Origin of the sequence: Streptomyces sp. NPDC059909 (assembly GCF_042730885.1) — a bacterium.
In the GTDB taxonomy this organism is placed as follows: Bacteria; Actinomycetota; Actinomycetes; order Streptomycetales; family Streptomycetaceae; genus Streptomyces.
In genome coordinates this window covers 115,344-164,008 of the sequence record NZ_JBHWKX010000007.1, presented here as the reverse complement: position 1 = coordinate 164,008, position 48,665 = coordinate 115,344, and the positions used below count along the sequence as shown (strand labels likewise).

Annotated in this window: 49 protein-coding genes and 1 pseudogene (1 of these 50 only partly in view); 17 read left to right on the top strand and 33 right to left on the bottom strand. The window is 72.0% G+C overall.

Annotated elements, in window-relative coordinates; translation table 11 throughout:
* The 10 genes from ACFV9O_RS08350 to ACFV9O_RS08305 all read right to left on the bottom strand — a co-directional run.
* On the bottom strand, window positions 1-284 hold a 284-nt coding region (locus ACFV9O_RS08350), incomplete at its 3' end, for an ATP-binding cassette domain-containing protein (RefSeq protein WP_385413986.1).
* Window positions 285-330: 46 nt separating this feature from the next.
* Window positions 331-1,461, bottom strand: coding sequence for an aliphatic sulfonate ABC transporter substrate-binding protein (locus ACFV9O_RS08345; RefSeq protein ID WP_385413984.1), 1,131 nt, complete (start codon window positions 1,459-1,461; stop codon window positions 331-333).
* 228 nt (window positions 1,462-1,689) lie between these two features.
* Window positions 1,690-3,039: a sulfate adenylyltransferase subunit 1 gene (locus ACFV9O_RS08340; RefSeq protein WP_385413981.1), complete on the bottom strand. Its 1,350-nt coding sequence runs from the start codon at window positions 3,037-3,039 to the stop codon at window positions 1,690-1,692.
* A 2-nt stretch (window positions 3,040-3,041) separates the two neighbouring features.
* Complete coding sequence (gene cysD, locus ACFV9O_RS08335; protein ID WP_385413978.1) at window positions 3,042-3,995, bottom strand: sulfate adenylyltransferase subunit CysD; 954 nt, start codon at window positions 3,993-3,995, stop codon at window positions 3,042-3,044.
* Window positions 3,992-4,579 (bottom strand): adenylyl-sulfate kinase, encoded by a 588-nt coding sequence (gene cysC, locus ACFV9O_RS08330; protein ID WP_385413975.1) that lies wholly within the window; start codon window positions 4,577-4,579, stop codon window positions 3,992-3,994. The genes cysD and cysC overlap by 4 nt, the downstream gene beginning before the upstream one ends.
* Window positions 4,579-5,289: a phosphoadenylyl-sulfate reductase gene (locus tag ACFV9O_RS08325; RefSeq protein WP_385413973.1), complete on the bottom strand. Its 711-nt coding sequence runs from the start codon at window positions 5,287-5,289 to the stop codon at window positions 4,579-4,581. Before ACFV9O_RS08325 ends, cysC begins: the two co-directional genes overlap by 1 nt.
* Window positions 5,286-5,465 (bottom strand): hypothetical protein, encoded by a 180-nt coding sequence (locus tag ACFV9O_RS08320; RefSeq protein ID WP_385413971.1) that lies wholly within the window; start codon window positions 5,463-5,465, stop codon window positions 5,286-5,288. The genes ACFV9O_RS08325 and ACFV9O_RS08320 overlap by 4 nt, the downstream gene beginning before the upstream one ends.
* A 31-nt stretch (window positions 5,466-5,496) precedes the next feature.
* The gene (locus tag ACFV9O_RS08315) at window positions 5,497-7,194 is read right to left on the bottom strand and encodes a nitrite/sulfite reductase (protein WP_385413968.1); all 1,698 of its coding nucleotides are present in this window, start codon (window positions 7,192-7,194) and stop codon (window positions 5,497-5,499) included.
* Between the two features lie 126 nt (window positions 7,195-7,320).
* Window positions 7,321-7,404, bottom strand: coding sequence for a putative leader peptide (locus tag ACFV9O_RS08310; protein WP_313879519.1), 84 nt, complete (start codon window positions 7,402-7,404; stop codon window positions 7,321-7,323).
* A 212-nt stretch (window positions 7,405-7,616) separates the two neighbouring features.
* On the bottom strand, window positions 7,617-8,183 hold the full coding sequence (locus tag ACFV9O_RS08305; RefSeq protein WP_385413966.1) for a GNAT family N-acetyltransferase: 567 nt from the start codon (window positions 8,181-8,183) through the stop codon (window positions 7,617-7,619).
* A 246-nt stretch (window positions 8,184-8,429) separates the two neighbouring features.
* Here ACFV9O_RS08305 and ACFV9O_RS08300 point away from each other — a divergent pair, with 246 nt between their 5' ends.
* A complete protein-coding gene (locus tag ACFV9O_RS08300) occupies window positions 8,430-8,606 on the top strand; it encodes a hypothetical protein (RefSeq protein WP_385413964.1) in 177 nt (58 codons plus the stop codon).
* Here the strand turns inward: ACFV9O_RS08300 and ACFV9O_RS08295 are convergent.
* Together ACFV9O_RS08295 and ACFV9O_RS08290 are read right to left on the bottom strand one after the other, a co-directional pair.
* The gene (locus ACFV9O_RS08295; protein WP_385413961.1) at window positions 8,578-9,861 is read right to left on the bottom strand and encodes a GAF domain-containing protein; all 1,284 of its coding nucleotides are present in this window, start codon (window positions 9,859-9,861) and stop codon (window positions 8,578-8,580) included. The two genes, ACFV9O_RS08300 and ACFV9O_RS08295, sit on opposite strands and share 29 nt — an antisense overlap.
* Before the next feature lie 241 nt (window positions 9,862-10,102).
* Window positions 10,103-11,737: an acyl-CoA dehydrogenase family protein gene (locus tag ACFV9O_RS08290; protein ID WP_385413958.1), complete on the bottom strand. Its 1,635-nt coding sequence runs from the start codon at window positions 11,735-11,737 to the stop codon at window positions 10,103-10,105.
* A gap of 17 nt (window positions 11,738-11,754) precedes the next feature.
* On the opposite strand from ACFV9O_RS08290, the gene ACFV9O_RS08285 reads away from it, so the two are divergent.
* Together ACFV9O_RS08285 and ACFV9O_RS08280 are read left to right on the top strand one after the other, a co-directional pair.
* Complete coding sequence (locus ACFV9O_RS08285) at window positions 11,755-12,900, top strand: YihY/virulence factor BrkB family protein (RefSeq protein ID WP_385413956.1); 1,146 nt, start codon at window positions 11,755-11,757, stop codon at window positions 12,898-12,900.
* 128 nt (window positions 12,901-13,028) lie between these two features.
* On the top strand, window positions 13,029-13,763 hold the full coding sequence (locus ACFV9O_RS08280) for a helix-turn-helix domain-containing protein (protein ID WP_385413954.1): 735 nt from the start codon (window positions 13,029-13,031) through the stop codon (window positions 13,761-13,763).
* Here the strand turns inward: ACFV9O_RS08280 and ACFV9O_RS08275 are convergent.
* Complete coding sequence (locus ACFV9O_RS08275) at window positions 13,703-14,095, bottom strand: VOC family protein (RefSeq protein ID WP_385413952.1); 393 nt, start codon at window positions 14,093-14,095, stop codon at window positions 13,703-13,705. The two genes, ACFV9O_RS08280 and ACFV9O_RS08275, sit on opposite strands and share 61 nt — an antisense overlap.
* A gap of 195 nt (window positions 14,096-14,290) precedes the next feature.
* Here ACFV9O_RS08275 and ACFV9O_RS08270 point away from each other — a divergent pair, with 195 nt between their 5' ends.
* Window positions 14,291-15,112: a response regulator transcription factor gene (locus ACFV9O_RS08270; protein ID WP_385413950.1), complete on the top strand. Its 822-nt coding sequence runs from the start codon at window positions 14,291-14,293 to the stop codon at window positions 15,110-15,112.
* On the top strand, window positions 15,105-16,214 hold the full coding sequence (locus ACFV9O_RS08265) for a sensor histidine kinase (RefSeq protein WP_385413947.1): 1,110 nt from the start codon (window positions 15,105-15,107) through the stop codon (window positions 16,212-16,214). Before ACFV9O_RS08270 ends, ACFV9O_RS08265 begins: the two co-directional genes overlap by 8 nt.
* A gap of 128 nt (window positions 16,215-16,342) precedes the next feature.
* Here ACFV9O_RS08265 and ACFV9O_RS08260 read toward each other — a convergent pair whose 3' ends face one another.
* Window positions 16,343-16,822, bottom strand: a complete 480-nt coding sequence (locus tag ACFV9O_RS08260; protein WP_385413944.1) for an SRPBCC domain-containing protein — start codon at window positions 16,820-16,822, stop codon at window positions 16,343-16,345.
* Window positions 16,819-17,145 carry an ArsR/SmtB family transcription factor gene (locus ACFV9O_RS08255; protein WP_385413942.1) on the bottom strand — a complete coding sequence of 109 codons (327 nt, stop codon included), beginning with the start codon at window positions 17,143-17,145 and terminating at the stop codon, window positions 16,819-16,821. Before ACFV9O_RS08255 ends, ACFV9O_RS08260 begins: the two co-directional genes overlap by 4 nt.
* A 124-nt stretch (window positions 17,146-17,269) precedes the next feature.
* Between ACFV9O_RS08255 and ACFV9O_RS08250 the strand changes: the two genes are divergently transcribed.
* Window positions 17,270-17,686: an SRPBCC domain-containing protein gene (locus tag ACFV9O_RS08250; RefSeq protein ID WP_385413940.1), complete on the top strand. Its 417-nt coding sequence runs from the start codon at window positions 17,270-17,272 to the stop codon at window positions 17,684-17,686.
* A gap of 28 nt (window positions 17,687-17,714) precedes the next feature.
* Window positions 17,715-18,278, top strand: coding sequence for a TIGR03086 family metal-binding protein (locus ACFV9O_RS08245; RefSeq protein ID WP_385413937.1), 564 nt, complete (start codon window positions 17,715-17,717; stop codon window positions 18,276-18,278).
* Between the two features lie 177 nt (window positions 18,279-18,455).
* On the opposite strand, the gene ACFV9O_RS08240 is transcribed toward ACFV9O_RS08245, so the two are convergent.
* Complete coding sequence (locus ACFV9O_RS08240; protein ID WP_385413936.1) at window positions 18,456-19,523, bottom strand: NAD(P)/FAD-dependent oxidoreductase; 1,068 nt, start codon at window positions 19,521-19,523, stop codon at window positions 18,456-18,458.
* 78 nt (window positions 19,524-19,601) lie between these two features.
* Window positions 19,602-20,780: a serine hydrolase domain-containing protein gene (locus ACFV9O_RS08235; protein ID WP_385413934.1), complete on the bottom strand. Its 1,179-nt coding sequence runs from the start codon at window positions 20,778-20,780 to the stop codon at window positions 19,602-19,604.
* 420 nt (window positions 20,781-21,200) lie between these two features.
* On the opposite strand from ACFV9O_RS08235, the gene ACFV9O_RS08230 reads away from it, so the two are divergent.
* The gene (locus ACFV9O_RS08230; protein WP_385413931.1) at window positions 21,201-21,455 is read left to right on the top strand and encodes a hypothetical protein; all 255 of its coding nucleotides are present in this window, start codon (window positions 21,201-21,203) and stop codon (window positions 21,453-21,455) included.
* Here the strand turns inward: ACFV9O_RS08230 and ACFV9O_RS08225 are convergent.
* The 3 genes from ACFV9O_RS08225 to ACFV9O_RS08215 are packed head-to-tail and all read right to left on the bottom strand — an operon-like array spanning window position 21,430 to window position 24,311.
* Window positions 21,430-21,993: a cupin domain-containing protein gene (locus ACFV9O_RS08225; RefSeq protein ID WP_385413998.1), complete on the bottom strand. Its 564-nt coding sequence runs from the start codon at window positions 21,991-21,993 to the stop codon at window positions 21,430-21,432. The genes ACFV9O_RS08230 and ACFV9O_RS08225 overlap by 26 nt on opposite strands.
* Window positions 21,990-23,216, bottom strand: a complete 1,227-nt coding sequence (locus ACFV9O_RS08220) for a cytochrome P450 (protein WP_385413928.1) — start codon at window positions 23,214-23,216, stop codon at window positions 21,990-21,992. Before ACFV9O_RS08220 ends, ACFV9O_RS08225 begins: the two co-directional genes overlap by 4 nt.
* 3 nt (window positions 23,217-23,219) lie before the next feature.
* Window positions 23,220-24,311 (bottom strand): type III polyketide synthase, encoded by a 1,092-nt coding sequence (locus ACFV9O_RS08215; RefSeq protein WP_385413925.1) that lies wholly within the window; start codon window positions 24,309-24,311, stop codon window positions 23,220-23,222.
* 513 nt (window positions 24,312-24,824) lie between these two features.
* Here ACFV9O_RS08215 and ACFV9O_RS08210 point away from each other — a divergent pair.
* Together ACFV9O_RS08210 and ACFV9O_RS08205 are read left to right on the top strand one after the other, a co-directional pair.
* Window positions 24,825-25,976 (top strand): cytochrome P450, encoded by a 1,152-nt coding sequence (locus ACFV9O_RS08210; protein ID WP_385413996.1) that lies wholly within the window; start codon window positions 24,825-24,827, stop codon window positions 25,974-25,976.
* Between the two features lie 18 nt (window positions 25,977-25,994).
* Complete coding sequence (locus ACFV9O_RS08205; protein ID WP_385413924.1) at window positions 25,995-26,216, top strand: acyl-CoA carboxylase subunit epsilon; 222 nt, start codon at window positions 25,995-25,997, stop codon at window positions 26,214-26,216.
* A 59-nt stretch (window positions 26,217-26,275) separates the two neighbouring features.
* Here the strand turns inward: ACFV9O_RS08205 and ACFV9O_RS08200 are convergent, their stop codons facing one another.
* Entirely contained in the window at window positions 26,276-27,238 is a 963-nt protein-coding gene (locus ACFV9O_RS08200) for a hypothetical protein (RefSeq protein ID WP_385413922.1), read from the bottom strand.
* 14 nt (window positions 27,239-27,252) lie between these two features.
* Window positions 27,253-28,263 (bottom strand): SPFH domain-containing protein, encoded by a 1,011-nt coding sequence (locus ACFV9O_RS08195; RefSeq protein ID WP_385413920.1) that lies wholly within the window; start codon window positions 28,261-28,263, stop codon window positions 27,253-27,255.
* A gap of 118 nt (window positions 28,264-28,381) precedes the next feature.
* Here ACFV9O_RS08195 and ACFV9O_RS08190 point away from each other — a divergent pair, with 118 nt between their 5' ends.
* Window positions 28,382-28,753, top strand: a complete 372-nt coding sequence (locus ACFV9O_RS08190; RefSeq protein WP_385413917.1) for a DUF488 domain-containing protein — start codon at window positions 28,382-28,384, stop codon at window positions 28,751-28,753.
* Between the two features lie 75 nt (window positions 28,754-28,828).
* Here the strand turns inward: ACFV9O_RS08190 and ACFV9O_RS08185 are convergent, their stop codons facing one another.
* From ACFV9O_RS08185 to ACFV9O_RS08165, 5 genes are all read right to left on the bottom strand, one after another.
* Window positions 28,829-29,686, bottom strand: a complete 858-nt coding sequence (locus ACFV9O_RS08185; RefSeq protein ID WP_385413915.1) for an amidohydrolase family protein — start codon at window positions 29,684-29,686, stop codon at window positions 28,829-28,831.
* 5 nt (window positions 29,687-29,691) lie between these two features.
* On the bottom strand, window positions 29,692-30,003 hold the full coding sequence (locus ACFV9O_RS08180) for an L-rhamnose mutarotase (RefSeq protein WP_385413912.1): 312 nt from the start codon (window positions 30,001-30,003) through the stop codon (window positions 29,692-29,694).
* Entirely contained in the window at window positions 30,000-30,983 is a 984-nt protein-coding gene (locus ACFV9O_RS08175; RefSeq protein WP_385413909.1) for an aldo/keto reductase, read from the bottom strand. The genes ACFV9O_RS08180 and ACFV9O_RS08175 overlap by 4 nt, the downstream gene beginning before the upstream one ends.
* Before the next feature lie 95 nt (window positions 30,984-31,078).
* Window positions 31,079-31,555: a DUF1398 family protein gene (locus ACFV9O_RS08170; RefSeq protein ID WP_385413906.1), complete on the bottom strand. Its 477-nt coding sequence runs from the start codon at window positions 31,553-31,555 to the stop codon at window positions 31,079-31,081.
* 120 nt (window positions 31,556-31,675) lie between these two features.
* Entirely contained in the window at window positions 31,676-32,527 is an 852-nt protein-coding gene (locus ACFV9O_RS08165) for a VOC family protein (RefSeq protein WP_385413903.1), read from the bottom strand.
* Between the two features lie 393 nt (window positions 32,528-32,920).
* On the opposite strand from ACFV9O_RS08165, the gene rsgA reads away from it, so the two are divergent.
* Complete coding sequence (rsgA, locus tag ACFV9O_RS08160) at window positions 32,921-34,042, top strand: ribosome small subunit-dependent GTPase A (RefSeq protein ID WP_385413900.1); 1,122 nt, start codon at window positions 32,921-32,923, stop codon at window positions 34,040-34,042.
* Window positions 34,043-34,442: 400 nt separating this feature from the next.
* The gene (locus tag ACFV9O_RS08155) at window positions 34,443-35,840 is read left to right on the top strand and encodes a DNA-3-methyladenine glycosylase 2 family protein (protein ID WP_385413993.1); all 1,398 of its coding nucleotides are present in this window, start codon (window positions 34,443-34,445) and stop codon (window positions 35,838-35,840) included.
* A 200-nt stretch (window positions 35,841-36,040) separates the two neighbouring features.
* On the opposite strand, the gene ACFV9O_RS08150 is transcribed toward ACFV9O_RS08155, so the two are convergent.
* The 4 genes and pseudogenes from ACFV9O_RS08150 to ACFV9O_RS08135 form a co-directional block, all read right to left on the bottom strand.
* The gene (locus ACFV9O_RS08150; protein WP_385413898.1) at window positions 36,041-36,418 is read right to left on the bottom strand and encodes a PPOX class F420-dependent oxidoreductase; all 378 of its coding nucleotides are present in this window, start codon (window positions 36,416-36,418) and stop codon (window positions 36,041-36,043) included.
* Window positions 36,419-36,498: 80 nt separating this feature from the next.
* Window positions 36,499-36,976: pseudogene (locus ACFV9O_RS08145) on the bottom strand (Tat pathway signal sequence domain protein); the annotation flags it as partial.
* A gap of 154 nt (window positions 36,977-37,130) precedes the next feature.
* On the bottom strand, window positions 37,131-37,613 hold the full coding sequence (locus ACFV9O_RS08140; protein WP_385413896.1) for a DUF456 domain-containing protein: 483 nt from the start codon (window positions 37,611-37,613) through the stop codon (window positions 37,131-37,133).
* Between the two features lie 165 nt (window positions 37,614-37,778).
* Entirely contained in the window at window positions 37,779-38,801 is a 1,023-nt protein-coding gene (locus ACFV9O_RS08135) for a helix-turn-helix domain-containing protein (RefSeq protein ID WP_385413893.1), read from the bottom strand.
* 198 nt (window positions 38,802-38,999) lie between these two features.
* Here ACFV9O_RS08135 and ACFV9O_RS08130 point away from each other — a divergent pair, with 198 nt between their 5' ends.
* From ACFV9O_RS08130 to ACFV9O_RS08115, 4 genes are all read left to right on the top strand, one after another.
* Complete coding sequence (locus tag ACFV9O_RS08130) at window positions 39,000-42,746, top strand: S8 family peptidase (RefSeq protein ID WP_385413889.1); 3,747 nt, start codon at window positions 39,000-39,002, stop codon at window positions 42,744-42,746.
* A gap of 133 nt (window positions 42,747-42,879) precedes the next feature.
* Window positions 42,880-44,400 carry a protein phosphatase 2C domain-containing protein gene (locus tag ACFV9O_RS08125; protein ID WP_385413887.1) on the top strand — a complete coding sequence of 507 codons (1,521 nt, stop codon included), beginning with the start codon at window positions 42,880-42,882 and terminating at the stop codon, window positions 44,398-44,400.
* Between the two features lie 226 nt (window positions 44,401-44,626).
* A complete protein-coding gene (locus tag ACFV9O_RS08120) occupies window positions 44,627-46,369 on the top strand; it encodes a pyruvate dehydrogenase (protein ID WP_385413884.1) in 1,743 nt (580 codons plus the stop codon).
* Window positions 46,370-46,517: 148 nt separating this feature from the next.
* Window positions 46,518-46,934, top strand: coding sequence for an ATP-binding protein (locus ACFV9O_RS08115; RefSeq protein ID WP_385413882.1), 417 nt, complete (start codon window positions 46,518-46,520; stop codon window positions 46,932-46,934).
* A gap of 51 nt (window positions 46,935-46,985) precedes the next feature.
* Here the strand turns inward: ACFV9O_RS08115 and ACFV9O_RS08110 are convergent, their stop codons facing one another.
* Both ACFV9O_RS08110 and ACFV9O_RS08105 read right to left on the bottom strand, forming a co-directional pair.
* On the bottom strand, window positions 46,986-48,071 hold the full coding sequence (locus tag ACFV9O_RS08110) for a DUF2637 domain-containing protein (protein WP_385413879.1): 1,086 nt from the start codon (window positions 48,069-48,071) through the stop codon (window positions 46,986-46,988).
* Between the two features lie 231 nt (window positions 48,072-48,302).
* On the bottom strand, window positions 48,303-48,665 hold the 3' end of the coding sequence (locus ACFV9O_RS08105; RefSeq protein WP_385413876.1) for a (2Fe-2S)-binding protein. 513 nt of this gene lie beyond the right edge of the window; only the last 363 of its 876 coding nucleotides appear in the window; its start codon lies beyond the right edge, outside the window; its stop codon occupies window positions 48,303-48,305.

The following is a 48,665-nucleotide window of genomic DNA, read 5'->3' as shown; positions in this document are numbered from 1 at the left end:
AGGGCGTGCTCCTGGAACATCAGGGCGGGCCGCCCGCCGGGCGTCTCGATGGACCCGGCGGTCGGCCGGTCGAGCCCGGCGACCAGGTTGAGCAGCGTGGACTTGCCACAGCCCGAGGCTCCCAGGATGGTGACGAACTCGCCGGGCGCGACATCCAGGCTGATGTCGTCCAGGACGAGCTGCGATCCGGCCGGGCCGGAGAAGGACTTCGAGACGTGCTCGATCCGGGCGGCGTGCGACACCGTGGCGGTGCCCTCGGCAGCCTTGGCGAACGTGGTGGCCATGGTCGTCACCTCCTGGGAACAACGGGAAACGGTCAGGGACTGCGGGCTACTTGGCGCCGAGACCGGCGTCGGAGACCTCGGGCTTCCCCGCGGCCTTCAGGACCTTGTTGAGGAGCGTCAGGTCGTAGATGCCGTTCAGGTCGGGCTGCTTGATCAGCTCGGCCTTGACGGCGTAGTCGGCCTGCGTCTTGAGCGTGGCGGCCAGCGGGTCGTCGGTGATCTGGATGCTCGGCCACGCCGGGTCGATGACCTTGGCGGCGAGTTCCTTCCCGGTCTCCGCCTTCAGGTGGGCGTTGGCCGAGGCCTTGGCCTTGTCCGGGTTGGCGTTGATCCACGCGTTCGTCTTCACCGTGCCGCGCAGCACGGCCTCGACGACGTCCGGGTGTTCCTTCAGGAACGTCTGCGACACGATGATGTTCGTGATGACGAACTTCTTGCCGGGCCACAGGGTGGCCTCGTCGAGGAGGACCTTCGCGCCCTCGGAGACCAGCTTGGAGGCGGTCGGTTCGGGCACCCAGGCGCCGTCGATCGAGCCGGACTTGTAGGCGTCGGGGGTCACCTTGTTGTCCGTGCGGACGACGGAGACGTCACCCTTGCCGCTCTCGGAGTCGACCTTCCAGCCCTTGTCCGCGATCCAGTTGAGGAACGCCACGTCCTGCGTGTTCCCCTTCTGCGGAGTGGCGATCTTCTTGCCCTTGATGTCGTCCAGGGTCTTGATCTTGTCCGGGTTGACGACGAGCTTCACCCCGCCGGAGGCGGCGCCGGAAATGATCCGCAGGTTCTTGCCCTTGGACTTCACGTAGGCGTTGATCGACGGCGAGGGGCCGATGAAGCCGATGTCGAGCGATCCGCCGTTGAGGGCCTCGATCTCGGACGGGCCGGCGTTGAAGGTCTGGGACACGATCTTGGTGCCGCCGAGCTCCTTCTGGATCAGGCCTTCCTGGATGCCGACCAGCGCGGTGGCGTGGGTGAGGTTCGGGAAGTAGCCGATGCGGACGTTCTCGGCGGAGAGCTTCTCGCCCTTGGCGGCCACCTCGGTCTTCTTGTCGTCGTCGGCCGTGGAACCGTAGCCGCAGGCGGTGAGCGCCACGGCCAGCAGCGGGAGGACGGCGGCAGCGACGACGCTGCGGCGCAGGGTGGTACGGGTCGTGCTACGGCTCGTACGGGTGGCAGACACGGGAGGTGTTCCTCTCGGTGGCCCGGTGCTCACGTCCCCCGGTGACTCCGGGTATGTCGGGACGCGGCCGGGAGTTCGGCTGGTCTCTGTCTTCGTCTGGTGTGGTGCGTTCGGGGCATCGCGCCTGTCATCGGGCACATCGCGCGACACCTCCCGTGCCGGCGCCGAGGACGCCGCTGCCCACGCGGCCGCCCTCCTTCGCGAAGGTCGCGTACACGTCGACCGCCATCAGAAGTCCCACCCCTCGTCGTCCTGTGCGGGCGCGGCGTCGGCGGTGGCGAAGGCCTCGCCCGCCATGCCGGCCGCCAGGGTCGTACCGTCGGCGGGGTCGATCAGCAGGAACGACCCGGTACGGCGGGAGTCCGCGTACGCGTCGAGCGCCAGCGGCTCGGCGGTACGGACACGGACCCGGCCGATGTCGTTGGCCACCAGCTGCCCGGGAGCCGGGTGCTGGGAGAGATCGTCCAGCGTGAGGCGCGACGGGATCTCCTTGACGATCGCCTTGACCGTGCGGGTGGTGTGCTTCAGCAGCACCCGCTGGCCCACGGTGAGCGGCTGGTCGGCGACATGGCAGACGGTGGCCTCGACGTCCTGCGTGGTCGCGGGCGCGTCACCGCTCGGCACGACGATGTCGCCGCGCGAGATGTCGATGTCGTCCTCCAGCAGGAGCGTCACCGACTGCGGCGTCCAGGCGACGTCCACCGGCTTGCCGAGCAGGTCGATCCCCGCGATCTTCGACGTGAGGCCCGACGGCAGGACGGTCACGCTCTCGCCGACCCGGAACGTACCGGCCGCGATCTGACCCGCGTAGCCGCGGTAGTCCGGGTGCTCGGCGGTCTGCGGACGGATCACGTACTGCACCGGGAAACGCGCGTGGCAGCTCGTCAGATCGTGGCTGACCGGCACGGTCTCCAGGTGCTCCAGCACGGTCGGGCCGCCGTACCAGTCCATGTTCGCGGACACGTCCACGACGTTGTCACCGGCGAGCGCCGAGATCGGGATCGCGGTGATCTCCGGGACGCCCAGCTCGCTCGCGTACGCCGTGAACTCCTCGGCGATGGCGGCGAAGACGGACTCCTCGTAGCCGACGAGGTCCATCTTGTTGACGGCGAGGACGACGTGCGGGACGCGCAGCAGGGCGGCGATGGCGGCGTGCCGGCGGGTCTGCTCGACGACGCCGTTGCGGGCGTCGACCAGGATCACCGTCAGCTCGGCCGTCGACGCGCCGGTGACCATGTTCCGGGTGTACTGCACATGCCCGGGGGTGTCGGCGAGGATGAACCGGCGGCGGGCCGTGGCGAAGTAGCGGTACGCCACGTCGATCGTGATGCCCTGCTCCCGCTCGGCCCGCAGACCGTCGGTCAGCAGCGCGAGGTCGGGCGCGTCCTGGCCGCGGGAGCGGGAGGCGTGCTCGACGGCCTCCAGCTGGTCGGCGAGCACCGACTTGGAGTCGTGCAGCAGCCGGCCCACCAGGGTGGACTTGCCGTCGTCGACGGACCCGGCGGTGGCGAAGCGCAGCAGGGTGGTGGCCGACAGCTGCTCGGCCAGCTGTTCGGCCGGATTGGCTGTGCTGGTCATGTCTAGAAGTACCCTTCGCGCTTGCGGTCTTCCATCGCGGCCTCGGACAGCTTGTCGTCGGCGCGGGTCGCGCCCCGCTCGGTGAGCCGGGAGGCGGCGATCTCGGCGATCACGGCGTCCAGCGTCGTCGCGTCGGAGTCGACGGCGCCGGTGCAGGACATGTCGCCGACGGTGCGGTAGCGGATCAGCCGCGTCTCCACCGTCTCGGTGTCCTTCGGACCGCCCCACTCGCCCGCGGTCAGCCACATGCCGGCCCGCTTGAACACCTCGCGCTCGTGCGCGAAGTAGATCTCGGGCAGCTCGATCCCCTCGCGGGCGATGTACTGCCACACGTCCAGCTCGGTCCAGTTGGACAGCGGGAAGACGCGGACGTGCTCGCCCGGCGCGTGCCTCCCGTTGTAGAGCTGCCACAGCTCGGGGCGCTGACGCCGCGGGTCCCACTGCGAGAACTCGTCACGCAGAGAGAACACCCGCTCCTTGGCCCGGGCCTTTTCCTCGTCGCGCCGCCCGCCGCCGAAGACGGCGTCGAAGCGGTGCTGCTGGATGGCCTCGGTCAACGGCACCGTCTGCAGCGGGTTGCGGGTGCCGTCGGGGCGCTCGCGGAGCTTGCCGGCGTCGATGTACTCCTGCACGGACGCGACGTGCAGACGCAGTCCGTGCTCGGCGACCGTGCGGTCGCGGTACTCGATGACCTCGGGGAAGTTGTGCCCCGTGTCCACGTGCAGCAGCGAGAAGGGGATCGCGGCGGGCGCGAACGCCTTCAGCGCGAGGTGCAGCATGACGATGGAGTCCTTGCCGCCGGAGAAGAGGATCACCGGCCGCTCGAACTCGCCCGCCACCTCGCGGAAGATGTGCACCGCCTCGGACTCCAGCGCGTCCAGGTGCGTCAGCGCGTACGGGCTGTCGTCCCCGGAACCGCTCACCGTCCCGCTCGCGTGGTTGACGCTCGTGGTCATGCCAGTCCCCTCTCGGTGAGCAGCGCATACAGCGACGCCGCGGACTCCTGCACGGTCTGGGTGTGCGACTCGATCCGCAGGTCCGGGGACTCCGGCTCCTCGTACGGGTCGTCGACCCCGGTCAGCCCGCTGATCTCGCCCGCGGCCTGCTTGGCGTACAGCCCCTTCACGTCGCGTACGGAGCACACGTCGACCGGAGTCGCGACATGCACCTCGACGTACGACGTGCCCTCGGCGCCGTGGCGCTTGCGGACGGCCTCGCGACTGTCGGCGTACGGGGCGATCACCGGGACCAGGACCTTGACGCCGTTCGACGCCAGCAGCTCGGCGACGAAGCCGATCCGCTGGACGTTGGTGTGGCGGTCCTCGCGGCTGAAGCCGAGGCCCGCGGAGAGGAACTCGCGGATCTCGTCGCCGTCGAGCACCTCGACGCGGTGGCCCTCGTCGTGCAGCCGGCCCGCCAGTTCGTACGCGATGGTCGTCTTGCCCGCGCTCGGCAGTCCGGTGAGCCAGATGGTGGCCCCAGTCACGCGCTTCTCCCGATGGTTCACGTTCAGCTTCAGGTCGTCGTTCGTCGTCGTCATCAGCCGTGCAGCCCGCACTCGGTCTTGGTGCGGCCCGCCCAGCGGCCGGCCCGGGCGTCCTCGCCCTCCAGCACCCTGCGGGTGCAGGGGGCGCAGCCGACGGAGGCGTAACCGTCCATCAGCAGCGGGTTGGTGAGGACGCCGTGCTCGGCGACGTACGCGTCCACGTCGTCCTGCGTCCAGCGCGCGATCGGCGAGATCTTGACCTTCTGCCGCTTCTCGTCCCAGCCGACGACGGGGGTGTTCGCCCGGGTCGGGGACTCGTCGCGGCGCAGTCCCGTCGCCCAGGCGTCGTACGCGGTCAGGCCCTCCTCCAGCGGCTTGACCTTGCGCAGCGCGCAGCACAGGTCCGGGTCGCGGTCGTGCAGCGCGGGGCCGTACTCGGCGTCCTGCTCCTCGACCGTCCGGCGGGGCGTGAGCGTGATGACGTTGACGTCCATCACGGCCTCCACCGCGTCCCGGGTGCCGATGGTCTCCGGGAAGTGGTAGCCGGTGTCGAGGAAGACGACATCGACGCCGGGGAAGGCGCGCGAGGCGAGGTGCGCGACGACCGCGTCCTCCATGGAGGAGGTGACGCAGAAGCGCGGACCGAAGGTTTCCGCCGCCCAGCGCAGGATGTCGAGGGCGGAGGCCTCTTCGAGGTCCCGCCCGGCCTGTTCGGCGAGCGACTTGAGCTCGTCCTTCGTCCGTTCCGTCCGAACCGCCGTCATATCCCGTTCCCTCCCGTGTCGTTGCGCTGAACCCCACGGGCGAGCAGCCCGAGGAACTTCAGCTGGAAGGCTCGATTGCATGCCGCGCATTCCCAGGCGCCATGGCCCTGCTCGCTCGGACGCAGGTCCTCGTCGCCGCAGTACGGGCAGTAGAAGGGGGCCGCGCGCTCACTCATGACCCCTCCTTCCGCTGCCGTTCGCCGACGCTCACGACAGTGACTCCTCACTGGCACGCGCCGCCCAGGTCGCGAAGCGCTCGCCGTCCTCGCGCTCCGCCTGGAAGCGCTTGAGGACGCGCTCGACGTAGTCGGGCAGCTCGGTGGAGGTGACCTTCAGGCCGCGGACCTTGCGGCCGAAGCCGGCCTCCAGACCGAGCGCACCGCCCAGGTGCACCTGGAAGCCCTCGACCTGGTTGCCGCCCTCGTCGAGTACCAGCTGGCCCTTGAGACCGATGTCCGCCACCTGGATACGGGCGCAGGCGTTCGGGCAGCCGTTGATGTTGATCGTGATCGGCTCGTCGAACTCGGGGATGCGGCGCTCGAGTTCGTCGATCAGCGAGGCGCCACGGGCCTTGGTCTCGACGATGGCGAGCTTGCAGAACTCGATACCGGTGCAGGCCATCGTGCCGCGCCGGAACGGGGACGGGCTGACCCGCAGGTCCAGCGCCTCCAGACCGGCCACGAGCGACTCGACCTGCGACTCCTCGACGTCGAGGACGAGCATCTTCTGCTCGGCGGTGGTACGGACCCGGCCGGAGCCGTGCGCCTCCGCCACCTCGGCGATCTTGGTGAGGGTGGCCCCGTCGACGCGGCCGACGCGCGGCGCGAAGCCGACGTAGAAGCGGCCGTCCTTCTGCCGGTGCACACCCACGTGGTCGCGCCACTGCTGCACGGGCTGCTCGGGCGCCGGGCCGTCGACGAGCCCCCGCTTCAGGTACTCGTCCTCGAGCACCTGGCGGAACTTCTCGGCGCCCCAGTCGGCGACCAGGAACTTCAGCCGCGCACGGGTGCGCAGCCGGCGGTAGCCGTAGTCACGGAAGACCGAGATGACGCCCTCGTACACGTCCGGGACCTCGTCCAGCGGCACCCAGGCGCCCAGCCGGACACCGATCCTGGGGTTGGTGGAGAGACCGCCGCCGACCCAGAGGTCGAAGCCGGGGCCGTGCTCGGGGTGGTTCACGCCGACGAAGGCGACGTCGTTGATCTCGTGCGCCACGTCGAGCAGCGGGGAGCCGGAGATCGCCGACTTGAACTTGCGGGGGAGGTTGGAGAAGTCCTTGTTGCCGACGATGCGGCGGTGGATCTCGTCGATGGCGGGAGTGCCGTCGATGATCTCGTCCTCGGCGATACCGGCGACGGGCGAGCCGAGGATGACACGTGGCGTGTCACCGCACGCCTCGGTCGTCGACAGGCCGACGGCCTCCAGGCGGTTCCAGATCTCGGGGACGTCCTCGATGCGGATCCAGTGGTACTGGACGTTCTGCCGGTCGGTGATGTCGGCGGTGCCGCGCGCGAACTCCTGGGAGATCTCGCCGATCACCCGCAGCTGCTCGGTGGTCAGCCGCCCACCGTCGATCCGGACGCGCAGCATGAAGTACTCGTCGTCCAGCTCCTCCGGCTCCAGGATCGCGGTCTTTCCGCCGTCGATCCCGGGCTTGCGCTGGGTGTAGAGCCCCCACCAGCGCATCCGGCCGCGCAGGTCCGCGCCGTCGATCGAGTCGAAGCCACGATGGGCGTAGATCGTCTCAATGCGTGTCCGCACATTGAGACCGTCGTCGTCCTTCTTGGTCTGCTCGTTGGCGTTCAGCGGTGTCATGTGGCCAACGGCCCACTGGCCCTCGCCGCGGTGGCGACCGGCCTTGCGGCGGGGCGTGGCGGTAGTGGGCTTTTCCGGGATGGCGGCCATGGCGGTATGTCCTTCGGGACTGCAGGAGGGCGGCTCTGACCTGCACACTCGCGGCCCGTAACGGAGTACGGCGCGGCGGTGCGCAGAAGGCTGGGGGATGCTCGGGAGTGCGGCTGGGCTGTTCTGTCAGCTCGCCGGACAGATGGCGCTGGACATGCGGCCGAGGTCGACGTGCCGCCGACTCACCAAGGCAATTCCAGCTCGAGACATGACGGAAGCGTGTCACGGGACTTTGGACCCAGTCCACCGTTATCCAAAATGTGGACAACACTGTCCCGCATCACGAGACAGTGTGTCCTCGGTCACCACGGACCCGGTCGGCGCACGCCGGGTCGGGGGGTGAGCGCCGGGTGAGGCGCGGGCGCCGGGCCAGGGACAGGCGTTGGGCCAGGGGCGCGCGCCGGGCCGGATCGGGCGCTCGGTCAGGCGCGGGCGCCGGGCCAGGGGCCGGGGACCTCGACCTCCGGCTCCTCCTCGACCTTGGTGTCGAACAGCGTGAAGCCGCGCCGCAGATAGTTGTCCATGGCGTGCGGCCCGTCCTTGGAGCAGGTGTGCAGCCACACCCGCTTCGTCGGCGTCCGCCCCGGCCAGCGCTCGGCCAGGTCCCAGGCGCGGGCGGTCCCGTACGACAGCAGATGACCACCGATCCGCCGGCCCCGGAAGGCCGGGACGAGCCCGAAGTAGACGATCTCGACGGCGCCCTCGTCCTGCGCCTCCAGCTCGATGTACCCGGCCGGCGTCCCCTTCTCGTACGCCACCCAGGTCTCCACGCCCGGCCGGTTCACGGCCTCGTCCCATTGCGCGTACGTCAGCCCGAGCCGGTCGGTCCAGCGGATGTCGCCACCGACAGCCGTATAGAGGAAGCGGCTGAACTCGGGCGACGGCACCTCGGCCCGTACGATCCGCACGTCTCCCGAGGGCTCTGCGGCCGCGCGCAGATCGGCGGACGAGGTCTGCTCCAGGGACCACGTGGTCACAGTGATGCTCATGGCCGCCAGGGAACCACGTCGGCGGCCCGGGACCAAAAAGCCGGGCGCCGGCGCTCCGCCCGTGTCAGCCGCTCCGCCCCGCCCGGCCCGCCGGCAGCCGGGCCGTCTCCTCGTCGGCCGGGAGGAACGCCTCCATCCTCGGCTCGGCGACCGTCACGTCCACCGCCGTACCGAACCGGGTGAGCGCGGTGAGCAGCCGCAGCTCACCACCGGGCGTGCCAGGACGCGGAGCGGCTGCACGACGTCGTGAACGTCCACTGGGAGGCGATGGCGGACGGGGAGGTGGCGGGCGTGGGCCTGGAGGTCGTGGTGCTGGGCGAGGCCGGCCGGATCACCGCCGACCACCAGTTCATCGAGAGCCGACGCGGGCCGTGGCCGGGGCCCGGGACGGCCGCTATGCGCCCGTCAGCCGCGCCTCGTTGACCGCCGGCGCCGACGAGTGCGGCAGGAGGTCCGCCGGGTGGCCGGGCCGTACGACCTCCACCTCGACCTCCTCGCTGAAGCGGTACGGACGGTGCGACAGCACCCCCGCGAGATAGCGCCGCACACGTGACATTTCCGCGCGCACGGTCACCGTGCGCGTCGGATCGCCGAAGACGTCGGCCGCCAGCTCGGCCGCCGTACGTCCCTCCCGGTGCCTGGCCAGCACGTACAGCAGCTCGGCATGGCGCGGGCTCAGTTCCTGGGTCCAGCTGCCGGCGGGGCCGGAGACGGCGACCGTCCAGCGGCGGGGGCGGCTGACGTCGAGGACGACGCGGCTCGCCGTCTCCGCCGGTCTCGCCTCGTCGGGACGCACCAGCCAGCCGCCAGGCAGCGGCTCCACCGTGCACATGCCCAGCGACGGCAGCCAGACCCGGCCCGCCCGGAAGGACTTGGGCAGCGGCAGCCGGTCCACGGGCGCCATGCCCGTCACCGCCGCCGTCCAGCCGTGCAGGTCCACGGCCACCGCCCGGCCGGTGAGCCGGCACAGGATCGGCGCGGCCACCGAGCGCAGCCGCTCCACGGTCCGCAGATGCCGGTCCCGCAGCTCCGCCTCGGCCAGCTGCGCCACCGAGTTGACGAGGGCCAGCGTCGCCAGGTGGAAGCTGGAGGCCGGCCCGCTGACGTCGACGATGCCGAGCAACTGCCCGTCGCGCGGATCGTGCACCGGGGCCGCGGCACAGGTCCAGTTGTGCAGGGTGTGCACGAAGTGCTCGGCCGAGTGGACCTGCACGGGCCGACGTGCGGCGAGCGCCGTGCCGATGGCGTTCGTGCCGGTGGTGTCCTCGCTCCAGGCGGCGCCCTCCTCCAGACAGATGGTGTTGGCCTTGCGCATGACACCCGCGTTGCCCTCGCGCCACAGCACCCGGCCTTGAGCGTCCGTCACCACCATGATCTGCAACGACGCGTCGGCGATCTCGGTCAGCCCGCCGCTCAGCGTGCGCATGACCTCGCCCAGCACGGTCGCCCGCCGCCGGTGCTCCAGCTCGTCGGGCTCCAGCAGCACGCTGCTGGTGTCCCGGTCCGGGTCGACGCCGAGGCGGAACATGCGCTGCCAGGACGCGTCGATGACCGGCCGGGGCGCGATCGGCGGGCGCCGGCCGGCCAGGGTGGCGGCGCGCACCTGATGGAGCAGGCGGTTCGCATGGGCGGCGTCCATGGTGGCGAGCCGTGTCATGTCGAGATCTGTGTTCCTCATCGGTACCCCCCGCCGCGCGCGACACCGAATGCGCTGATCGTGGTGCTGGTTCGGTCGTGGGTCCCATCGTGCCGCTCGTGCAGGCCCCCGGAGGGCCGGTTCGCATATCTCCTGCAACGGTCTGCAACTCTGGCAAACAACAGTCCGGTGCACGAAGGTGACAACAGCCGAGGGTGGTGCCGTGTCGGCGCAGCACCACCCTCGGCTGTTTCGTCACCCGGGGGATTCCCGCAGCCGCCGCTCACCGCTCGACGCGTGCTCGCTCCACCACCGCCGCCAGGTCGAGCCCGTGCGGCAGCGTCCCGAACGCCGCCCCCCAGTCCCCGCCCAGCCGCGAGGCGCAGAACGCGTCCGCGACCTCGGGCGGCGCCCAGCGCACCAGCAGCGACCCCTGCAGCACCAGCGCCATCCGCTCGACCAGCCGCCGCGCCCGTACCTCCACGGTCTCCAGATCGGCCAGCTCGGTCAGCATCGCCTTGATGGCGCCGTCCAGCCGGTGGTCGGCGCCCCGCGCCCGCCCGACCTCCTGCAGGAACGCGTCCAGGGCCCGCGGCTCCCGCTGCAGCGCCCGCACCACGTCCAGGGCCTGTACGTTGCCCGACCCCTCCCAGATCGAGTTGAGCGGCGACTCCCGCAGCAGCCGGGGCATCCCGGACTCCTCGACGTAGCCGTTCCCGCCCAGGCACTCCAGGGCCTCGGCCGTCATCGGCGTGCACCGCTTGGTGACCCAGTACTTGGCCGTGGGCACCGCGAGCCGCAGCAGCGCCCGGTCGGCCTCGCCGTCGGAGTCGTACGCCGCGGCCAGCCGCATCGCCAGTACCGTCGCCGCCTCCGACTCCAGCGCCAGATCGGCCAGTACGTTCCGCATCAGCGGCTTGTCGATGAGCAGTCCGCCGAACGCGCTGCGGTGCGCGGCATGGTGGACCGCCTGGGCGACGGCCTGGCGCATCAGCGCCGCGGAGCCGAGCACGCAGTCGAGCCGCGTCGCCGCGACCATCTCGATGATGGTGCGCACCCCGCGCCCCTCGTCGCCGACCCGGCGCGCCCAGGTGGCGTCGAACTCGACCTCGCTCGACGCGTTCGACCGGTTGCCCAGCTTGTCCTTGAGTCGCTGGATCGCGAAGACGTTCCGTGAGCCGTCGTCCAGCACCCGCGGCACGAGGAAGCACGTCAGACCCCCGGGGGCCTGTGCGAGCACCAGGAAGCCGTCGCTCATCGGTGCCGAGCAGAACCACTTGTGTCCGGTCAGCGCGTACTCGCCGGCCGCGGCCAGCGGCACCGCCCGGGTCGTGTTGGCCCGTACGTCGCTGCCGCCCTGCTTCTCCGTCATGCCCATTCCGAACAGGACACCGGTCTTCCGGGCCGGCGGCCGCAGCCCCTGGTCGTACACCTGTGAGGTGAGCAGGGGCTCCCACACGTCCGCGAGCGCCGGGTCCGTGCGCAGTGCGGGCACCGCCGCGTGCGTCATCGACACCGGGCAGCCGTGCCCCGCCTCCACCTGCGACCACACCAGGAACCCGGCCCCGCGCCGCACATGCCCCCCGGGCCTGCCCCAGGCGTTCGTCAGCCCCGAGGTGACCGCCTTGCCCAGCAGCCGGTGCCAGGCCGGATGGAAGTCCACCTCGTCGATGCGGTTGCCGTACCGGTCGTGCGTGCGAAGCACCGGGGGATTCTCGTTGGCCTGCACGCCCCACTGCTGGGCCTGGGCCGAGCCGGCCGCACGGCCCAGCTGCGACAGCTCCTCACGCGCGGTGTCGAGGAGTTCGGGCGGAAGATGACGTTCCACCGCCTCGGCGAGCGCCCGGTCCGCCGCGAAGACGTCATACCCCACCAGGGGCGGGGGCTGGTTGGTCACTGTGTGGGTGCTGGTCGCCATGCCGATACGGTAAGGAGGTGCAGGCAGCAAATGAAACACCCGAGCGGCGCCCCTCCGGCCGTCTCCACCGGGTCCGGGTCCTCTACCGCAATGTCTCCAAGCGGAAGCTCGCCTGGCTGCTGCTGAAGGACACCGTGAATTCGTGCATCGAGTACCGGATCCTCGGACTCGCGGCGGAGGCGGCGTTTTTCACCCTGCTGTCCCTGCCGCCGCTGATGCTGGGCGTGCTGGGACTCCTCGGATACGTCGACAACTGGACGAGCACCACCACCGTCGCCTCCATCCAGGAGAACATCCTCGGTGCGGCCGGGACGGTCCTGTCCGACCGCGGCGTCAACGAGATCGCCAAACCCCTGCTGGAGGACGTCACCCGCGGCGGCAGGCCCGACGTCATCTCGCTCGGCTTCGCGATCGCCCTGTGGTCCGGATCGCGGGCCGTGAACGTCTTCATCGACACGATCACCGTGATGTACGGGCTCGACGGCCAGCGCGGCATCGTCGCCACCCGGCTGCTGGCGTTCCTGCTCTACATCATCGCGCTGCTGATCGGCGCGGTCGTGCTGCCGCTGGCGGTCGTGGGTCCCGACCGCCTCGTCGAACTCGTCCCGTTCGGCACGGAAGTCGTCAGCATCCTGTACTGGCCGGTGGTGATCCTGCTGTCCATCGCCTTCCTCACCACGCTCTACCACGTGTCCGTGCCGGTCCGCTCCCCGTGGGTCGAGGACATCCCGGGCGCGCTGGTCGCCCTCGCGATGTGGGTGCTCGGCAGCTTCCTGCTGCGGATCTACCTCACCAGCACCGTCGAGGGCCCCACCATCTACGGCTCGCTCGCCGCTCCCATCGCCGTACTGCTGTGGATCGGCATCTCCGCCTTCGCGGTCCTGGTCGGCGCCGCGGTCAACGCCGCCATCGACCGCGTCTGGCCGTCCGTCGCCACGGCCGCCGCCCGTGCCGCCAACGAGCGCGTCCGCGCCGCCCACGCCGCCGAGCTGGTGGCGCGGGCCCGGCTGGCGGAGGGGGAGAGCGAGGACTCGGACGAGGGCGAGGGCGGGTGGGGCGGGGACATGCCGTCGGAGTTCCCCGAGCGCTGGTCGAAGTTCCTGCCCCCGGACGACGTGAGGTCCCGGCTGCACACCGGGCGGGACAACCGGGAAAAGGAATAGCCGAAGACGGCGTGGAGCGTCCGGGGCGTGTTCCGGCGCAGGCCGGAGCGGGCCGAGTCAGGCCGGATCATGGGCCGGATCGGGCCGAGTCAGGGCGGATCGGGGAGGCGGGCCCTAGCCTCGGAAGGGTGTATGCGGAGAGGCCGTCGCGGCTCGACGGGGCCGTCGTCTGGAGCCGCCTGGAGTCCGGCCCCGGGCCGGTCATGCCCGTGCTGCCCGACGGGTGCATGGACCTGCTGTGGACCGACGGGCGGCTGCTCGTCGCCGGTCCTGACACCCACGCGCAGACCCCGGGCGACGGCCCGGCCGCCCGGTACGCGGGCGTGCGGTTCGCGCCCGGCGCCGCGCCCGCCTTCTTCGGCGTGCCGGCGCACGAGCTGCGCGACCTGCGCGTCGACCTCACGGACCTGTGGCCCGCGCAGGACGTACGGCGGCTGGCGGAACGCATCACGGACGCGCCGGACCCGGTGACGGAGCTGGAGGCCGTGGCGCTGCGGCACGCCGTCGACAGGCCACCGCCCGACCCGCTGCTGCGCGCCGTCGTCGACGGGCTGAACGCCGGGCGGAGCGTCGCCGCGACCGCCGATGCCGTGGGGCTGGGCGCGCGTCAGCTGCATCGCAGATCACTGGACGCCTTCGGGTACGGGCCCAAGACGCTCGCCCGGGTGCTGCGGCTGCAGCGGGCGCTGGCGCACGTACGGGCCGGAGTGCCCTACGCGCAGGCCGCGCTCGCCGCCGGCTGCGCCGACCAGGCGCACCTCGCACGGGAGATGCGGGATCTGACCGGGCTCACGCTCGGCGCCTATGCCGCGTTGGCGAACAGCGAGACGCCGGAGCCGTCCGGGTCGAGCACGATCGCGTAGCGCTGCCCCCAGAAGGCGTCCCAGGGCTTGAGGTGGCCGCGATGGCCTGCCGCGACGAGGTCCTCGTACAACCTGTCCACCTCGGCGGGGCTGTCGCAGAGGAAGGCGAGCCCGACGCGGTCACCGCCCTCGGGCCTGGTCCAGCCGGGATCGAAGGACCTGATGGTCTCCTCGGTGTCCCAGAGCACGCGCAGCCCGCTCGGCAGCGTCGCCTCGGCGTGCGGCGCGGAGTCGGCCTCGGCGGGGATGTCCAGTCCGAGGCGCCGGTAGAAGGCGAGAGAGGCGGCCATGTCGGCGACGACCAGGCCGACGGCATCGAGTCGTGGAGTCATGCCCTCACCGTAGGAAAGGTGCCGGCGGCCGGTCTTGTACGAATCGGACCTGTGGGCAGGCCTGCGCAGCGGACGTCGTGCACTGCCGAGTCATACGGTACGGGCCGGGCCCGAGTCCTCCAGGGCCGTACGCCGTCACGGTTTCGTAAGCGGCCCGGGGCACCGTCGCCGGGCGCGGCGGACGACACTGGGCCCATGCAGAACATCCTGGTCGTCGACGACGATCCCACCGTCGCCGAAGTCGTCACCGGCTATCTGGAACGCGCCGGTTTCGCCGTGCACCGTGCGGCCGACGGGCCCCAGGCCCTGCGGGCGGCGGGGGAGCGATGGCCGGACCTGGTCGTCCTGGATCTGATGCTGCCCGGCATGGACGGACTGGAGGTCTGCCACCGGCTCCGCGGCCAGGGCGAGGTGCCGGTCATCATGCTCACCGCGCGCGGTGACGAGGACGACCGGATCCTGGGGCTCGAAGTAGGCGCGGACGACTACGTCACCAAGCCGTTCAGTCCGCGCGAGCTGGTGCTGCGGGTCGAGTGCGTACTGCGCCGCAGCCGGGCGGCGGCCGCCGTGGGAGAGTCCGCCGGCGGTGGCGCGGTGCTCAGCAGCGCGGGCATCACGCTGGACCCGGCCGCCCGACGTGCGGTGAAGGACGGGCAGGAACTGGCCCTGACACTACGGGAGTTCGACCTCCTCGCCCATCTGATGCGCCATCCCGGGCAGGCCATCGGCCGGGAGCGGCTGATGCACGAGGTGTGGGGCTGGGAGTTCGGTGATCTGTCAACGGTCACCGTCCATGTCCGGCGGTTGCGCGGCAAGATCGAGGACGATCCGGCCCGGCCGCGGCTCATCCAGACGGTGTGGGGCGTCGGTTACCGCTTCGACGTACCGCGCGGCCTCGACGTACCACGCGGCTTCGACGTACCACGCGGCTTCGACGTACCGCGCGGCGAAGGACGCCCCGGTGAGGCCGGGTCCGGGTCCGGCGGCGGAACGGAAGGGGATGGTCCGCGTGCGTGACTTCTTCCTCATCGCGCTCTTCTCGTTCCTGGGCGCGGCCGCTGCGGGACTGCTCGGCGCCGTCGTCCTGCGCCTGTTGCGGCACCGGTCGGTCGCCGTGTCGCTGACCGTCGTCGCCTCGGTGACCGTGCTCGCGATGCTGGCCGGTACCCTCGCGGTCGCCCAGGCGATGTTCCTGTCCACGCACGACCTCACCGTCGTCACGACGGTCGTCGCCATGGCCGCCGTCGTGTCCCTCGCGACCGCGCTGCTGCTCGGCCGCTGGGTGGTGGCGCGAAGCCGGGAACTGGCCCTCGCGGCCCGTACGTTCGGCGAGGCGGGAAGCTTTGCCGCGCCCGGCAGCGCCGCGACGGCCGAGCTCGCCGAGCTGAGCAGGGAGCTCGAGGCGACCAGCGCCAAGCTGGCCGTGTCACGGGAGCGGGAGCGGGCGCTGGAGACCTCCCGCAGGGAGCTCGTCGCCTGGATCTCGCACGATCTGCGCACCCCGCTTGCCGGGCTGCGCGCGATGTCCGAGGCGCTGGAGGACGGGGTCGTGCAGGACCCCGAACGGTACTTCAAGCAGATCCGCACCGAGGTCGACCGGCTCAACGGCATGGTCGGGGACCTCTTCGAGCTCTCCCGCATCCACGCCGGGGCGCTCGCGCTCACGCCGACGCGGATGTCCGTGTACGACCTCGTCGGCGAGGCCATCGCTGGTGCCGACCCGCTCGCGCGCGAGCACGGGGTGCGGCTGGTCGGGGACCGGGTGGAGCGGGTTCCGGTCGAGGTGGACGGCAAGGAGATGACGCGTGTACTGGCAAATCTGCTGGTCAACGCGATCCGCCGGACACCGGCCGACGGGACGGTCGCGGTCGCCGCCGAGCGCCGCGAGGACTCCGTCGTGCTGTCGGTGACCGACGGCTGCGGCGGCATCCCGGAGGAGGACCTCCCCAGGGTCTTCGACACCGGCTGGCGCGGCAGCCAGGCCAGGACCCCTCCGGCGGGCGCAGGGCTCGGCCTCGCGATCGTCCGGGGCATCGTCGAGGCGCACGAGGGGCGCGCCGATGTGCGCAATGTGACCGGTGGCTGCCGCTTCGAGGTGACGCTGCCGACGGCACGCTGACGTCACGTCTGCAAGGTCACATCCGCCGGGTCACATCCGCAAGCTCACATCGGCAGGATCACGTCCGCAGGGTCAAGTCCGCAAGGTCACATCGGCAAGGTCACGTCCGCAGGGTCGCGTCCGCAAGGTCACATCCAGTGGTCGGGGCCCGGGTCGCCGCCCTCCGCGCGGACCGTGAGACGGCGGGTGTAGTGCGCCCAGCCCTCCTCGTGCGCGGCACAGGCCTCGCGCGTCGGCAGCCCGCTGTGCACCAGCCGGAGCAGGGTGCCGTCCTCGGTGGGTTCGAGGGTGATCTCCACGGTCGTGGACCCCTCGGGGACGTCCGTCATCCCGCCCTCGGCCCAGCCCCAGGTGAAGACGAGCCGCTTGGGCGGGTCGATCTCCAGGAAGCGGCCGGCGGCGACGTTGTCACCGGTGACCCGGGTGCGGTACGAGCCGTTCGGCGTGAACGAGAACTCACCGTCGCTGCCCATCCACGACAGCCACTTGTCGCGGTCGGTGAAGAAGCCGAAGACGGTCTCGGGCCGGGCGAGGATGTGCCGCTCCACGATGACGGCGGCGGGCTGCGCGGATCCGTCGGGCTGCGGCTGTGCGGGCTGTGCGGTCATGTCTCTTCGTTCCGTTCGGCCTCTTCCGCCTTCTCCGCTTCCTCGGCGAGGCGGGCGAGGGTGTCGAGCTTGCTGCTCCACATGGCCTGGAGGTACTCGGCGAGCGGGCCCAGCGCTTCCCGGTCGGCCCGGTAGTAGCGCTTCGTCCCGTCCTTGCGCTGCGTAACGAGCCCGGCGTCGCGCAGCACCTTCAGGTGCTGGGAGACGGCGCCGAAGGTGACGTCGAACCGGGCCGCGATGTCGCCGGCGGGCAGCTCGTCGTCCCAGACCAGCCGCAGAATCTCGCGCCGCCTGGGCTCGGCGATGACCTGTACCGCGTCCATGTCCCGAATTTTAGTCCACGCTGCAGTTTGCTTCCCTGGCGAGCTTATTTTAGTCTCGACTAAAACATCAACAGCCGGCGCAGAAACCACCGCATGCAGAAACCCCCCACCACAGGAGCACTCCATGGCCGACATCGCACTCATCTACTCCGTCAAGGCCGACGCGGACACCGTCTACCGCGCCGTCTCCACCGCCGACGGCATCGCCGGCTGGTTCACCGACGGGGCCGAGGTGGACGGCGACATCCAGCGCCTGACCTTCCCGGGGCAGCCCGCCCCTTGGGAGTGGCGTGTCACCGGCGCCGACGCCGGCCGCCGCCTCACGCTGAAGGTCCTCGCCGGCCCGGAGGACTGGGTCGGCACCGAGGTCGTCTATGCGATCGAGTCCACCGAGGAGGGCAGCCTGCTGCGCTTCGACCACAACGGCTTCCCCGCCGCCGACGACCACTTCCGCCACACGGCGGCGACGTGGGCCGGGCTCTTCCCCGTGCTGCAGAAGTACGCCGAGACGGGCGCGCCCACGCCCTTCTTCATCAACTGACCGACTCTCAAAAGGACTTGGAGTACCCATGCCGACTCGGATGCACGCCCCCATGCACGAACTCGCCACCGCCGTCGCGGAGACCGCCCGCGCCGTGCGCCCCGATCAGCTCGGTGACCGCACCCCCTGCGAGAAGTTCACCGTCGCCGAGCTCCTCGGCCACCTCGGCGCGGCCCTCGCGGACTCCGAGCGCGCAGCCCGCAGGCAGCCCCGCCCAAAGGACGGCCAGCCGTCCGTCTCCTACGCGCCGGAGGACGTCGCCGCTGTGGCGCTGGGCGCCACGGCGGCATGGGCGGACCCGGCCGCGTACGAGGGCACGACGGTGTTCGGCCCCGGTGAGATGCCGGCCGAGTTCGCGGCCGCCATCACTCTGGAGGAACTGGCCCTGCACGGCTGGGACCTGGCCCGTGCCACGGGCCGCACGTTCCCCGTCGGCGCCGGGACCCAGCAGGCTGTGCTCGGCATCGTCGAGCAGATCGCCGAGCAGGCCCGCAGCAACGGCGGCTACGGCCCGCCGCGCGTAGCCCCCGCCGACGCCTCCCCGTTCGACCACGCCCTGGCGACCAGCGGCCGCGACCCGCACTGGGCCTGACAGCGCCTACGGCCCGGCGCCCACGGCCACACGACCGCGCCGCCCGCACCAGCCTCCCGGCACCGGTGCGGAGCGGCGCGCGCTCATGTCGTCGGACCCTGTTCGCCGGGGCCATCGACGGTCTGGCCACCTCGCGGCGTGGCCCCGGGCAAGGAGGGGCCGGGGCCACGCCCGCGGTCACAGACCGTGGCGCCGGTCCCCGAGCGCGAGTTCGCAGACCTCCCGTTCCCTCTGAGGCGAGAACACATCGCGGCGGGCGGCCACCGCGCGCCGGGTCTCCTCGGCGATCAGGTCGGCGTTGATCGCCGCCGCCGCTCGCACCCCCGCGGCCGCGGCGCCGACGACCGTGTCGGACAGGTTGGTGACATTGCCGGCCACCCACACGCCGGGGACCTCGGTGGCGCCGGTCGCGCCGGCGGTGATGTGGCTGCCCATCACCTGTCCGAACATCTCCAGCTCCGTGGTCCGCAGCCCGAGGCCGCTCAGCACGCCGGCGCGCGCGGCGAAGCGCGGGGCCACCACCAGGGCCTGTGCGGGGATCAGCCGGCCGTCGGCCAGCGCCACGCCGGTCAGCCGTGCACCGGTCAGGTCCAGGCCGGTCACCTCGCCGCTGACCACGGAGATGCCGCGGGCACCCAGCTGCTCGTACTCCTCGTCGCCGGGTTCGGGAGCGGTATGCAGGAAGAGGGTGATGCGGTCGCTCCACTGCCGCCACAGCAGTGCCTGGTGCACCCCCGCGGGGCCGGTGGCGAGGACGCCGATCGCCTGGTCGCGGACCTCCCAGCCGTGGCAGTACGGGCAGTGCAGGACGTCACGTCCCCACAGCTCGGCCAGACCGGGCACCTTGGGCAGCTCGTCGACCAGGCCGCTCGTCACCAGCAGACGGCGGGCCAGGTCCGTCCGCCCGTCCTCCCGTACGACACGGAAGCATCCGCCCTCGATGCGCTCGGCCGTGACGACGCTGCCGGTCACGATCTCGCCGCCGTAGCCGGTCACCTCCTCGCGGCCCGCGGCCAGAAGCGTCAGCGGCGGAGCTCCGTCCCGGGTCAGATAGTTATGGGAGTGGGCGGCCGGGGCGTTGCGCGGACTGCCCGCGTCGATCACCAGGACCGAGCGGCGCGCACGGGCCAGGGTCAGCGCCCCGCTCAGTCCTGCGGCTCCGCCGCCGACGACCACGACGTCATGGATCCGGACCGGGTGCTCCGGGTGCCCCGATTCCTCCGGCTGTACTGGTTGCACTGTCATGTGACGTACCTCCTTCACGGAGACAGTGCTGCCGTGCCCCGGAATCCGGCAAATGTTCTTGCCGAAACGGCAAGGCAATCAGAGTGCGCTGTACACGGCCTCGACCAATGCCATCTTGCGCGGGTCGTCGGCGATGTGCGGGCCCATGCGGTTCATGACGTATCCCATCGACAGGCCCGCCCCGCCCGCCTCCGGGTCCGCGAGGCCGCAGGACCCGCCGTAGCCGTCGTGGCCGAACGCGCGCGGATTGGGGCCGTACGAGCGGTTCGGGCCGCTCAGCCACAGGCCGAGGGCCACTTCGGTGTCGTGTGAGAAACCCGCCCCGAGGACGAGGTCCCGGCACGCGCCCTGACCCTCCCGGACCCGCTCCGCGGCTTCGGGGGAGAGCACCCGGTGCTCGCCGACGAGGCCGCCCGACGCGAAGATCCCGTACAGCGCGGCAACCGCCCTGGCCGTGCCGTGCCCGTTGGCGGCCGGGATCTCGGCGGCCCGCCACTGCGCCGTATTCGCTTCCGCCGCGCTCACGGCCGGGTTGATCAGCGCCGCGAGCGCCGCAGGCTCCAACTGGGCGAAGACCGCGGCCTGTTCGCTGTCGCCGGCGGCCGGGGGATGCACCAGCTCGGCGGCGCGGTCCGCCTCCTTCTCCGGGAGACCGATCGTGAAGTCGATGCCGTACCGTCCGGTCACCTCCTGGTGCAGGAACTCACCCGGGAGCAGGCCCGTGATGCGCCGCACCACCTCACCGACCAGAAAGCCGTATGTCATCGCGTGGTACCCGGACCGTGTGCCGGGCTCCCACCACGGCTCCGTCGCGGCCAGCCTGGCGGTGGTCAGTTCCCAGTCGTACAGCTCGGCGACCGAGTGCGGCTCGCGCAGTCCGGCCAGGCCCGCGCGGTGCGAGAGGAGATGCCGTACGAGAACGGCCTCCTTGCCCGCCGCGGCGAACTCCGGCCAGTACGTGGCGACCGGGGCGTCCAGGTCGAGCAGTCCGCGGTCGGCGAGGAGGTGCGCGCACAGCGCGGTCGGACCTTTGGTCGTCGACCACACGTTGACCACGGTGTCCCGCTCCCAGGGCCTGGTCCGTGCCCCGTCCGCCCAGCCGCCCCACAGGTCGACGACGGTTTCACCGCCGGCCATGACGGTGACCGCGGCGCCCAGTTCGCCGCGCTCGCGGAAGTTCTCCTCGAAGGCGGCGCGCACCGCGGAGAACCGCTCGTCGCAGTGACCCTCGATGAGTGGAACAACTGGTCGGTCCATGGCTCCTCCGTACGTCCCGGCGATGCCCAAGAACGTACCGACTGGTCGGACCGCCGTGAAGGTCTGTGCAGCGGCAGGCTGACGCTTGTCCAGCCCCTGCACCACGACCCGCGTGGCACGTGTTCCGCAGGGTTGTGCTGACCGGATATTCGGTAGCAGCGGTCCGCGCTCGCCGCGGCCACGAGTTCCCAACAGGGACGCACGTGCGTCGGGAGGTTCAACCAGCCGTCGATCAACGTTGAGAAGTCGCCTGCAAGCAGACGCTTCGGTCAGTGATCCAGCCGTGCCGGAAGAACCGGACCCGACGCACCCTACGCAGCCCCCGAAGATCCCGGAGGGCCATCTCCAAAGCTAAATGTCAGTGCCATGGGGCAGGGTGGACGGTGCCCCGTCGTATGCAGAGGAGAGGAAGGCCGACCGATGAGTGTCACCGCCCTGATGACGTACCGCGAACGAGCCGCCGCCCAGGCCTATCTGCGCCTGCTCGGCGCCGTCCGCGCCTCCCTGGCCACGCCTCCCGGCGCGGCCCCGCCCCCCGTCGTCCTCACCGCTCCCATGGCGGAGGCCGACCAGGCGCTGGCGGAGGCGGGCTTCGCGGGCAACGAGGCGGAGCTCTTCGACCTGGTGACGGAGCTTCACTCCGCCGGTGTCACGCGTCGTGGCGCAGGGGCGTGAGCTGCTCGATGTCGTAGCGGGCCCGCAGTTCCGCGATCGCCGCGTGGTCGGGCGGGCCGCCCGCTTCGAGGATCTCGACGAGTTCCTCGAAGTAGCGCTCGTGATCCGGGGGCGGGGACGCCTGGAAGAACATCCTGGCCGGTTCGCCGCTGCGGTTGGCGAAGGCGTGCGGACAGCCCGGGGGGACGACGAGGACCGTGCCCGGGCCCGCCCGCACCACGCGACGGCCCGTGGGGGACTCCCAGTGCCGCCAGTCGTCGCGGGTCCGTACGCGCGGCTCGAAGGCCAGGATGTCGAGCTCGCCTTCGAGCACGTAGAAGAGCTCCTCGCTGCGCGTGTGCACATGGGCGCCGACGTCGAAGCCCGGAGGCACCACGACTTCGAAACTGGACGAGACGCGCGAGTGCTCGCCCGTGACCTTGAACGTCACTTCCTGGGCCGGCGTGCGCAGCGTCCTGCCCTGCCCCTTCGGTACGACCAGACCCTCGGGGGACCCGGCGAGGACGGCCCCGTCCGGGGCGCTGATCTGTGCGGTCACCACGTCACCGGCAATCCCTCGGGACCGCGGATCAGCGCTCCGGGCCGCCAGCGGAGATCCTCGTCGGCGACGGCGAGGCGCAGTGCGGGGAAGCGGTCCAGCACGGCGGAGACGAGGAGTTCGGTCTCGAGCCGGGCGAGCAGGCCGCCCACGCAGTAGTGCGGGCCGTATCCGAACGCCACATGCGGGTTGGGGCTGCGCTCCAGCACGATCTCGTCCGGGTCGGTGAAGACGTCGGGGTCGCGGTTCGCGGCCAGGTACGAGACATGGACGGCCTCGCCCGCCTTGATGTCATGGCCCGAGACGGTCACGTCCTCCCTCGCGATCCGGCCGAGGCCGACGGCGTTGCGGTGCGGGATCCAGCGCAGCAGCTCGTCGATGCCCGAGGGCCGCAGCGCCGGCTCGGCCCGCAGCCGGGCCTGCAGTTCCGGGCGCGTGAGGAGGATGTAGACCATGTTCCCGGTGTTGTTGGTGACCGCCTCTCCGCCGATCTGGATGAGCAGCGCGAGACCGACCGCTTCCGGCTCCGTGACGTCGCCGTCCGCGACGGCCGTCGCGAGCAGCCCGATCACGTCCTCGCCGCCCGTGTCCCGCCGCTGCCGCAGCAGTTCGGCGAAGTACGCGCACATCTCCGTCTTCGCCCGCTCGCTGCGCTCCACCCCCTGGGACGAGGAGAGGATCAGCGCGGTCCACTCGTGCATCCTCGGGTGGTCGGGCTCGGGGACGCCCATCAACTCGCAGACGACGGCCAGCGGGAACGGGGCGAGGATCCGTTCGGTCAGGTCGGCCGGCGGTCCGTCGCGCAGGACGCCGTCGACGAGTTCGTCGAGCGTCTCCCGCGCCCGCCCGCGCAGCCGCTCGATGGCGCGGGTGGTGAAAGCGGGCGCGACGGCCCGGCGGAGCCGGGTGTGGTCCGGCGGGTCCTCGAAGCCGACGGCGCCCTCGGCGGGGATGAAGTGCGGGGCGAGCCGCGTGACATCGTGCTCCACGACCGCCTTGCGGCTGAAGCGCGGATCGTTCGTCACCAGCCGCACGTCGTCGTAGCGGGTCGCGAGCCAGGCCCAGCCCTTCCCGTTGGGGAGTCTGACGCGGGAGATCGGGCCGTCCCGCATCAACTGGGCGAGTACGGGATCGAAGTCGACGCCGGCAAGATCCTGGGCGGGCCAGAAGCGGACCGGGGGGCGGGGGGTCGCCGTGGCCGTGGTCGTCGTCTCGTTCCGCATGGTTCAGGTCCTCCTCGCGAGCTTCGCGTCGAAGGGCCGGCGGCCGTCGGGTATGGTCCAGCGGCCCAGCGACATCTCGGCGGTGATGCCGGGGCCGAAACCGGCGAGGATGCCGCACGCCGCGTCCTCCGTGCCGCCCTCCTCGAACAGCCTGCGCAGGGCGTCCAGGACGACGGCGCTGGCTATGTTGCCGTACTCGGTGAGCGTGGCCCGGCTGAAGCGGAAGGCCTCGGGCTGCACTCCGAGGAACATGCTGAGGTCGTCCAGGATCCGCGGACCGCCCGCGTGGATGATGTAGAAGTCCAGCGAGGTGGCGTCCCAGCCGTGGTCGGCGGCGAGTTCCTTGAGGGCCGGAGCGAGTGGCTCCATCGTGCCGGGCACGCGCTTGTCCAGCTTGAAGTGGAAGCCGGTGGCGCGGACGTCGTAGGCGATCCAGTCCTCGGTGTGCGGGACCAGGTACGAGCCGTTGCGCTCAAGGCCGACGCCGAGACCGCCGCGCCCGCGTACGACCGCCGCCGCCACGCCGTCGCCGAACAGGCCGTTGGAGAGCAGATTGCCGACGTTCACATCGGTCGGCTGGTAGCACAGCGAGCAGAATTCGCAGGCGACTATGAGGGCGTTCGCCTCCGGGTAGGCGGTGCAGAAGTCGTGCGCCCGGTTGATCGCGGCACCGCCGGCCGCGCATCCGAGCTGGGCGATCGGCACCTGGACGACGTCGGTGCGGAAGTCCATGGTGTTGATCAGCCATGCCGTGAGTGACGGCATCATGAAACCCGTGCACGAGACGAAGAAGATCACGTCTATGTCCGTCGTGCGGAGCTCGGCGTCCTCCAGCGCTCTGAGGATGACGGTGGGCACGCGAGCCTTGGCCTCTGCTTCGTAGACCGCGTTGCGCTCCTCGAAGCCGGGGTGCTGCAGCGTTTCCTCGATGGGGCGCAACAAGTGCCGCTTCTCCACGCCGGTGTTCCGGATCAGTCGCAGCGCCAGCTCCAGTTGCGGGTGGTCCGCGTGGACGGACCGCGCCAGATCAAGGGTCTGTTCCATGGTGATGACGTGCTCGGGCACGTACACCGCGGGTTTGCACAGAGTGGCCATGCCATGCCGCCCTTCTCTCGCGTTCCCTCAAAGGATCTGCGACGGAAGGCCGTTGCGCGCGCCGGGGAAGGCGCTTCCCGCTGCGCCGAACGGGTGATGCGACGGCCCGGCCGGGCCGGATGGACCGCCGATCGGGAAGGGATGGGTTCCTGAAGGGGGCCGTAAGCGCTCACCAGGCACGATCCGTGATCGTGCGTGAGCACAATCCGGGAGATGAACCCGATGACGTCAGAACCCGAGACGGAGGCCGTTCCCGGGCCCGGCCACGGGACCTTTGCCGGGCCGAGGACATCGACGGGAGCCGATGGCTGTCCCGTGACCGGTGCCGGGTCGCCGACGGAAGGCCCGCACGACGGGCGCTCGCATGACGTGTCACACGACTCACACGACGGGGCACGCGCGCCGTCAGGTGCGTCACGTCACGACGGACACGCCGACGGGCACGCCGACGGGCACGCCGACGCGCACGACGAGGGAACCGTCCACGACTGGACCCTCGAGGACTTCCGGGCCCTGGACTTCGACCCCTTCCTGGTCACGCTCCTCCGCGACGAGCCGGTGGCCCGCATCCGGCTGCCCTTCGGCGAGGGCAGTGCCTGGCTCGTGACGCGGTACGAGGACGTCAAGCAGGTCTCGTCGGACCCCCGGCTCAGCCGCAAGGCCCTTGCGGACCGCGAGGTGACGAGCGGCTCGCCGCACGCCATCGCCGCGAAGCACGCCGCCCTCAACTACGCGGACCCACCGCACCACACCACACTGCGCCGGGTGGTCGCCCGGGCCTTCACGGGCAGGAGCATGCAGCGGCTGCGGCCCATGGCCCAGCGGACCGCGGACGCCCTGCTGGACTACATGGAGAGGCAGGGGTCACCCGCGGACCTCATGAAGCATCTGCACGGGCCCTTCCCGCTCTCCGTCGTCAGCGATCTGCTGGGACTGCCGGAGGACGAGCGCGCGGAGATGACCTCCTGGGCGAACGTGATCATGACACCGCGCCCGTCCCCCTCCCGCAGCAAGGAGGCCAAGAACACCGTCCGCGACGTCGTCGTCGGGCTCATCGCCCGGCGGCGCGCCGAACCCCGCGACGACCTGGCCGGAGTGCTCACGGACGCGGTCGCGGCCGGCGAGATCAACGAGGACGAGGCGGTCTCGCTGGCCACGGCGATCCTGGTGAGCGGCGCCCATGCCGTGCGCAACAACAGCGCAAACATGGTGTACGCACTTCTCACCCATCCGGAGCACCTCGCGCGGCTGCGCGCCGCGCCAGAGCTGCTGCCGCACGCCGTCGACGAGCTGCTGCGCTACATCCCGCACCGCAACGGCGTGGGTCTGGCGCGCATCGCCACCGAGGACCTGGTGATCGGTGACGTGCGGATCAGGGCGGGCGAGGCGGTCTACTGCTCGTACCTCTCCGCGAACCGGGACCCGGACGTGTTCGGCGACCCGCACAGGCTCGACTTCGACCGCGGGCCCATCGCACATCTGTCGTTCGGGTTCGGGCCGCACCACTGCGTCGGTTCGATGCTGGCCCGCATGGAGTCCGAGATCATGCTCGCGACGCTCCTGGACCGCTGTCCGCGGCTCGCCCTCGCGGTGCCGCCCGGACGGATCGAGTGGGAGGAAGGCGCGCTGATCCGCGGGCCCAAGTCCCTTCCCGTCAGCTGGTGATGAGCCGTGCGGTGCGACGTGCGGATTGTGCACGGGAAACCCGACGACACCGAGCTGGCGGCCCTGCTGGCGGTGCTCACGGTGATCGCCTTCCGTCGTGAGGCGGCCCTGGCGGCCGCCTCCGAGCGCCGGACCCGCAGAGCCCACTGGGACCGGGCCTGGGGCGGTGGCTTCCAGCCCAGCACGTCCTGGCGGGTGCGGGACAAGGCGCTGGTGGCGTTCGACCCCGGAGCCCGCTGAGGACGTGGCCCCCAAGGGCGCGGCAGGGCAGGGGGCCGGATCGGACGTGCCCGGCCGGATCAGACGAGCAGCCGTAGCGAGGTGTCCGACACCCCGAGCCGGACCGTCTGGCCCCAGGTCAGTTCCAGCGCGTCGGACTCCATTCCGTCTCCGAAGGCGACCAGCCGGTCGGACTCGACGGTGAGCCGGAGCCGTTGCGTGTTCATGAGCGTGCCCTCCACCAGTGAGGTTCCGGTGGCGGGCGACGGCCATGCCTCGCGTACGTACCAGACGAGGCGCGGGTCGGCCGGTGCGGGCAGGGGCTGTCCGCCGCCCCTCTCTCGCCACAGCGACCGCAGCCAGCCGGTCGCCCCGGTCCCGGTGCCGACCAGGACGCCCGAGGACGCCTGGGCCTCGGCCCGCGCCTGGGCCTCCGAGGAGCGGCCCGGTCCCGGCGGGACCAGGTCCGGGCCGCCCGACGGGTCGAGCCCGAGCCGGTAGCGGGACGTCTGGTGGCCGGGCCTGCCGACGTAGATCTCGTTGAGCGCGACGAGGCGCTGGGTGTCGTCGGCGACGGCCTCCACCATGGTGAGCTCGTCCGCGGTGGCGCCGCCGTGGGCGACGGCGGCCCGCAGCAGCTTGGCGGTGTCCTCGACCCGGTGCCGCACGAGCACACCGGGATTGCGGCCGGGTTCGGTGTCGATGCCCACGACGGGCTGGCCCGCGAGGTACTTCGCCGTGTTGGCGACCAGCCCGTCCTGTCCCACCACGACCACCACGTCCTCGGGCGCGAACAGAAAGCGGTCGAGGTCCGCCCGCTCCACCCGGGTCTGCCGCCATCGAAGCGGTACGGCCGCCGCGACCTCGGCGAGCGCCCGCCGGGTTCGGTGATGCCGTTCGGCGACCTCCCGGATGCTGCGGCCGCGCGAGGACAGGAAGAACTCGGCCTGCCCGTGCGTGCCGTGCCGGGCGAGCAACTCCTCGTACTCGGTGGTGCGATGCACGAGCACCGCGCGCGGAGCCAGGCCCCCGCCCGGACTCATGGCTCCACCGGGCCTCACGCCCCCTCCGGCCCCGGGCCGCCCAGCCTGGAGAGCAGCCCGGTGAGGACATCGGGGGAGAGCGTGATGCTGTCCACGCGTGGCAGGTTCTCGGCGAGCCGGGTCACGGCCAGTGCGTGGAGAGTGGCCGGGTCCGCCTCGGAATGGACGCGCAACCAGGCCGCCTGGGCCGCGGCCCGTGCCTCGCCGACCTCGCGCGCCGCCGTGGCCTCCGCCTTGGCGAGCCGTACCTTGCGGGCGGCCTCCGCCTCCGCGCGTACGGCGTCGGCCGCGGCGCCCTCCTCGGCCTCGCGCCGGGCGTTGGTGCCCTTCTGGTCGACCAACTGCTCTTCCCTGCGGGCCAGTTCGATCTTGCTGGCCAGCTCGTTCTCGGCGATGGCCCGCTCGCGCTCGACGGCGACGGCCCGGCGTTCATAGGTGGCGCGGTCGGCCTCCTGCTGGATCTGCTCGCGTGCGGGGGTGCGCAGCGCGCGCTCGACCTCGGGCTCGGGCCGGAGCGCGACGACGCGTACGGCCACGACCTCGATGCCGGTGGCGGCCAGCCGCGGCTCTGCCGCGAGCCCGCCGGAGATCCGCTCGCGTACGACCGCGACGCCGTCGACGAGGGCCGACGCCAGGGCCGTACGGGCCAGGACGTCCAGCGCGTGCTGCTGGGCGGTCTCGGTGAGCAGCGTGGAGATCTGCTCCAGCGGGGAGCCGCGCCAGACCCCGGTGTCCGGATCGATCGAGAAGTCCAGCCGGGCGGCGGCGGTGGCTGGATCGCTGATCCGGTACGTGACGGTCGACTGCACCGAGACGTCCTGGAAGTCGGAGGTCCTGGCGTGGAACGTCATGGCCAGCTCCCGGTCGTCGACCGGCACTTCGGAGAGTGCGGCGGTCAGCGCGCGGAACCAGAAGCTGAGGCCGGGCCCGTCGTGGACGAGCGCGCCGCGCCTGTGGTGGCGGACGTGGGCGGTGGGCGCGGAGCGCAGATGGCGCCATCCGAAGCGCCTGGTGATGTCGGCCATGGACAACCCCCTGTTTTCGTCATCGCGACGATATCGCCGCGAGCCGCTTATCGTCAAGACGACGAAATGAGGGGTTTCCGGGTTTGCGGTGCACGGCCGTCCGCAGCAGGCTGACGGGATGGACAGCATCATCGTGCGCAGGATCTACGACGACCCGGACCCGGACGACGGCACCCGTGTTCTCGTCGACAGGCTCTGGCCCAGGGGCGTCTCCAAGGAACGGGCCGCCGTCGACACCTGGCTCAAGGAGGTTGCCCCCTCCAACGAGTTGCGCACCTGGTACCACAAGGACTCCTCCCGCTACGAGGAGTTCGACGCCCGCTACCGGCAGGAGCTCGAGCAGGGCCCGGCCGCGGAGGCCCTGGAGCAGCTGCTCGCACTCGCCAGCGCCGGACGGGTCACGCTCGTCACCTCGGTCAAGAGCATCGAGGGCAGCCATCTGCCGACCCTCGTCGACGTGGTGGAGCGGGCGCGGTCCAGCAGGCCGTGAGGCGGGGCGGCCGACCGGGTCGACGGGTCGCCTGCCGGGCCCCCAGGCAGTCCGGTCGGTCACCCGTGCGGCCTGTCAGCGGGCCGTGAGCCCGTAGAGGCGGTCCGCCGTTCCCGCGAGGACGAGGGCCTGCTCGTCCTCGCTCAGTTCTTCCGTGAGCGTGCGCGCGGTGTCCAGCACCTCGCCGTACGAGGACGCCAGCCGGCACACCGGCCAGTCCGAGCCGTACATCGTCCGGCCGGGCCCGAAGGCGTCCAGCACCGTCCGCGCGTACGGCCGCAGATCCTTCACGGTCCAGGAGGCCCAGTCCGCCTCCGTCACCATGCCGGACAGCTTGCAGGCCGTGTTCGGCAGCGCCGCGAGCTCGCGCACGGAGGCCGCCCAGGGCTGCAGTTCGCCGCTCGCGATCGGCGGCTTGCCCAGATGGTCCAGGACGAACGTCAGCCCGGGGTGCGTGGCCGCCGCCCGGATCGCGGCCTCGAGCTGGTGCGGCAGGACCACCAGGTCGTAGACGAGCCCGGCGTCCTCGACCGCGGACAGTCCGCGCCCTACGTCGTCGCGCAGCAGCCACTTGGGGTCGGGCTCGCCCTGCACCTGGTGGCGGATGCCCACGAGCCGTCCGCCGCCCGGGAGTTCGCGCAGCGCTGCCAGGGCTTCGGCGGCACCGGGCGCGGTGAGGTCCGTCCAGCCGACGACGCCCGCGACGAGATCGCTGCCGGGGCCGTCCGCGAGGGCGAGGAACTCCGGGGTCTCCTCCGCGACCGTGACCGTCTGGACGAGCACGGTCGCATGCACACCGGCCGCCTCGGCCTCGGACCGCAGCTCGGACAGGAGGAAGTCCCTCCGGATCGGGGCAAGTTCGGGTCCGTTGATCCAGCCCTGGTCGCGTACGGACAGATCCCAGACGTGGTGGTGGGCATCGACGACGCGCACGGCGATCAGAGCTCCCAGACGACGGGCAGTCCGGCATCGGCGCCGTCGGCCGAGTAGTCGTGCACCACGTCGAGCAGTTCCGCCATCCGTGCCTGCCAGGAGATGTTGACCGGCAGGCCCTCGAGTTCGGCGAGCAGGCGTGCGTAGTCGTCGCACTCGATGAGATGGAAGAGCTCGGTACCGCTGCGCCAGATGGTCCAGGAGCTCGCCCCCGCGGCGCGGATCGCCGCTCGCAGCTCCCCGGGCACCTCCCGGTGGGCGGCCTCGTACTCCTCGATCCGGTCGGCCCGGACCCTCGTGTGCAGGGCGACCCTCATGACCGCTTCACCAGTCCCTCCTCCTCCAGTTCGGCCCACAGCGCATCGGGTACGGGCACGGCCAGCATCCGCGCGGCGTCCTCGACCTCGTCCGCCGACCGCACCCCCACCAGCACGCTCGCCACGGCCGGATGCCGGAACGGAAAGCGCAGTGCCGCGGCGCGCAGCGGTACGCCGTGCCCCTCGGCCACGGCCTTGATGCGCAGCGCCCGTTCGAGCGCGTCGGGGCAGGCGGCGCGGTAGTCGTAGGTCGCGCCCGGCTTCGGGTCCGCCAGCAGACCGGAGTTGAAGACCCCGCCGATCACCACATGGCGTCCGCGCGCAGCGGCCTCCGGCAGCAGCTCGTCCGCGGCGCGCTGGTCGAGCAGCGTGAACCGGCCCGCGCACAGCACCACGTCGACGTCCGTGTCACGGACGAAGCGGCCGAGCATCTCCGTCTGGTTCATGCCCGCGCCGATCGCCCGCACGGTCCCTTCCGCGCGCATCCGCTCCAGGGCGGGATACGCCTCGCGGAAGGCCTGCTCGCCGTGGTCGTCCGGGTCGTGGAGGTAGACGATGTCGATCCGGTCGAGACCGAGCCGCTCCAGGCTCTCCTCGACGCTCCGCAGCACTCCCGCCGCGCTGAAGTCCCAGCGCCTCCGGTAGGCCGCGGGCACCGCGAACCCGTTGTCGAGGTCGTCGCCGTACGCGTCCTCGCCGGCCGTCCCCGGGCGCGGTTCCAGGATCCGCCCGACCTTGGTGGAGACGGTGTACGAGTCCCGTGGCCGGCGCCGCAGCGCGGCCCCGAGCCGTCGCTCGGACAGCCCGAGGCCGTAGTGCGGCGCGGTGTCGAAGTACCGCACGCCCGCCGCCCAGGCCGCGTCCAGCGCGGCCGCCGCGGCCTCCTCCGAAACGGCGCTGTAGAGATTCCCGATCCCGGCCGCCCCGAAGGCCAGCCCGGTCACCGGACAGCCGCTCCGCCCCACTGTGGTGCTGCGCATCATGACGTCCGTCCCGCCCCTTGATCCTCTGCGCCGCATGCCTATCAGATGTATAGGCCTTCACAACACCCTTCTGTCCGGATTTCCTGGCGAAATCAGAGTGATTGATCGGATGTCTCGTGCACGATTATCTCGACGGCGGGGTAGGTCTCGGTGCAGCTGCCACCGTCGGCGCCGTAGTAGGTGCAGGTCCGCCCGTGCAGGTCCACGTCGTACCGGAGCACGCCGGCCTTCCGGCAGCCGTGGACGAACTCGGGGAACGTGGTCTCGCCCCCCTGGCCGGCGCGGAGTGCGGCGATCAGGGCCTGGCGGTCGAACGGGGCGATGTCGACCGAGCCGGTGACGAGCGGCTCGCCCTGGACGGCAACATGCCCCGGCGTCGGTGAGGTACGGCATCGGGTTCGACGGCACGGCCATGCGGCAGCGGCCGACTCCGGCCTGGCGCAGGGATTCGGCGAGGAAGGGAAGCCGCCGACCTCGGGGCGGACGGCCGCCGCGCGCTCCAGGGCGCGCTGCGGGTTGGTGATCGCGCTGGTCGCTGACGTGTTCGAGGCCGCGGGACTGCTGCGCAAGAGCGGGGAAGCGATCGCCGCGACGGGCCAGTACGAAGAGGGCCCGCAAGCCCGGCAAGATCCACAAGACGCCCCCTGGCCCCGGGTCCGCGGGCTGCCCTCGTGATCTGTCGCTCAGGCTCAGGGACAGGACTCAGGGCGGCACGGCGTCCCGCGCTCCGCGGACTCGTTGTCCATGGACTCGCTTCCCCCTGATGTGAGGTGGAACAGACCGCCCTCTGGGTCGCGCAGCGTCGCCACCCGCCCGAGAGGGGTGTAGTGCGGGGGTGTGACGACGGTGCCGCCTGCCGCGGCCGCCCGTTCGGCCGCGGCGTCCACATCGTTGCGGCAGAAGTGCACATGCCACCGAGGCCGGATGCCGGGGTCCGTGGACTCCGCCACGCCGCCGCCGTACATCCCGGCGACCGTGCGTCCGTCGACCCGCAGCAGTACGCGGTCGTGCTCGTAGCGCACGTCGATGCGCTCCGGCGCCTGGGAGTCCCATTCGAAGACGCCGCCGTAGAACAGGGCCGACGCGAACGGGTCCCTCGTGTGGAGCTCCAGCCACGCCGCGGCGTTCGTCCCGCGCCCGGCGTGCCAGCCGACGTCGACCGGCCCCTCCCAGATGCAGAACACGGCGTCCACGGGGTCGGCTGCCCAGGCCATCCGTCCGCCGCCGAACGCGAGCGGGCCCACGGCGACCGTGCCGCCCCGCTCCCTGATGCGTGATGCCACGGCGTCCGCGCTGTCCGCCACGAAGTAGGCCGTCCAGGTGACCGGCAGTTTCACCCCCATGGTCTGCGTGGACTCCCCCAGACCGGCCACCGGAACCCCGTCCGCGTGCGCGACGACGTACGAGCCCTGGCCCTCGGTGCCGTGCTCGAACTCCCAGCCGAAGACCGCGCCGTAGAAGTCCTGGGCGGCTTTGATGTCCTGTGCCGTCAGGCTCACCCAGCAGGGCGTGCCCTGCACCCCACGCGCTGTGGCTGCCAAGGCCGCTCACCTCATCCATGTCATCCCCGCGCAGGAGTCCACTCCCTCCACACCCTTCAACAGATTCAGGAGGGTCGCCACCGCAGACGAACTCCCGGCGACCGTCACGTCCTGAAGGGGCGTCGGCTGCCCGGGATAATCAATGGCGCACCGGAAGGGGCCGGGCTAAGGTGTGCTCCGTTGCCGTACGAGACGTACGAGCCGACCGGACGCATGAGCCGTACGAGAAGAAACCGGAGGTGAGGACATTGATGACTGTCGTTGCGCTGGGCGCTGCCCAGGACCAGAAGATCATCGTTCCCATCTCCGTGGTCTCCGGCTGACCTTCCACCATTTGTTCCGCGCCCACGACCGGGCGCGTGCGCCGGGGCCACCCTTGCGAAGGGTTTCCCCTTGTCCTCGTCCCTCTCTTCCGTTCTGTCTTCTTCTTCGTCCTCCTCGCACCCGCTGGCGCCGTACGGCTGGGACGAGGGGATCGCCGCGGAGTTCGCTCCGTACGCCGAACAGGGTCTGGTGCCCGGACGGGTCGTACGCGTCGACCGCGGCCAGTGCGATGTCGTCACCCCGGACGGGGTCGTCCGGGCCGACACCGCGTTCGTGACCCCGCACGATCCGATGCGGGTGATCTGTACCGGTGACTGGGCGGCCGTGGACCCGGACGGCAGTCCGCGCTATGTACGCACGTACCTGCCGCGGCGGACGGCATTCGTCCGCTCCACGTCGTCTCAGCGGTCCGAGGGGCAGATCCTCGCCGCCAACGTCGACCACGCGATCATCGCGGTGTCGCTCGCCGTCGAGCTCGACCTCGGGCGGATCGAGCGGTTCCTGGCGCTGGCCTGGGAGAGCGGGGCCCACCCGCTCGTCGTGCTGACCAAGGCGGATCTGGTGCCGGACGCGACCGGCAGGTCGTATCTCGTGCAGGACGTCGAGACCGTGGCGCCCGGAGTGCCGGTGCTGTCGGTGAGCTCGTTGACCGGTGAGGGCATGGACGTGCTCGCGGCGGTCGTCTCCGGCGGTACGAGCGTGCTGCTCGGGGTGTCCGGCGCCGGAAAGTCCACCCTGGCGAACGCGCTGCTCGGCGAGGACGCCATGGAGGTGCAGGCCACCCGTGACGCCGACGGCAAGGGCCGCCACACCACCACCACCCGCAACCTGCTCGCCCTGCCCGGCGGTGGGGTCCTCATCGACACGCCCGGTCTGCGCGGCGTCGGCCTCTGGGACGCCGCCGCCGGCGTCGGCCAGGTCTTCTCGGAGATCGAGGAGCTGGCGGAGGACTGCCGCTTCCACGACTGCGCCCATGAGTCGGAGCCGGGCTGCGCCGTCCGCGCGGCGATCGAGGACGACGCCCTGCCGGAGCGCCGCCTGGACAGCTACCGCAAGCTCCTCCGCGAGAACCAGCGCATCGTCGCCAAGACCGACGCCCGCCTGCGGGCGGAACTGCGCCGCGACTGGAAGCTGAGGCACGCGGAGGGGCGCGCGGCGATGGAGGCGAAGCGGGGCGGCCGCGTGCGCTGAGCCCACCGAGGGGCGGGCCCCCGGGCTCCCGGTACCGACCGGGCGGCCTGGGTGTCCGCCATCGAGCGCCGGACGGGCTGGGTGCGTCCGGTACCGCTGGGCCGGCCGGTGTCTCCGTCCTGAAACGCCGGACGGGCTGAAGGTGCCCGGTCCGCCGGGTGGGCCTGGGCATCCGCCTCGAACGCCCGGCGGGCTGAGTGCACCCCACGCTCGAAGGACGTTGGGGAGAGCGGCGGGGCGGAGCCCCGCAAGAGCGGGGTCCGGGGCGGAGCCCCGGTTCGGGAAGGGGCGGGGCGGGGAGGAGGCCCGCCGCAGGCGCCCCCTTCGCAGGGGCGCGCGGTAGCGTGGTGTCCGAAAACCGCCAGAAGGGGCCTGGCGGACCGCGGAGACTGGAACCGTGATGGACGAAGACACCCAGTACCAAGCCGTGAGCAGCCGCGACGCGCGGTTCGACGGTGCGTTCTTCTTCGGTGTGGAGACCACCGGCATCTACTGCCGCCCGAGCTGCCCGGCCGTTACCCCCAAGCGTAAGAACGTTCGGTTCTTCCCCACCGCCGCAGCCGCCCAGGGCCACGGCTTCCGGGCCTGCCGGCGCTGCCGCCCGGACGCCGTGCCGGGGTCGGCCGAGTGGAACGTGCGCGCCGACGCCGTGGGGCGTGCCATGCGCCTCATCGGGGACGGCGTCGTCGACCGGGAAGGCGTGCCCGGGCTCGCCGGGCGGCTCGGGTACAGCGCGCGGCAGGTGCAGCGGCAGCTCAACGCCGAGCTCGGAGCCGGGCCCGTCGCGCTCGCCCGCGCCCAGCGCTCGCACACCGCACGCGTGCTGCTCCAGACGACCGGGCTGCCGGTCACGGAGATCGCGTTCGCGTCCGGGTTCGCGAGCGTACGGCAGTTCAACGACACGATCCGGCAGATCTACGCCCGCACGCCGACCGAGCTCCGCGCCGAGATGCGCTCCCGGCAGGCCGCCGACGCCGCCGGCATTCCGCTGCGCCTCGCCCACCGCGGCGCGTACGCCTCCCGCGAGGTCTTCGACCTGCTCGCCGGCGAGGCCGTCGAGCGGATCGAGGAGGTCGTCGGCCGGCCCGGCGCCCGCACCTACCGCCGCACGCTGCGACTGCCGTACGGCTCCGGCATCGTCGCCGTCGGCGAACGCTCGGCGGGACCCTGGCTGGAGGCCCGCATCCAGCTGACCGACCTGCGCGACCTGACCACCGCCGTCCAGCGGCTGCGCCGGCTCTTCGACCTCGACGCCGACCCGTACGCCGTCGCGGAACGGCTCTCCGCCGACCCCCGGCTCGCTCCGCTCGTCGCCGCGCGCCCCGGGCTCCGCTCGCCCGGTACCGCCGAGCCCGAGGAGTTCGCCGTACGGGCCGTCGTCGGCCGCGAGGAGGCCGCGCGGCTCGTCGAGGCGTACGGCAAGGTCCTGGACCAGCCCTGCGGCGGGCTCACGCATCTCTTCCCCGAACCGGCCGTGCTGACGGACCATCCGGTCGCCGGCCCGCTCGCGACCGCCGTCGCCGACGGGCACCTGCGCCTCGACCCCGGCGCGGACCGCGACGAGGCCGAACAGACGCTGCTCGCCCTGCCCGGCGTCACGCCCCGTGCCGCCGCGCTGATCCGGATGCGCGCGCTCGGGGACCCGGACGTCGCCCCCGACGGCGGGCGCGACGACGAGTCCCACCGGCCATGGCGTTCGTACGCCACCCGGTACCTCGCCACCACGGACCGCTGGAGGGCGTGGCCTACGGCGCGAGCCACTCCGCCTGGAGCTGGGGAGCCACGTCTGCTCCGCTGACATGCACTCGGGCGCGCGGCCGAGCGGGCGCCGTTCCGAGCAGGTCCGGATCGACGCTCACGCTCCGGCTCACGCCTTCGGCGTCACCAGAGCGCCGGCCGCGGCCGGCGCCACGCCATGCATCTGGTGGTGGCACGAAGGAGACAGCGACGCAAGCCTGTTGGCCCTCAGCCCCGGCAGGGGCCTGTCCGGCCTCCGGCCTACGGGGAGGGCTCTTCCAGGCCCCAGCTGTGGATCTTCTCCGGATGGATCCGGATCACCTCCTCGCTGAAGTGCGGCCCCAACTCGTGCGGACCCGTGAGCAGTTCCGCCTCCCCGCGAATCTCGACCCCGCGCACCCGCCACGGCCGCGTGCTCACGATGTCGTCCACGACGAGCGCGACCTTGTGGTTCGTCTGCAGATTGCGCCACTTCTTCGTCTTCCCCATGGCCAGTCCGCCGATGAGGATCGTGCCGTCGTCCTGCGGGAAGAAGCCGACCGGGTTGGCCTGGGGCCGGCCCTGAGGGTCCACGGTCGCCATCCGCCCCAGCTGCTGGGTCCTGAGATACGCGCGCTCGGCCTCGCTGAATTCGGTCATGGCCCCAGCATCGCCCGCCGCGGTCGGCCGCGCATCGGCACCTCGACCTGGTCCGCAGGACCTGTCAGAGGCCGGGGGAGTCAGCCCGGAAGCCCCCACGCCGGCGCCGGCTCGTTCGGCGCGACCGGTCGCACCACGAGGTCGGGCGGTCGCCGCATGCGGTGATCAGCGCCGACTCGCCGCGGTCCAGCGGGATGCGTACGGTCCCGTCGCCCAGGTCCTCGTACCGTAGCGGCCGCCCCCGCCCGTCGCGTACGTCCACCGGACCCTCGATCCCGTGGCGTACCACGCAGGGCGCGCCCGCCTCGCTCGCCAGCCGTACCCATCGGGTGACGCCCGCCCCCGCACCGCGCTCAGCAGGAACGCGCCCTGCGTGCGGAAGTCATGGACCGTCACCTCCCGCCACGCGGCGGGAATCGCCGGGAAGACGCGGACGACGCCGCCCCAGGACCGGCAGACCATGTCGTGCAGCGACTGGGCCGCCGAGAGCGGGGTCTCGATGACCGGGCCCGACTCCTTGTACATGGTGTCGGCCTGGATGAAGCGGCTCGTCAGCTCGCCGAGACAGAGGAAGAGATCCGATGTGCTTTCGGATGGCGGAACGTGGTTCAGTACATGGTCCGGTGCAGGGGGGCAACGCCCGGGTCTGTCCGGACCAATGCCGGGGCCTGAGGGGAGCGATCGTCCGAACGGCGTAGGACGGCGTCCGTCCTCAGCTCCAGCTCACCGCTCCCACCCACGCGCCGACGACGAGCAGACATCCGAGCAGTTCCACCAGCATGCTCGTCCCCGCCGCCCGCATGACGGTCCGCGTCGACGTCACCGCCTCGCCGTGCCCGCCCAGTCGCAGCCGCTCGCTGCCGTAGACCCCGCCGACGAAGCCCACCGCCGCGCCGACGACCGGCAGCAGGACGAAACCGAGCAGCGCCCCCAGGCCCGCGAACAGCGCCATCCGGGGGGTGATGCCCACGCCGCGCATCCGGCGCGGCCCCAGCTGCCACACGACGACCTGGTTGACGAGCAGCAGCGCCGTCGCCCCGACGAGGACCCACCACGCCAGGACGGTCTGCGCCTGCAGCGCCCACCACAGCACGGCGGACCAGACGAGCCAGGTGCCCGGAACGCCCGGCACGAGCACCCCGACCAGGCCGAGCAGCATCACCACGCCGACCAGGACGAGCTGCCACGCACTCATCTGCCAAGGGTGCAGGACCGGGATCGGCTCCGCAGGTCGCGCCGCCCCTTCCGCCAACTGCCTTCGTGCCGAGCTTCGCGGCCACCGCCGTGGCGCTGTTCGTGTCTTCTCCGGCGCGGTCCGCGAGCCGCCACCGCGCCGTCCGCGGCGTCGCTCGCGCCGGCGCTATCCGTCGCGCTCCGCTCCGGCCGCCGGGTCGCGGGCCGGGTTCCGCGCCACCCAGCCCTTCTCGTACGCATGCCACCCGAGCTGCAGCCGCGTCGTCACCCCGGTCAGCTCCATCAGCCCCTTCACCCGCCGCTGTACGGTCCGCAGCCCCAGCTCCAGCTGCTTGGCGACGCTCGCGTCCGTCATCCCCGCCAGCAGCAGCGACAGGATCTCCAGATCGGTGGCGTCGGGACCCGCGGCCTCGTCCTGCGTCACCTCCGCGCCCGCACCCAGCCGCAGCGGCAGCGCGTCGCGCCACACCGCCTCGAACAGGCCCATCAGCGACTCCAGCAGCCCGCTCGCGTGCACCACCAGTGCCGCGGGCTCCGAACCCCGCCCGGTCAGCGGCACCATCGCCAGCGTCCGGTCAGCGACGACGAGTTTGGTCGGCACCCGGTCCACGACCCGGACCTGTTCGTCGCGGCCGAGCGACGCCGACACCTCGGTGAGCCCGGAGGGCAGCCCCAGCACCTCGCGCTCGATGACGATGCGGTACGCGACCCCGCGCTGCGCAGCCTGCTCCTCCGCCTCGTTCTCCGTGCCCGACATCACCACGGGCCTGCCCGTCACGAGCGCGCACACCTCGTCGGTCGCCCCCAGCTGGAGCTGCAGGAAACGGTGCGCCACCGCGCTCGCACCCGTCACCACCTCGACCAGGTCGTGCACGGCGGGCTCCGCGGCCTCCGCCCGGTACTCCTGCGCGAGCAGCGCCGCCGCCAGCTCCGCCTGCTCCAGCTCGTGGCGCTGCTGGGTGAGCAGCGCGCCCAGCGCGACCGCGGGCGGCGCCGCCACCCAGCGGCTCGCTCGGGCCGACGACTGCGCGGCCAGACCCTGCCGCTCCAGCCGGCGCAGCGCTCGCTCGGTGTCCGTCTCGGGAAGCGCGAGCCGATGCGCCAGATCGGTGACCTCCGCTGCGCCGAGCGCCACCAGCGCCCGGTAGGCCGACTCCTGTCTCTCGTCGAGACCTATCGCTCCCAACACCCCTGACCCCTCCCCGGACCATTTCATTCCGCAGGTGACCGACATGATCGTGGCGGAAATCGGCCACGGCGTAAACCCGCCGCCTGCATCATCCCTGCATCACCTGCCGCTCTGCCAATGTGGCGCCACCGCAGCACCAACAGCTCCTGGACATGGGTTCTTTGGCTGCTTGTGTCCGGAAATTAACTGGGGAGAGCGATGCGTCCGATATCGCGCACGGCCCTGGGCGCGGCGACCGCCGCCGTCCTGGCCGTCACCGCGGTCGCGCCGTCCTTGGCCGCCAGGCCGCAGGACGACCCGGCCGACAGCAGGCCGCTGACAGGAAGTCAGGCCACTCAGGCGGCCGGGGGAGGAGCCGTCACGGTCACCCTCGTCACCGGCGACCAGGTGCTCGTACGCGGCGCCGGCACGAAGAGCCCCGCCGCCGCGGCCCTGCCCCGCGAGGACGGGACCGTACCACTGCTCCAGACCCGCCAGTCGGGCAAGGACCTGTACGTCTACCCCGAAGGCGCGACCGGCGCGCTCGCCGCCGGCCGCGTCGACCAGGAGCTGTTCAACGTCACCGGGCTGATCCGCCAGGGCTACGACGACGCGCACAGCAAGACCCTGCCGCTCATCGCCGTGTACGGCAACGATGTCGCGCGGTCCGCCCCCGCGGCCCTGCGCGGTGCCGAGCGCTCGCTCGTGCTCCCGGCCGTGGACGGCGTCGCCCTCAAGGCGGACAAGAAGCAGGCCGCCGGCTTCTGGTCCGACGTCACGAGCCCTCGCTCGCGCGCCGCCGCCGGGCTGAAGAAGCTCTGGCTCGACCGCAAGGTCGAGGCCACGCTCGACCGTTCGACGAAGCAGGTCCACGCCCCCGAGGCATGGGCGGCCGGATACGACGGCAAGGGCACCAAGGTCGCCGTCCTCGACACCGGCGCCGACGCCGAACACCCGGACCTCAAGGGCCGGATCGCCGCCTCCGAGAACTTCACCGACTCGCCGGACACCGACGACCGCCAGGGACACGGCACCCACACCATCTCCACCGTCGGCGGCTCCGGCGCCGCGAGCGACGGCAGGAAGAAGGGCGTCGCGCCCGGCGCCGAGCTCCTCAACGGCAAGGTGTTGAACGACTACGGCGAGGGCGCCACGTCCTGGATCATCGCCGGTATGCAGTGGGCCGTCGACAACGAGGCCGACGTCGTCTCGATGAGCCTCGGCAGCCGTGTGCCGACCGACTGCACCGACCCGATGAGCGTCGCCGCCGAGGAACTCGCCCGGAGCAAGGGCACCTTGATCGTCGTCGCCGCGGGCAACTCGGGCCCCGCGCTCAACACCGTCTCCTCGCCCGGCTGCGCGCCGAGCGTCCTCACCGTCGGTGCGGTCGACCGCGACGACTCCACCGCGTACTTCTCCAGCACCGGCCCGACGATCGTCTCGCACACCCTCAAGCCCGAGATCGCCGCGCCCGGCGTCGCCATCTCGGCCGCCGCCGCGGGCGGCCGCGGCGTGTACGCGTACCAGTCCATGTCCGGTACGTCGATGGCCACGCCGCACGTCGCGGGCGCCGCCGCGATCCTCAAGCAGCGCCACCCCGACTGGACGGCCCAGCAGATCAAGGCCGCGCTCGTCTCCTCCGCGGACTCCGGCATCCCCGGCGACGTGCGCGAGACCGGCGCCGGGCGCCTCGACGTCAAGGCCGCCGTCGACACCACCGTCACCGGCGCACCCGCCGTCCAGGGCGGCACCTTCGCCTGGCCGCAGGACGGCAGCGACCGCACCACGGTCCGGCTGCCCTACACCAACCACGGCGACAAGGACGTGAAGCTGGACCTGGCCGTCGACAAGGTCACCGGCAACGACGGCTCGCGCGTCCGCTCCGCCGTCGCCCGCCTCGGACAGCGTTCCGTGACGGTCCCGGCAGGCGCCACCGTCGAGGTTCCGCTGACGCTTGACCCGTCCGCGGACCTGGCGCGCAGTCAGTACGGCGATGTCACCGGCCGGGTCCTCGCCACCGCGCGCGGTGTCACCGTCTCCACGCCGTTCTCGCTGTACGCCGAGCCGGAGACCGTCACCCTCCGCGTCAAGCTCGTCGACCGCGACGGGAAGCCCGCCGCCGGCGCGTCCTCCGTCGATGTCATCGGCACCGACACCGCCACCGGCGAGCGCCGCTTCAACGACGGCGCCGCCGACCAGATCTACCGGCTGCGCCCCGGCTCGTACTTCCTCTCCTCCTTCGTCACCGGCGAGGACAAGTCCCTCGCCTACCTGGGCCGTCCGCAGCTGGAGCTGACGAAGGACACGACGGTGGTCCTGGACGCCCGCAAGGCCCACCGCCTCCGGGTCCAGACCGACAAGCCGGGCGAGAACCGTGCCGGCACGCTCGCCTTCGCCCGCTCCTGGGACGGCCGGCTGCACGCCGGAACGCTCACTGGCGGACGCGACATCCAGCAGTACTACGCGTCCGTCGAAGGCAGCGCCCACGAAGGCGACTTCGAGTTCGGCAGCTACTGGCGCCGCTACGCCCCCCAGATCACCGAACTCGCCGTCGACGGCGGCCCCGTCCTGCACCCGCTGACCTCCGGCACCGGCTCGGCCAACCTCGACGGCACCGGCTCGGCGCAGCTCGTCGACGCCGGGTCGGGCACGGCGGAGGAACTCGCCGCCGCCGGGGTCAAGGGCCGTATCGCCCTCGTCCGCGTCGCCGACGACACCATGTCGGTCGGCCTGCAGGCCCAGGCCGCCAAGGCCGCGGGCGCGGTCGCCCTGATCGCCCAACACGCCGCTCCCGGCAGCTGGTACCCGGCGGCCGGCTTCCTCGGCGCCCAGCTGCCCGCACTGTCGGTGCCCTCCGACGAGGCCGCCGAGCTGCTGGCGCGGCTCGCCGCGGGCCCCGTCACGCTGCGCTGGAAGGCCACCGCGAAGAGCCCGTACGTCTACAACCTCGCCTTCCCCGAGGACGGCCCGGTCACCTCGGACCGCACCTACCGCGTCCACGACAGCAAGCTCGGCGCGACCGAGGCGACGTACCGGGCGATGGGAGTCGCCGCCGACTACCTCGACTCCGTGTCCGCGGTACGCCCCGACACCGGTCAGCAGGTCTACCTCGGCGGGCTCATCAACCTGGTCGCCGCGCCCGGCAAGCGCACCGAGTACCAGTCGGCGGGCGCCACGGTTTACTCCAAGACCGTGTCCAGCAGCTTCCCCTGGGGCGAGTTCATGCTCGGCAGCCCTTCCGCCTACCGGGCGGGGGAGCGGGGCACCGAGTCCTGGTACGGCGGTGTTGTCGCCCCGACCGCCCCGCGCGACGCCGCGGGCCGGCCGGTGCTCGCCGCCGAGCGCCAGGGCGATCTGATCGGGGTCGCGACCGCCTTCTGGGGCGACGGCGAGCACGACGCCGCGGCCGGATCCTTCGGCGACATCGGCAGCATGACGCTCAAGCGGAACGGCGAGGAGATCGGCAACTCCGCCTACCCGTTCGGGGTCTTCGAGGTGCCGGCCGACGACGCCGCGTACGAACTCACGCTGTGGACCACCAAGATCGGCAGCCCGGCGAAGGTGTGGACGCGCTCGACGCAGCTGTCCACGGTGTGGACATTCCGCTCCGCACGTGACGAAAGCGCGTACTCTCAAGGCATCCCGCTCCTCTTCCCGGTGATCGGCCTCCCCGAGGACGGGCTCAAGACCCTCCCGGCGGCCGACGGCCAGAAGCTCACGCTCGGGGTGTCGGGGCACGCGGGGTACACCCCCGGTGCGCTGGTCGATGCGAAGCTGTCGTACTCGTACGACGGCGGAGCCACCTGGACCGAGGCCAAGGCCGAGCAGCAGAGCGCCGGGGCCTGGACCGCGACCGTGGACCACGCGGGCAGGAGCGGTCAACAGATCACTCTCAAGGTCGAGTTGACCGACGCGAACGGCAACTCCGTCACCCAGACAGTGGAGCGCGCCTACGACGTGCGCTGACCACCGAAACGTCCGCCGGGCGTCCTTCCCGTGGGGGGTTGGGCCGCCCGGCGGACTCCTTCGTGCATCCGTTCACGGACAAATTCTCCCGTTGACCCGTTTTCGGCCGCCCTCCGCGGTGGACAATAAGGGCATGAGTCAGCAGGGGGAGAAGCCCGCCACCGCCGACGACGACTGGTGGCACCGGCTGTACGACGAGTCCACCCCGGACACCGGACCCGCCTCGTCGGCGGGTGACACACTGGACGACCGCTTCCACTCGGCGGTCGACACCGTGGGCGAGGACCAGGAGCCCGCGCCGCCGTCCGCGCCTCCACCGCCACTGCCCGACGACCGCCGGCGCGCCTGGTGGGAGCCTTCGTCCCTCAAGGCGCCGTCGCACCGAGCGCCCTGGGAGCCCCCGGGCCCGCCCGCGGCGACCGTCCCGCATCAGGCACCACCGCCCGGCGCCGACCGTGCGGCCGGGAAGCCCGCCGTCTCCCGGCCGCCGGACGCCGACGCGGGCGGGGATGCGAACGCGGGAACGGCCGGCCCGCCGGCCGCACCGCCCCCAGCCCCGGCCGCGCCCCCGCAACCGCCCGCGGCGCCCCCGCAACCGCCCGCCGTGCCGCCACAGCCGCCGGTGCCCCCCACCGCCGGCCCCGCGCCCGCCTCCGGGCGCGCCGCACCCCCACGCCCCCGCACCGGACACATCGGCGACCGCCCGCCCACCTACGACGCCGAGCCCACCGCACTGCCCGTCGCGCACCCCCAGGAGCTCGGCGAACTGGTCGCGGACACCGTGCTCGACGGCGCCCGGTACGGGGCGTACACGCTGCGGGCCGCGTCCGTGCGCGGGGACTCCGCGCGGTACCGGGGCGAGCCCCGGCGCGATGCCCTGCTCACCGCGCGCTTCGGCACCGGCGAGGGCGCGCTCGTGCTGGTGGCCGTGGCCACCGGGGCCCGGGCCACCGAAGGGGCGCATCGCGCCGCCGCCGACGCGACCCGCTGGATCGGCGGAGCCGTGGGCCGCAGCCACGTCCGGCTCGCCGAGGACATCAGGGCCGGGCGGCGCGGCGACCTCAAGTCCGGGCTGCAGCGTCTCACCGACCGCTCCTTCGGCAAGCTCCGCGCCCGGGCCGCCGAACTGGACGTCCCGCCGGAGGAGTACACCGCGAGCCTCCGCTGCCTGCTGCTCTCCGCCGACCCCGCCTGCCGCACCCGTGTGTTCTTCGGTATCGGCGGCGGCGGACTCTTCCGGCTCCGCGAGGGCGCCTGGCAGGACATCGAGCCCTTCGTCCCCGAGCCGGCCGCCATCACCGGCGAGCCCGTCGTCGGCTACGGCTCCCAGCCCCCGGAGACCCCCGAGGGCGACCGGCTCACGATGGACCTCGGCATCACCACACCTCCGTCGCCGCACATCGACGCTCCCCTGCCCCCGCCCGCCGAGTCCTTCCGCTTCCGCGCCTCCGTGGCCCGTCCGGGCGACACTCTCCTCCTGTGCAGCACGGGCCTCGCCGATCCGCTGCGCGGCGAGCCCTTCCTCGCCGAGGAACTCGCCCGGCGCTGGGCGGGCGGGGAGCCCCCCGGCCTCGCCGCCTATCTCGCGGACACGCAGCTCAGGGTGAAGGGATACGCCGACGACCGCACGGCCTGCGCCGTCTGGGAGGCCTGACGGTCCGGTCCGCGACAGTGCGTGGGCTCACGACGCCCTGCGACTCCGTCTCCTGCGTTGTCGTTCGGTCGACGATGCTGCGCATCGCCTGCCTCGTCCGCCTTGGATCCGAAGTCGTATCGGTGACATCGGCCGCCGCGCGGCTGCCGCTCGCCGATCCACGCTCCATCACCGACCAGGCCGTACGTGAGAGGCGTGACCGCGCCGGTCGTGGATAGATGGAGCCATGGCCAAGCAGAACGTCGCAGAACAGTTCGTCGACATCCTCGCCCGCGCGGGCGTGCAGCGGTTGTACGGAGTCGTGGGCGACAGCCTCAACCCCGTCGTCGACGCCATCCGCCGCAACGCCGCCATCGAGTGGATCCAGGTCCGCCACGAGGAGACCGCCGCCTTCGCCGCGGGCGCCGAGGCGCAGCTCACCGGCAGACTGGCCGCCTGCGCCGGCTCCTGCGGCCCCGGCAACCTCCACCTCATCAACGGTCTCTACGACGCCCACCGCTCCATGGCCCCCGTCCTGGCCCTCGCCTCCCACATCCCCTCCTCCGAGATCGGCCTCGGCTACTTCCAGGAGACCCACCCCGACCAGCTGTTCCGCGAGTGCAGCCACTACAGCGAGTTGATCTCCAGCCCGAAGCAGATGCCGCGCCTCCTCCAGACGGCCATCCAGCACGCCATCGGCCGCGGCGGCGTCAGTGTCGTCTCCCTCCCCGGCGACATCGCCTCGCAGCAGGCCCCCGAGAAGACCGTCGAACACGCCCTCGTCACCTCGCTCCCCACCGTCCGCCCCGGCGACGCGGAGATCGACGCCCTCGCCCGCATGATCGACGAGGCGGAGCGCGTCACCCTCTTCTGCGGCAGCGGGACGGCTGGCGCCCACACCGAGGTCATGCAGTTCGCGGAGCGCATCAAGTCACCCGTCGGGCACGCGCTTCGCGGCAAGGAGTGGATCCAGTACGACAATCCGTACGACGTCGGTATGAGCGGCCTCCTCGGCTACGGCGCCGCGTACGAGGCCACTCACGAGTGCGATCTGCTGATCCTGCTCGGCACCGACTTCCCGTACAACGCCTTCCTCCCCGACGACGTCAAGATCGCCCAGGTCGACGTGCGGCCCGAGCACCTGGGCCGCCGCTCCAAGCTCGACCTCGCGGTCTGGGGCGACGTGCGTGAGACGCTGCGCTGCCTCACCCCGAAGGTGCGGATCAAGAACGACCGGCGTTTCCTCGACAAGATGCTGAAGAAGCACGCCGATGCGCTCGAAGGCGTCGTCAAGGCCTACACCCGCAAGGTCGAGAAGCACGTCCCCATCCACCCCGAGTACGTCGCCTCGGTCCTCGACGAACTCGCCGACGAGGACGCCGTGTTCACCGTCGACACGGGCATGTGCAACGTCTGGGCGGCGCGCTATCTCTCCCCCAACGGGCGCCGCCGCATCATCGGCTCCTTCAGCCACGGCTCGATGGCGAACGCCCTGCCCCAGGCCATCGGCGCGCAGTTCATCGACCGTGGCCGGCAGGTCGTGTCGATGTCCGGCGACGGCGGATTCGCCATGCTGATGGGCGACTTCCTCACCCTCGTCCAGTACGACCTGCCGGTGAAGGTCGTCCTCTTCAACAACTCCTCGCTGAGCATGGTCGAACTGGAGATGCTGGTCGCCGGCCTGCCCTCGTACGGCACCACGAACCGCAACCCGGACTTCTCGGCGATCGCGCGGGCGGCGGGCGCCCACGGCGTACGCGTGGATAAGCCGAAGCACCTGGCCGGGGCGCTGAAGGAGGCCTTCGCGCACAAGGGACCCGCCCTCGTGGACGTCGTCACCGACCCCAACGCGCTCTCCATCCCGCCGAGGATCAGCGCCGAGATGGTGACCGGCTTCGCGCTCTCCGCCAGCAAGATCGTGCTGGACGGGGGAGTGGGCCGGATGCTCCAGATGGCCCGCTCGAACCTCCGGAACGTGCCGCGGCCTTGAGCAGCGCAGTGTGGCGCGCCCCTCACGCGTGGTGAAAACCACAGGCGTGGCCGCACTGGGGCGGGGCATGCATTTTGGGAGTGCTTGTGAGAGTACGTGCGCGAGCAGGCGAGAAGGAAGGGACCGTTCCGACGTGCGGTGGGGGATGATGACGAGGCGTCAGGGAGGGTCCTGGCCGGCGCAGCTGCGCCGCAGGGTGGGGCGCGCGGACCTGAGGGCCGTACCGGAGGTGAGGCGGGCCCTGCGCGACTTGCTGGGGCGCGGTGACTGGGGCGAGCCGGGTTCGGCGGAGGTCGCCGAGCTGCTCGTCAGCGAACTCGTGACCAATGCCCTGGTCCACACGGACGACGGCGCGGTCGTGACGGCGACCGTCGCCCCGAGCAGACTCCGGGTCGAGGTACGGGACTTCACGTCCGGGCTGCCGGAGCCCCGCGTCCCCGTGGCCGACGAGAGCACACACGGTCGGGGACTGGTCCTGGTGCAGCACCTCGCGGATGCGTGGGGCGTGCAGGCGCATGCCCTGGGCAAGGTGGTCTGGTTCGAGCTGGACGGCGGGGGGATGTGAACCCTCCCGTCCGCCGTCCCGTCCGCCGTTTCGCTCCACCCGGCCGTCCGCTCAGCCGAACTGCTGCTCGAGGTCCTTGAGTTTGCGTTCCAGGGAGTCGAGCCGCGGCAGCGCCTGGGTGTCGTCCTCGGCGGTGAGGTCGACCGTGACGGGCTCAGTGCCCCTCACGGCCTGAAGGGAGTGCCGGGTGCGTGGCGGCAGTTGTCCCGGCTCGGCTATGGCAGGCTCCGCGACCGGCCCGACGGCGGCCGGTGCTGAGCCCCCCGAGCCGCTCACGGCCGAACCGGCCACGGTCGTGGCGCTCATGGGGGCGATGTCCACCTGGCGCCCGCCGCGGCCGCGGCCCCATGCCCGGTGCTGCCGGTTGAGCGCCCGCAGATGGGCCCGCTCCAGCTTCTCCTGGTCGCGCCTGCGCATCCGGTTCTGCTCCTTCTGCCGCCGGTCCTCGCGGACCTCGTCGACCGCCTCGTCCAGGGTGCGCACGCCTTCGAGGAGCATCAGCGACCACGCGCCGAAGGTCTCGCGCGGCGCCCGCAACCACCGTACGACCCGGATCTGCGGCAGTGGACGGGGCACCAGGCCCTGTTCGCGGAGCGCGGCCCTGCGGGTCTGCTTCAGCGCGCGGTCGAAGAGGACCGCGGCCGACAGCGACATGCCTGCGAAGAACTGCGGGGCGCCGGCGTGATCGATGCCGCGTGGCGCGTGGACCCAGTTGAACCAGGCGGCGGCGCCCGCGAACGTCCACACCAGCAGCCGGGAGCCGAGCGCGGCATCGCCGTGGCTGGCCTCGCGCACCGCGAGCACCGAGCAGAACATGGCGGCGCCGTCGAGGCCGAACGGGACGAGGTACTCCCAGCCGCCGGAGAGGTTCAGATTCTGCCGGCCGAAGCCGACCAGTCCGTGGAAGGACAGTGCCGCGGCGACCGCGGCACAGCAGAAGAGCAGCAGGTAGGAGGCGGTGCCGTAGATCGCTTCCTTGCGCCTGCGGCGCTCCTCGCTGCGCTCCCAGGAGTCGTCGGCCGCGGAACTGTCGCCGGCGCGCCTGCCGCGCGCGAGCACCGCCACCGCCGCCACGACCCCCGCGAGCATCACGCCGCCCGGAAGCAGCCAGTCCAGCGATATGTCGGTCAGTCTCATGCGGGGTCCCTTGCATCCTTGCGTCTGCTGCGTCTGCGCCGCGGTAGGGCGATTCGGGCGCCCATATTGGCCGAAGTACCGCGGCGGTCACGGGGTTTCATGGCAAGAGGACGCCAAGGAGGCTTCAGGGCATACGAATAGGTGCGTTCTGCTCGAACATGCAGCGGGGGAGGGGTAATTGAGTTCGAATGATGCCACCCGGATGAGTGGCGTGCGGACGGGCGGCCTCCGTCAGCCTTGCGTGGCGGCGCTCAGCTTGCGCACGCGGTCGGCGTCGCACGTGCGGGGGCAGGTGACACAGGTGTCCTCGGGCCGCACCGTGTAGAAGAGGCAGCAGCTCGCCCGGTCGCGGGTGGGCAGCGGCTCGCCGTTCGGGCCGGAGAGCTCGCGGAAGCCGGCCGTGCCCACGTACGGCTTCGTCGTGCCCGGCAGCAGGGCCTCCAGCTCCGCCATCGCCCGCCGCTCCTCGCCCAGCAGATGCGCGACGTACCAGAGGCCCTCGACGACCTCGTCCGTCACCATGCCCCACAGGGCGCGTCTGCCGCGCCGCATGCGCGGGCCGAAGCCGTCGAGCACGGGTCCGATGTGCTCGGC

Bases quoted from the DNA above. Each gene is read 5' to 3' on its own strand.
- ACFV9O_RS08340 (WP_385413981.1), bottom strand. From the start codon at position 3,039: ATGACCAGCACAGCCAATCCGGCCGAACAGCTGGCCGAGCAGCTGTCG.
- cysD (WP_385413978.1), bottom strand. From the start codon at position 3,995: ATGACCACGAGCGTCAACCACGCGAGCGGGACGGTGAGCGGTTCCGGG.
- cysC (WP_385413975.1), bottom strand. From the start codon at position 4,579: ATGACGACGACGAACGACGACCTGAAGCTGAACGTGAACCATCGGGAG.
- ACFV9O_RS08325 (WP_385413973.1), bottom strand. From the start codon at position 5,289: ATGACGGCGGTTCGGACGGAACGGACGAAGGACGAGCTCAAGTCGCTC.
- ACFV9O_RS08320 (WP_385413971.1), bottom strand. From the start codon at position 5,465: ATGAGTGAGCGCGCGGCCCCCTTCTACTGCCCGTACTGCGGCGACGAG.
- ACFV9O_RS08315 (WP_385413968.1), bottom strand. From the start codon at position 7,194: ATGGCCGCCATCCCGGAAAAGCCCACTACCGCCACGCCCCGCCGCAAG.
- ACFV9O_RS08310 (WP_313879519.1), bottom strand. From the start codon at position 7,404: ATGTCTCGAGCTGGAATTGCCTTGGTGAGTCGGCGGCACGTCGACCTC.
- ACFV9O_RS08305 (WP_385413966.1), bottom strand. From the start codon at position 8,183: ATGAGCATCACTGTGACCACGTGGTCCCTGGAGCAGACCTCGTCCGCC.
- ACFV9O_RS08295 (WP_385413961.1), bottom strand. From the start codon at position 9,861: ATGAGGAACACAGATCTCGACATGACACGGCTCGCCACCATGGACGCC.
- ACFV9O_RS08290 (WP_385413958.1), bottom strand. From the start codon at position 11,737: ATGGCGACCAGCACCCACACAGTGACCAACCAGCCCCCGCCCCTGGTG.
- ACFV9O_RS08275 (WP_385413952.1), bottom strand. From the start codon at position 14,095: ATGACTCCACGACTCGATGCCGTCGGCCTGGTCGTCGCCGACATGGCC.
- ACFV9O_RS08270 (WP_385413950.1), top strand. From the start codon at position 14,291: ATGCAGAACATCCTGGTCGTCGACGACGATCCCACCGTCGCCGAAGTC.
- ACFV9O_RS08260 (WP_385413944.1), bottom strand. From the start codon at position 16,822: ATGACCGCACAGCCCGCACAGCCGCAGCCCGACGGATCCGCGCAGCCC.
- ACFV9O_RS08255 (WP_385413942.1), bottom strand. From the start codon at position 17,145: ATGGACGCGGTACAGGTCATCGCCGAGCCCAGGCGGCGCGAGATTCTG.
- ACFV9O_RS08250 (WP_385413940.1), top strand. From the start codon at position 17,270: ATGGCCGACATCGCACTCATCTACTCCGTCAAGGCCGACGCGGACACC.
- ACFV9O_RS08245 (WP_385413937.1), top strand. From the start codon at position 17,715: ATGCCGACTCGGATGCACGCCCCCATGCACGAACTCGCCACCGCCGTC.
- ACFV9O_RS08240 (WP_385413936.1), bottom strand. From the start codon at position 19,523: ATGACAGTGCAACCAGTACAGCCGGAGGAATCGGGGCACCCGGAGCAC.
- ACFV9O_RS08235 (WP_385413934.1), bottom strand. From the start codon at position 20,780: ATGGACCGACCAGTTGTTCCACTCATCGAGGGTCACTGCGACGAGCGG.
- ACFV9O_RS08230 (WP_385413931.1), top strand. From the start codon at position 21,201: ATGAGTGTCACCGCCCTGATGACGTACCGCGAACGAGCCGCCGCCCAG.
- ACFV9O_RS08220 (WP_385413928.1), bottom strand. From the start codon at position 23,216: ATGCGGAACGAGACGACGACCACGGCCACGGCGACCCCCCGCCCCCCG.
- ACFV9O_RS08215 (WP_385413925.1), bottom strand. From the start codon at position 24,311: ATGGCCACTCTGTGCAAACCCGCGGTGTACGTGCCCGAGCACGTCATC.
- ACFV9O_RS08200 (WP_385413922.1), bottom strand. From the start codon at position 27,238: ATGAGTCCGGGCGGGGGCCTGGCTCCGCGCGCGGTGCTCGTGCATCGC.
- ACFV9O_RS08195 (WP_385413920.1), bottom strand. From the start codon at position 28,263: ATGGCCGACATCACCAGGCGCTTCGGATGGCGCCATCTGCGCTCCGCG.
- ACFV9O_RS08190 (WP_385413917.1), top strand. From the start codon at position 28,382: ATGGACAGCATCATCGTGCGCAGGATCTACGACGACCCGGACCCGGAC.
- ACFV9O_RS08180 (WP_385413912.1), bottom strand. From the start codon at position 30,003: ATGAGGGTCGCCCTGCACACGAGGGTCCGGGCCGACCGGATCGAGGAG.
- ACFV9O_RS08175 (WP_385413909.1), bottom strand. From the start codon at position 30,983: ATGCGCAGCACCACAGTGGGGCGGAGCGGCTGTCCGGTGACCGGGCTG.
- ACFV9O_RS08155 (WP_385413993.1), top strand. From the start codon at position 34,443: ATGGACGAAGACACCCAGTACCAAGCCGTGAGCAGCCGCGACGCGCGG.
- ACFV9O_RS08150 (WP_385413898.1), bottom strand. From the start codon at position 36,418: ATGACCGAATTCAGCGAGGCCGAGCGCGCGTATCTCAGGACCCAGCAG.
- ACFV9O_RS08140 (WP_385413896.1), bottom strand. From the start codon at position 37,613: ATGAGTGCGTGGCAGCTCGTCCTGGTCGGCGTGGTGATGCTGCTCGGC.
- ACFV9O_RS08130 (WP_385413889.1), top strand. From the start codon at position 39,000: ATGCGTCCGATATCGCGCACGGCCCTGGGCGCGGCGACCGCCGCCGTC.
- ACFV9O_RS08125 (WP_385413887.1), top strand. From the start codon at position 42,880: ATGAGTCAGCAGGGGGAGAAGCCCGCCACCGCCGACGACGACTGGTGG.
- ACFV9O_RS08120 (WP_385413884.1), top strand. From the start codon at position 44,627: ATGGCCAAGCAGAACGTCGCAGAACAGTTCGTCGACATCCTCGCCCGC.
- ACFV9O_RS08115 (WP_385413882.1), top strand. From the start codon at position 46,518: ATGACGAGGCGTCAGGGAGGGTCCTGGCCGGCGCAGCTGCGCCGCAGG.
- ACFV9O_RS08110 (WP_385413879.1), bottom strand. From the start codon at position 48,071: ATGAGACTGACCGACATATCGCTGGACTGGCTGCTTCCGGGCGGCGTG.